Raw genomic sequence first — 57671 nt, forward strand, 5'->3', positions numbered from 1 at the left:
CTCTGGAAAACGAAGCTTTCTTCTCCTCCATGCTGACTGTTGACGTAGACGGCAAAGAAGAGAAAGTTATCCTGCGCGACCTGCAGCGTCACCCGGCTAAAGCCCTGCTGCTGCACATCGACTTCCAGCGCGTATCTGCCAACACCAAAGTACACGTTAAAGTACCTCTGCACTTCCTGAACGAAGAGAGCAGCAAAGGTGTTAAGGCTGGCGGTATCGTTTCCCACACCCTGACCGAGCTGGAAGTTAACGCTCCTGCCGGCAAGCTGCCTGAGTTCATCGAAGTGGACCTGGCCGACCTTGAAATGGACGGCGTACTGCACATCTCCGACCTGAAACTGCCGGAAGGTGTTGAGTCTGTGGCACTGAGCCACGGCGAAGACCACAACCTGGTTGTAGCTTCCATCCACAAGCCTCGCGGCGCTGTGGAAGCTGAAGCTGAAGAAGCTGGCGAAGGCGAAGAGTAATCGCCTTGGCTGCGGCACCGGATACTCCGATCCAGTTGATTGTCGGCCTGGGAAACCCCGGACCGGAATACGATCGGACGCGACACAACGCCGGTGCCGACTTTGTTGTCGAGCTGGCCCGCCAACAAGGCACCCAGCTCAGCCTCGACAGCAAGTATCACGGCCTTACTGGCCGTGTGCGGGTCGGCAGCCAGGATATCCGGCTGCTGATTCCCACCACCTATATGAATCGCAGTGGCCAATCTGTCGGCCCACTGGCGAACTTCTTCAAGATTCCCCCGGAAGCCATTCTGGTCGCTCACGATGAGCTGGACCTGGCCCCCGGTATCGCGCGCCTGAAAGCCGGCGGCGGTCACGGTGGACACAACGGCCTGCGGGATATCATTGCCGCACTGGGCAACAACCGAAACTTTATGCGCCTGCGACTCGGTATTGGCCACCCCGGCAGCTCGAGCGAAGTGGCCCGGTTTGTACTCCAGCGAGCCCCCAGGGCGGAACAGGAAACACTGGCTGATGCGATCGATCGCTCGATCGACGTTCTACCCACCGCCGCTTCCGGCGACTGGGGCGCAGCCATGAAAACGCTGCACACCAACAAATAGATCCCACCCGCCGGCTTGCCTTTTGCCGCGGAAATCTCGATAGTGTGCTGCGCTAAATTGCCGGTATTTTCCCGGCTGGCCCGGACCCTGAGGTGGCCGAGACATCCCGCCCATCCAAAATCCCGCCAGCGCAACCACTACCGGACCTCAAACGCAATTAGCAGAGCGCGCTGTATGCGCCTCGGGCAAACGGAAAAATATCACCATGGGTTTTACTTGCGGTATTGTCGGCCTACCTAATGTGGGCAAATCCACCCTATTCAATGCATTGACCAAAGCGGGTATCGATGCGGAAAACTTCCCCTTCTGCACCATCGAACCCAATGCTGGGGTCGTGCCGGTACCAGATCCCCGCATCGACAAGCTGGCTGAGATCGTCAAACCGGAAAAGGTAATTCCCACCACCATGGAATTTACCGATATCGCCGGTCTGGTTGCGGGCGCCTCCAAGGGGGAAGGTCTGGGTAACAAGTTCCTTGCCAATATCCGCGAGACCGACGCTATCGCCCACGTTGTGCGCTGCTTCGAAGACGATAACGTTATCCACGTCGCAAACCAGGTACACCCTGTAGCGGATATCGAGGTAATCAATACCGAGTTAGCCCTGGCCGACCTGGACACTGTGGAAAAGGCCCTGCAGCGCTTTACCCGCGCCGCCAAGGGGCAGGACAAGCACGCGATCAAGATGAAAGCGTTGCTGGAAAAAATCCAGCCCCACCTGGATGAAGCCAAGCCGCTGCGCTCTTTCGAGCTTTCAGAAGACGAACTGGCGGACCTGCGCGAATTGAGCCTGCTCACTATCAAGCCCACCATGTATATCGCCAACGTGGACGAAGATGGCTTCGAGAACAATCCGCACCTGGATGCTGTGGCAGCCATCGCCGCTGAAGAGAACGCGGTACTGGTACCTATCTGCAACAAACTCGAAGCGGAAATTGCCGAGCTGGACGACGAAGAAAAGCAGGAGTTCCTGGAAGAGCTGGGTATGGAAGAGCCCGGGCTGAACCGCGTGATTCGCGCCGGCTACCAACTGCTGGGCCTGCACACCTACTTCACCGCTGGAGTGAAGGAAGTTCGTGCCTGGACCATCCCACTGGGCGCTACCGCTCCCAACGCCGCCGGTAAAATCCACACCGATTTTGAAAAGGGTTTTATTCGCGCAGAAGTGATCAGCTACAGCGATTACATTGACAACAACGGTGAGGCCGGCGCTAAAGACGCGGGTAAATGGCGCCTGGAAGGCAAGGACTACATTGTCGCCGACGGCGACGTAATCCACTTCCGTTTTAACGTCTAACCGCCTCCCCTTTTTTTGCCTCCCCACCCCGGGGAGGCGCGCCACCCGTGTAAATTCCATGGCTCAATCAAACTGGAAAGTCGGCCTGCCCCTGGCGCTGATCACCGTATTTATGTGGGCAACCCTGCCCATCGCTCTCAAAGGGCTTCTCGAATACATCAGTCCCGGTACCGCCACCTGGTATCGCTTTGCCGGTGCAGCACTGTTAGCGGGCGTCTACTACGGACAGGCGCGCAAGTTACAGCTCAAGCCACTATTCAGTCGCGGCTTACTGCTTTTCACCTTCCTCGCCGTTGCCGGCCTCCTGGTGAACTACCTCGCCTACGCCAGTGGACTCAATTACATTACCCCTGGTGCCGCTCAGGTTGTAATCCAGCTGGCCCCCCTGCTTCTACTAATATCCAGCGTACTTTGGCTGGGCGAGCGCTTCTCGCCGCGTCAGTGGAGCGGCGTAGTACTGGTAGTAATTGGGCTACTGCTATTTTTTAACCAGCGCCTGGAAGAGCTGACCAGTGGCGCCGGCGGCGAATACCTGCTGGGGCTCGGCTATATCCTGATCGCCGCTGTCACCTGGGCGATTTACGGCTTTTTCCAGAAAAAAATATTGAGCCGCGCAACACCCCAGGATTTACTGGTAGTGATTTATATCGCAGGAACCCTGTTCTTCCTGCCCATGGCGGAGCCAATGAAGGTTTCCCACCTGGGCTGGCTCGAGTGGGTACTTTTGGCATTTCTCACCGCCAATACGCTGATCGCCTATGGGGCTTTTAGCAAGTCACTAGCGCACTGGGAGGCATCCAGTGTCAGCGCAACCCTGTCATTAGTGCCAGTCATCACCCTTCTGTTCAGTACGCTGATCAGCTCTATCTGGCCCGACTATATTGCAGTTGAGCCGCTCAACTGGATCAGCTGGGCCGGCGCCGGCGCCGTAGTACTCGGTTCCGCCCTCGCCGCAATCAGTTCCAGGCGCCGTTCTGAGCAGTCCCGAGCATCAGATGAAAAAAATCGCTAACTATCTGAAAAGAATACAAAAAAAATGTTGACACCCCCGGCCCATCGTTTAATAATGCGCGCCCTCGGGACAGCCGAGACAACAAAAGAAATGGCAAGGTAGCTCAGCCGGTTAGAGCGCAGCACTCATAATGCTGAGGTCGGGAGTTCGAGTCTCCCCCTTGCTACCATTTCAAATCACAGAGACTATTCTTTGTGAAACTTGAAACTGGGGCGTAGCCAAGCGGTAAGGCAGCGGGTTTTGATCCCGTCATGCGAAGGTTCGAATCCTTCCGCCCCAGCCATCTTCCTAAATTATCTAGCAGGCCCAAATCTGGGCAGCAACCAAAAACGCAACCGTTTTTTATCTGATTCTGCGAATAGCTCGCCAGAACTCGTCCGCGAACGCAATCCAAAAATCAACTACTCCGGCAGCACCACACCATTAGCTTCCATAACTGTCACTTCGGCGCTATCGGGCTCCAGGCCAGCAGTACCTGAAGTTGCTACAGGCGTTCGCACTTGCTCCCTGCGCAAACCCAGGGCCCGCAGCCACTCGAAGCCCGCCAGGCAGCACAGCAATGCCAGCAGCACTAGCGGACCGCCATATCCCTTCATAGCCTCACTCTCGGACATGCAAGTCCACACAAGCTGCACAACGCACAGGAAGGCCACAATCAACAGGGTCGGCTTGCGTCCCAGCAAGCTAACCACAAAAACGCCCAGAGGCGCCCCAAGGGCCACTACCGGTGCTGCTGCCAGCCAATTCCCAAACACGCCAGGCTGCCAATCTCCCGCCAGCGACTTCACTATTACCCCGAGTACCGAACAAAATGCCATGATCACCACAGATGTAGGGATCGCCACCTTAAGATCTACCCTGCTCAACAGCACAAGAGCCGCATACACCAGCATGTCTACACCCACACCGGTAACTGCCACCACGCAAAAGCCGGCAAAAGCACCCAATAGCAAGCCGACACGAAAATCTGTCGGGCACTGGGGGTCTCCCGCGTGCTCACAATCAGTAATTTCGCTGAGGCGATACAAATGAAAAATGCCAAAACTGCCCCAGAGGACGGCAAAGGAGAGTTTCACCCAGAGTTCAGGTATCAGAGGGGCAAACAGCAGGATACCGGCGGGAGTCGCCAGAAGAGAGCCCAGCAGCGCCCCCCGCAACATCGACCAGGCCAGCTGCTGGCGCCGGCAGAGAATAAACAAGCTGGCACTGACCATACCTATCGATTGAACTGCAAAACTAAAGTCGCGCCCCAGGCTTGCCGGCATATCAAAAAACAGCACCAGCACGGGAAACCCAACTGTCCCGCCTCCCATCGGCGTAGAACCAGCGGCATAGCTACCCAGCGCCATCGCCAGGGCCATGGACCAATGCTCGAGTGCCAGGGCCAGGTTCTCGCCCTGTAAAATCAGGAACAACCAAACACCGTAAAACAGAACCAACCAAGCGAACCAATAGCGAAGAGAGAATCGCGCCACGTTTTTCATCTTATTATTTGTGAGCTAAAGCGTCAGAGGGAGACAATAGTGGTACGAGTGTAAGATGGGATCAAGACAAGATTTGGCGAGTTCGCCTATTCCGGTTAGGAGGGTTGCCCGGCAGCCGCAGCTGCCGGGCAAAGCGCAATTAGTTCAAGCGCTTCTTGCGAATCAGGTTTTGAACCTGCATAGAAGACATCATAGAGGCGTAGATTGCCGGCAGGGCTCCACGCTTACGCAGCTCCAGGAAGTCTTCATCAGACAACTTGTTAAGCTTCTCTTCATCGATAACAAAGAAACCTGTCAAATCGTAAGGCTTGTCATCTTCGCTAACACGGAGAGTCAGTTTCTTCTGGGTCAGCAGGTCCTTGGAAACCAGGAACTCAATAAAAGAGTCGGTCACAGCAACACGCTGTGCAGTCTCAACCACCGCCTGGGCGCGATTCTTCAGGAAGTCAGTTTGCTCGCCTTCCCCATCGAACAGCGCTTCACCTTCAGAGTCGCTCAGCATCTTGGAGTCTTCGTCGATGCACAGAACAGCCTGATCCGCGTTGTCTGGGTTCTTCACCAAAACGAACGGGTAAGTGCGCACTTGCACAGGAATGTAGCTACCATTCCAGCCATCAGCACCGGAGAACAGGTTCTCACCGGGGCGCAGACCGGTAAGCGCCACAACTTTAAACTGGTCAGTATTCTGGTCTTTAACGAACAGGATCGGGTAGCTCTGAGCTGCCTGTACGATTTCCTGAACCACCAGCGGCAGAACATGATTACTGCTTACATGGTCAAAAGTAATGTCTTGGGTGAGTTTCAGGTTGGCATGTGCCTTTTTATCCAAAGCTTTGATCTGTGCCATAAGTACAACTCCTAGCTACTTTTATAGTTACTAAATTTTCAGAGATACCCTAACGTACCACTCTTCTACGCATCTACGATGACAAGTGCTTTCCGACAGTCGCCGGAAACCAAAGCCAGCATTAAACAGGGAAGAAGCCCAACTGGCAAACAAAGTCCACCAACATTAACCTAAAGACAAATTTATTTGATTAGGTTAATACTATTCAAGACTATCGCACCAATTAAATTCACTACTCCCCCCTTAAAGTGACCCGGCAACCTTCAAACTCAACGAATCGAGTATTAGCTAGCCAACCCTGACAGGTAGCGCATTACCTGTATCACCCCTCCCCCCACCTCTACAGCTATCGTAACAAGTGGTGCTTTTTTATACGATTGAAAGTGGTTGGAGTGAGTTCGATGCAAAAACCGAGGGGCGCCTCATTATGATGAGCCTACTATTTCTCTTCCATCTCCTTGCAATGGCTCTAGCCGTGAAGAATTACCACACCCTAGCAACCGTAACATTCATTTTTTCCTTGATATCAAGCATCGCCTGGCTGGGCTATCACACCGGCGACAATCTCAACTTAGCCTTGTAGAGGAGGGTGAATGGGCCATACATTTCGAGAGCTTAATGCACTGGGCATACTCGCCGTATGTGCCGTACTCGTCGCCGCAGAGTACTTTCAATTAGTGAATGGAGAATTGCCCTGCCCTCTCTGTTTACTTCAACGAATTGGGCTCACAGGAGTCTTATTTGGCCTGATGCTAAATGTACTCTATGGCAACCGCCCTCTACACTACAGCCTGGCTACACTGTCAGCGCTATTTGGCGCCGCTACCGCGCTGCGCCAAGTCAGCCTACATGTTATTCCCGGAACGCCAGGTTATGGCAATCCATTAATGGGGTATCACTATTACACCTGGGCTCTGATTATCTTCTACATGACAATTATTGGCATCGCGATTGTCAGTGCATTTAATAAGCAATATGGGAACCCCATATTTATTAGCTTTCGAGATCAGAGAGCTCTCGGAAAAACGGCCATAGTGGCTGCATTTTCAATTACCACACTTAATATATTTATAACCTTCGCAGAGTGTGGACCTACTGTTTGCCCGGATAATCCAGACAACTATTGGCTCTTTGGCGCTATCGACGGAATTTAAAAGCAAGCTGAGAAAAGAAAAGGGGGATAGCTATACAAAAGACAGCTTGCAAAGCATATATCCATAGATCAACAGAATAAATAGAGGCCAGGACCGGATTCGAACCGGTGAAAAACGGTGTTGCAGACCGTCGCATTTCCTCTCTGCCACCTGGCCATAAAAAAACCCGGCGCTTCCGCTCCGGGTTCTTTGACTCTACGGAAGCAAAAACGCTTCCGAATAAATTTACAGAAGCACGCAGGTTGCCTGGCAGCAACATATAGAAAGAAGTTCTTGCGCGTATTTCATAGTAAACAGTCTTGTTTAAGTTGCCGCCAAGGATAATGGAACAAAAACTCCATCAACTCTTTCTAGGTAGCCTCAGAATACTGCCCAACCCTAACCTCATTACCGGGCAACGGCTGCTCTGGAACCAGCTGTGCCAACCCAAGAGAAATTAAGGCCATTAAAGACCCGGCAAAGAATACCATTGGCGGAGAGACAAGCCACAGCAAGCCAAATACTACAGGGATAACTACTGCGGCAATATGATTAATAGTAAAGCTGACTCCGGCCGAAGCCGCGATATCCCGCTCGTCGACTATCTTCTGGAAGTAGGTTTTAATCGCAATTGCCATAGAAAAGAATAAATGGTCAACAATATATAATGCCGCTGCCAGCGCAGCACTTTCTACCAGCGCATAACCCGCAAATACCAGTATCAGGCCAATATATTCCAAAGTGAGGATACGGCGCTCGCCAAACCGAACGATAAACTGTCCGATCTTCGGTGCGATATACAAATTAAGTAAATGGTTTACCGTATAGAGAGCAGCAACCTCCCCCACGCTGTATCCAAATTTCTCCACCATCAAAAAACCAGCGAATACTATAAAGATTTGCCTGCGAGCCCCACTCATCATCGTGAGCGCATAATAGAGCCAATAGCGTTTTCGCAGAATAAGCTTCTTATGCTGACTGTGGGGCTGAGCAAACTGAGGGAAAAGGACCCAGGCACCTAAAGCAATGACAATGGTCGCGCCACCACCAATTAGATAAACCCAGGAATAATCCAAACCTGCGAAGTTCATTAAACCCCACACCAAACTATAAGCCAGAAGCGCAGCAAAGGAACCAGCGGCAGCCATGCGTCCCATCCAAACTGCTGCTGTTTGTTTAGGAAACCACTGGAGTGCCAGGGAAGTCTGCAAGGTCTCATAAAAATGAAATCCCGTAGACATTAAAAGTGTAGTGAGTAACAACCCGGTCAATGATGGATACAGTCCCGTTAGCATCACTCCAAGGCCAGTTGCTACCAGTGAGATTATCGCCAGCCGCTGCTCCCTGACAAAAAGCAAAACAAAGACCACTAGGAAGGCTAAAAAGCCAGGTATCTCGCGCACACTTTGCAACAAACCAATATCTGCACCGGTAAATGCTGCCTTTTCAATAACAAAGTTATTAAGTAGCGTATTCCAAACAGCAAATGAGAGCGGCATCGAAGCTGCCAGAATAAGCAAAAGAATTTCAGGCCGGCGAAGACGTTGTAGCATAAATGACCTCCTATAGCTAAGGTCCGCAATATACGCCCTCAATATCCAACTGTAAAATTATAAAAATAGTACTGAGGAATGAGTTTTCATTGAGAATATTGCAGTTCATAAAATTAAATACTAATTAAGCCATTAAATAGAGGTAACACCGACCAACAACTTGCTCAAATGCCCGAAAAAACGGTGAATAAGACGTACCAATTGGAAAAGTAGCAAGCCATCTAATTATGTATAAATTCCCGCTAATCATGTATTTTTAATGAGATGAGTAAACTTAGTTCACTACATATAATGACTAGAATCAGACAACTCCAACCTAAATTCACCTATGCTTTAACTGCTATATGTCTAGGCGCCTTACACCACAGCATGACTGATTACCAACATAGATAACTCTTGGAGAGAAAAATGCGCATTCATTCCTGGCGAATTCATCATCTCACCTTAGTCATGCTACTTACCACACTCCCTTTTCTACTGACGAACGCCGCTGCTCAAGAAGATAACTTACCTGACAAACTTAAATTAAACGAATGGAAGGTGCCCTGGGAGGGACTCCCCAGAGACCCGCATGTAGACAGTAAAGGTAATGTCTGGTTCTGTGGACAAGCGGGTAACTACATCGGAAAGTTTACACCGACCTCTGAAGAGTTTAAGCAGTATGAAATACCTGAAGGCACTCACCCTCATAACCTGATTGTGGATTCAAACGATATTGTTTGGTATGCAGGTAATCGCAATGCGCATATTGGGCAATTAGACACCAAGAATGGGCAAATTAAACAGTATCCAATGCCTGAAGGTATCAAAGACCCACATACGTTAATCTTCAATCGAGAGGGAAATATCTGGTTCACGGCCCAGCAAAGTAACCGCATAGGCCTGCTAAATATACAAAGTGGCAAAGTTCTAAGTGCCACCCCAACAACCGCTAATGCTCGCCCCTATGGTATTAAGATTGATGCTCAGGGAAACCCCTGGGTCGCTCTATTCGGTACCAACAAGTTAGCGCGAGTAGACGCAAAAACCATGGCCATAAGTGAGGTTAACCTGCCGCGCCCAAATGCTCGCCCTCGCAGACTGGAAATCGACCCTACCGGCAATATTTGGTACGTAGATTATCCAGAAGGCTATTTGGGGCGCTATACCCCGACGACCAAGGAGTTTAAAGAGTGGAAGCTACCCAGTAAGAATCCACGCCCCTACGGAACAGCACTGGACAACAATAACCAACTTTGGCTCGCTGATACTGGAGAGGTTCCAAATATCATTTTTGCCTTTAACACAGAAAAAGAGAAATTTACAAGCAAGACCCCAGTTCCAAGTGGTGGAAATATAAGATATATGTATTTTAACAATATGGATGGAAGCTTTTGGTTTGGTGTTGATTCTGGATTTATCGACCAGGGAATACCAAAATAGAAGCATATATAGCTCTATTGACATCAATCGATGTATGGCGTCACTGCAATAGTTCTATATATCCTGATACAGGACAAACTGTTCAAATACAGACTTCCATTTAGAATTCTAATTTTTTCAGCTCTATTAACAGCCATTCACGGCGCCCTTATGAGGCAACCATTGATGGATTACCTTATTGGCAACCCACTACAAGTTACACTAGCTTAAAATGGCATGAAGTGGCTCGCGTGGATACTCATGGCGACCGTTATAATTATAGGTGTTGAAGTATTCGCCTCAAATAAATCAAACTCTAACGAATCTAAAAAACAAAAAACGTGCAGCAATCATTATATAAAACTCATAAACAGAATTTACAATTATGGAACCGAAACAAACCGGGATAGCATACGATACCATCACACATCTATGGGAACGTAAAGAGTTCAACAGGAACAACGGTATTAGCCAGTATAAGCGGGCACTTGGCTTTGTAAAAAATAGAGGCTCCGCACTAGATGTAGGGTGTGGTTGTACAGGAAGGCATATCGAGCTTCTGCTAACTGAAGGATTTTCTCCCGAGGGAATTGATGTTTCTGAGAAAATGATAGAGATCGCCAGGGATAAGCACCCTACTGTCAACTTCTATCTAGAGGATATATGTAAGTGGAAAGCCACAAGAAAATATGACTTTATAAGTGCGTGGGATAGCATCTGGCATATACCAATTGAAAAACAAGAGGAAACAATAAGGAATCTAGCGTCTTACTTAAACAAGGAAGGCGTTCTAATATTCTCCTTTGGTGGAACAGATAAAGAGGACTATCATACGAATAATGCGATGGGACCGGAATTATACTACTCTACGTTAGGCACAAATAAATTTATACAACTTCTTATTTCATCTGGTTGTATTTGTAGATATCTGGAGTACGATCAACCACCAGAATTACACGCCTACTTGATTGCTCAGAAGATATAATTGTTTTATATCGCCCCCTCAATCATGGGTAGCCTATATGTTAACCGGAGCAATGCTTGTTTGGTTTATTCTTACGAGTCTCAGCCTAGTTTTTATTATTTGGGACTCAATCACTAATGCGCCAACCAGCTGGGTTCAGCGCCTGGCTTGGGTATTAGTAATTCTTTATACCGGTGTTATCGGCTTAATCTTCTACCTACTCACCTGTCGCCGTCCTTTTCCTGGCGGCCACGATCAATTCACTCGGGCGACATGGAAGCAAAGTGTAAATAGCGAAATGCATTGTCTTGCAGGTGATGCAACAGGGATCCTTATCGCAGCATCTATTGTACCCACACTGGGCCTCGCCAATGGATGGGACTCCATAATTGAGTACTTGGCTGGCTTTGTTTGTGGTTTGTTTATTTTTCAGGCATTGATGATGCGAAATATGTATCAGGGAAACTACTTAAAAGCAGTGGGTAAAACTTTCTTTGCTGAAACTGTATCGATGAATATGGTTATGGCTGGAATGATACCCGCTATGGTGATACTGACTTCCATATGGCCACACTCTGAAGACCCAACAAATGCTACCTTTTGGTTTCGTATGAGCTTGGCAACCATTGTTGGGGGTATCATTGCTTACCCTATTAACTATTGGCTGGTAAAAAATCACTTAAAACATGGATGTATGACTCTTCCGGGAAAAGATGGAGCCGCGCCCAATTTTGGTCATTGCTCACATGAATGCGCCTCAAATTCAGCACCGCACATCCATGCTACCTCACAAGCAGAAACGCCTAAAATGGAAATGCATTCTTTATCTTTAATGGAATCGAGTATATGGATAATGGGCACTTTTATAGCTCTTTTTCTTGCAATTTATGTCACAGATAAAATCACACCAATATACTTTTGATCTCAGAACTTTATGCACTCAAAATAATCGCTTAAGCATAAGATTCAAAAATTTCTTTCTCCGCCTATAGTAAGATTTCACTCTGAGGCTGGTTGCCAATTGATTACCGGGTTTACTCCTTCAGTATTACATAACCAAACAATCGCTTTTATGCCAACCTTAAGCTTCCCCTTAGTATCAATGAGTTTCTCCCAATCGCTGGAATGAAAAGAACGGCCATGGATGCGGAACTGCCCGAGAACCTCCTTCCAATTTGGCATAGTCAGGTTTAGAAACTCATTTGTTCCATGGTCAGTAGCAACCCAAAGCTTAATTCCATCTTTCACCCGCACAAGTTTTGTAATCTCCCCCTGCCATGAAGTTAATTGGTTTCGATCACAAGTCACGTACTCTGGAACAGCTAGCCTTTGAGCCAAAAGATTCGGGCTAGCAAAAACAAATAAGCTCAGCACTAAAAATAAATAATGTTCTTTATTCATAATTAAAGAAGGGGGGCAAGCCCCCTTAACCATTAAAGACCACGATAAGTCGCGCTTTGTTCATCCGCGCGAGTGGCTTGACCTTCAGTGAACTCGTACATACAGCTATCGTCAGTATAATCCATAAAGTTAGTTACCGGATCTTCCCCTTCAGCATTTCTTCCCCTGGTACAGGTATCCCGACCAACAGGGCAGCCATAAGCAGCCGATCTCTCCGCAGGAGTATCTGAGACGTAGTCCCCCCGGCCAAAACATCCACCTTGGAACGTATGATAAAGACCCAACCAGTGGCCAACCTCGTGAGTTAAGGTGTCCCCCTCATTGTAGGGCGCAGCATCACCTCCAGGCACAGAACCAGTTAAAATTACTACACCATCATCAAGTGGATCAGAGGAGTAACTACTTGGGAATGTAGCCCACCCAAGTAGGCCGTCACTAATTTCAGCTACATAGATATTCAAATCCCCGGCATCGCCAACTCGTAAGGAAGATTTCATTGACTGCTCAGCCGATGAATTGTAACCAACGTTATACCAAGAATTATTTGCTGTAACAGTGGTTGAAACTAAATTAAAAGTAAATGGAGTATTTGCGTAAGCATCATTCAACACATCCATTTGCGCATTAATCTCACTATTAGAAAGCGCTCCATTATTAGCTGAGTCAGTAATTACATGAAAGTAAACATCAACTTCTACAGAACCTGCGGGCCGCAATGTGTGTGCCACACTTCTATCACTTGATATACCACGCAGAGTAGAAAAATGCTGCTCTTTTAATGCAGCTTCCTGAATTGATGGGTGGTCTGTACCGCAGCGCTTTAGCCCAACGCTATTGTTGGCAGCCTCAACCGAAGAAACACTCTGAGCAAAACCTATAGTTGATGAAGCAAGCATGCACAATGATAGAGCAGTTTTTATCGAGATATTAGAAACAGTCTTTCTCATAACCTAAGCCTTAATTTTATTATTTATTTACACTCCCATAAGAGCCCGCCAACTTTCCACGCTTCCATAAACTTTTGTCAATAGCACCAATTCTTAAATTGATGATAATGACATCAAACTCTTTAATAAGGCGTAACGTTCAACAAGAAAAATGTAAATATAAAAAAATAAAAACCCAAAAAAAACAAAATGCAGATACATTTCTCTCTAAAATTGGTTACATATGAAATTTTTTTTCACGGAAAACACAAGGTGCAACTCACTTAAAAATGCGAACAAAAAGTTGAGGAACCTGAAATTACTGACAGGTAAAATTCCAATAAAAAATACCGAATTTTATTTCAACAAAGCGGACAGTTATATTTTTTATGATACATCATCGCAAAAACAGCTCGCACCAACTGGGGCTAACAATAAAAAGATATTCCAACCACTAGAGCACCTAATTCAAAAGGCCAATCACAAATAACAAAGGCCACTTACCTTCTGTGGCCATGAAGGTAAGCGGCCTTTATAAATTCTACAGTTTTTAAACTAGAGTGAACACTCTACTCTAAATTAACCCCACTGTTTTTGAGAGCTAAGATCATTTCCGCTGCTCGGCGAGCGGCAGGCGGTAAAGTGAAGCTTGTTATAACCTAGCTTATTTTCAGTAATGACTTTTAGAACATCATCTAAATGAATATGGGCCCCCTCTTCAACCAAAATCAAATCATGATCATGAAGACCACTCTGCCAAGCCTTCTTAATATTATCCACATGACCAGGGCTTTTTTCATTATATGAGAGATTATAATTATAAATACTCGCACCACCACCAGCTATCGAGTGAACTTTTCCTGACCCCATATTTAGGAACTCTAAAGTCCCAAATTTTTCTTTACTATTTTCCTCATTGGCAGGCTTACCTGTTTTTGTCAAACTCCTGACTGCATGATCAGAAGACGCCGAACCATGAAATGAGTAGAAGTATAGAGCCAAATTCTCTGGCAATTCAGCCTTACCAAAAGAGCCGTTATCAAATGAACCATGTGCGTAAAGGATCGCCTCATTACCACTGGCTTGTTCTTTTTTATGAATTATTACTTTTCCAAACTGAACAGTTTTCATCACATTCCTTATCGATCAAAGGTTGGAGAATCTATTTTTTTGACCACACCATCAAAATGCGGTCACAAATTTAAGATTATTCTTTTCAAATAAAACCCACCTGCTTTTAATGGTTACAGATAAATAAAATTAGATCAACGAAAATAAAATCTATGTAAGCGACTGAAATCCAATCTTCATTACCACCCTCTCATTCGAGCAAAACCGTAATCAAGACAAGTAAAAAAACTATGGACTGCGAAACAAGCGTCACACAAAACCCAAAAAAAACCACAAAATCTCAATTGAGGAATTTTTCATCCACATTTCAAACCAGGAGTAAATGGACTTAAAACCTGATGAACAATCTCACAAAAAATGGTTATGTAACCTTAGAGAAACCGAGACTCAATTTCGCGCGAAAAAAAGTTCTATTACAGATAAAAGACAACATTATTGACTATTGCAACCATCATACAGTCAAGCACACCTAGCAAGCTTTTATTTAAATTTTTTTGGTTAAAATTTGAGATGAAAAGTATACCATCTCTCATCATTGCTCTAGGAAGAGAGACCAATAAGCTACAAAAGCCTAGATTGCTAACATAAGTAACACCATATGAAATACAGAGTTATTTTTTACAAATATACTAGAGAGAAATCTCTCACAGACGACTAAGACTTAAACAGCTTGACAACCCACCCTCTCAGTTGGATTACTATTTTAAGCTGAAAAGAATGAATTGATGAGCTGTGGACGAATGTCTACTCTGAAAAGAGTGGCATATGGCATGGATAAAAATTCCTCACCAAATTAACCTCCAAATATGAGAGATATAAATCGTATGCTGGTAGAAATTGGAGACTTTCTGGGGCTAAGAAGCGGTGGTGAGCCTGGTATCAAAACTGTTTGGCAGGGACACTTTAAACTGCTTTATTATTTGGAGGCAGCGGAGACTTTAAATCGAATTAAAGGGTGTGTATAAAATGTAGTAGTTCAGACTTGTTATCACAGTTATCGGCTTTAAAAAGGTGCCCCATCAGGTCAAATTCAGGTTACAATTTTTTCCTTCCTGATACTTTTCTACCTTTAAGTGTTGCCATCTGTGTGCTGCGTGCATTTCTTTGTATCAGAGATGCTGTATCCGGAAAAGATTACGAGCATCGGCACGAATGGATTGAAAGCCATATGCATAAGTTGGTCGAGGTGTTTGCGCTAGATATTGCTGCCTATGTGGTAATAAGTAATCATCACCATATAGCCCTATACATCGACACAGAATCTGCTGATAAGTGGTCGCAGAGATAATTACTCGCTGACAAAAGCTCTTCAAAGCCTCTAGCTTAGTCCAGCGCTATATTCAAGGCGATACCCTCGATCACGCTGAATTAAACAGACTAAAAGAAGTCGCCTTTCTATGGTGGGAACTCCTAATGAATATCAGCTGGTTTATGCACTGTCTAAATGAATCTATCGCTCGCAATGCTAATACTGAAGACAGCTGTACAGGCTGCTTCTGGGAAGGTCGTTTCAATAGCCATTGCCGTCTGTATGGCCTATGTCAATCTCAACCCTATCCGTACCAATATAGCGAAAGCCCCTGAAAATTCTGACTACACTTCAGTTCAACAACGTATTCGCACAGCAATCTCAGGTCGACAACCTAAAATGCTTCTGCCATTCAGAGGCCGCGAACACCTGAACAGGTCAAAAGGGCTGTCCTTTCAGTTGGTTCATTATTTGGAGCTGGTGGACTGGAGAGGCCGAAATTTTGATCCAAGAAAATGGGGTTGTATTGCCGAGAACACTCCACCCATCCTCAAGCGGCTGGGTATCTCACCAAAACACTGGCTCCACCTCAATCGAAACTTTGAAAGTCGCTTTAAAGGCTTGGTAGGATCAGTCGAGGCAGTACAGCAAGCCTATACGTAGTTCAATAAACGCTGGGTACACGGCATCAGTGACTGTCGGCACTTACTTTCTACTATACCCTGCTATTTTTAATACAATCTCTTGAAACCACCTCTTCCAGCTTTTATCCAAAACTACGAAGGATGAGCATCAAGTATTAAATTCTCGGTATTTCATTATCCCTAATCGCTAAATCCGTGAGAAATTGCATTAGTTATGGTGCTAACAACAAGGTCAGAACCCTTTTGCAAACTGTGGGTGTCCAGGAGTGTGTTCAACTAACTGTGGGGCCCAGAACATCCACCTCCAAAGCCATGCCCGATCTTTTAGTTAACAAGAAAATCCGCTGTAGAATTTAGAAATCGCCTCAAATCATTCAAGAATTCCTTTTTCCCGCGCACCCTTTAAAATACTCACCAAGTACTCTTTATCACTTGTCAATCTTTTCACGACCCGAGATACAGTAGCTAAATCATCATTATTTTCAGAAACAGCTGAAAACATACTAGATTCTGAATCAAATCTAAGCTTTCCTGAGGTCTCTAGGTGGCTCTTTTTCAAAGCTACTCCAATTAAGACATCCCAAGAGTACCCACCTCCTTCTCCCCCATAGCTTTGAATCAATTGTATGTAGGGCTCAAAATCTAAAAATATTAAGCTATTTTCTGGGCCAGAAGTGTTTTCAACAAATTCACATGGCTCAAAAGTCACAATCTTTACCACATATCTCTGGGCATATCAGACCCAATAGATTTCAAGATGCCAAAATTATCTTTAGCACTCTGTAAAAAACCCTCACGATACTTTGCCGGCAACTTGCGACTCTTATCTAGGGACTCAAAAAATAATTTTTCCCACTCTTCAACCTGCCCCTTGTAAATCGACGAATGTGCACGCTCAGGCTCTGCCTCCGCCAAAACTCTTAATGCATAGATACAGGCTACAAACCCATTGTCCGGGTCATTTAGAGCAGAGGGATTATCCACTATTTTTTTAAGAGTTTTCTTTATATCAACTATAATACGGCCAAACATAACACTATTGTTTGAGCCTTCTATTGGGTTCACACCAAAAATTGCCATAATAAATATCTCTCTAACTTTTTGGCTTTAAAATAGTTCTTTCATCTTGGGCTTTAATTTTACTGTATTTAGGGGTACCCACCCAACGATCTTCAATTCGCCCACGATTCTTGTTTAGCAAACCCGCCTCACTTAGCTGGTCTTCAACGGATAGCGTGTTAGGAACTCCAGAGTTTTCTAACCGCTGCCTTATTAACCCGCCCTCAAGTGTCCGCGCATCATCATGACTTAAAACACCTGTGAGGACTTCCATTTCATCAAAATCCTTAACTCTTGCATGCTCTCCAACCCTACGGCTTGGATCATCCGTAATCCCAATGTACACGACCTTTCCATCTTTTTTCAGCTGGTAAACATACTCTTTACATGTTAACCCAAATGGATCAATCCAATGAACAGGATTAGGAACATATTTGTAGTTGTTAATGCCACCCAATAATCCTATTGGATCTTGCTGAGTAAACTCCCCAATCTGCGGATCATAGTATCTAAACCGATTGTAGTGCAGCCCAGTCTCTTCATCAAAATACTGCCCCTGAAAGCGAATCGGCTGCTCAATCTGATTTTTATGAGCTAACGCAATATTGCCATAGCTCTTATAGGCAACACTCCAAACCACCTCACCTTCCTGATTGGTAAGGGTATCAGGCGTTCCCAGGTGATCCAGATGGTAGTGGTAAACCTGTTCATCTTCTTTCAATGCAACCGGCTTAAAAGTACCCGGTTCAAAATAGTAGGTCCGAGTTTTCAGATCTTGTTGGGTGCGGATATCGGATTTGTTTTCACGAAGCAGGATATCCCCATCCCAGAGGAAGCTGGTTTGTTCACTGTTAGTTACCTTACCAATACGACGGCCGAGCGGGTCGTACTGGTAGTGAATCTCTTGCTGAAGCTGTTCTGCACCATCTTCCACCTTGAGCTTTTCAACCCGCACCAACTGCTGGCGACTGTTGTAGTGATAGCGGGTTTGCAGTTTCTGCCCTTTACCACGCAGTTCGGCGATACGGTTGCCGTGGATATCGTAGCGGTAGTGGGTATCGCCACGGAAGGCTAGGCGATTGCCCTTGACTTGAGTGGCACTGGCCTGCTGTTTGGCTTCATCTTCTGATCTAGCGGCGGCCAGAATATTGTGGGCAGGGTCGTGCACAAAATATTCGGGGCTGGGGCCATCAACCTGGGTGAGGCGATCCAGGGCGTCGTAATGGTAGCTGCGAGTACCGCGCAGGCTGTCCTCGATTTTGGCAATCTGCCCAGTTTTATTGTACTGGTAGCTGCGCTCCAGGATTGAGTTAGATTCCTGGGTCGGATCTGACACTGGACCACCGGCCTTGCCCAGGCTCAGCTTTTGCAGGCGCCCTTGAGGGTCATAGTCTCGCTGGCTTTTCAGTCCATTACCGTGCTGGCGTTGACTCTCCCTGCCCTGCTCATCATGATTGATATTAGTAATCAGCTGATCGGTGTTGCTGCCTACCGGGCGGCGGTGCAGGCTCTGGAATTGGCCGGCGGGGTTAAAGGCGAAGTTGAGCACTTCACCATCGGGCAAGGTCGTGGCGATGCGATTGCCGGCAGCATCATAGTTATGGCTGAGTTTATCTTTGCCCTGCCAATCCGCAGTTACGCGTCCGTTAGCATCATATTCCCAGCGCAGCTTGCGGTGGGCGTTTTCCGCTTCGATCAGCTGGCCGCTGCGGCTATAGCGGAACTTGGTTGCACCATCTGGGGTGACTTCTTCCAATAGGCGGCCAAAGGGGTCGCGCTCAAAGATGGTATCCACACCTTTGCCGGTATCAGCATCAGTGACTGCCCTGGAACTAATCAGGTGCCCGGCGCGGTTATAAGCGTAGCGAGTCACGCGTCCATCGAAGCCCACTTCTTCAATCAGGCGTTCGTTCAGGTCGTATTTGAGCTGGTATCGCTCACCATTTTCGTTGGTGAGGCCCACAAGATTGCGCTCGCCGTCGTAGTGGTACTCCAGGCGGCTGCCGTCCGGGTTAGTGCGCATCTTAACCTGGCTGAGGCCGTCGTAGGCGTAGCAGGTGCTGCGGCCTTCGGGGTCCATAACTTCCGCAAGCAGCCCCTGGGGGTTGTAACTGTACTGAGTCCTGGCTCCATCCGGGGTAATAACTGCATGGATTCGATCCTGGGCGTCGTATTCATAGCGGGTTATCTGGCCGGGGGCATGCTGAACTTCTTCCAGGCGGCGGGCACCATCATAACGATAGTGCTGGGTGCGGCCCATGGGGTCTTTGACCGCTGCCAGCTTACCTTCCGGGTTCCATAGATAGCGAGTGGCGTTGCCCAAGGGATCGGTAACACTGCCAATCAAGCCTACCGGGTTATAGCTATATCGGGTGCTACTGCCAAGAGGGTCTTTGGTGGTGACGATCTGGCCTTTCTTGTTGTATTCACGTTGCCAGGAGTTACCGGCGGGATCAGTCACTTTGGCAGGCAGACCTTCACCGTTGTACTCGATGCGGTGGCTGTTGCCAGCGGCATCGGTCTTTTGTATCAAGCGCCCCTGGTCATCATACTTATAGAGTTCTTCTCGCCGACTGCCATCATCGCTGGGCAATTGTACTTTGGTAACTTGGCCCAGATCGTTGTAGCTGTAGAGGGTCTCTGCACCTTCAGGGTCGCGGTGATAAATCGGTAGGGCGCGATCATTAAAGCGGTAACGTTCCTGTCCCCCACGAGTATCCGTTACGGTAACGCCGTGGCCATCCTCATCCCAGGCAAATTTGTAGTTGTAGGTAGCCTGCCCGTCGATAGCATCACCCCATTGGCGTACGCAACGGGCAGATGGGCCTTCTTTATCCCACTCAAAGTAAAAGCGGTAACCGGTTTTTAGGGTGCGCTTGGAAATAACATGCTGGTGATATTCATATTGCTCACTGTAGCCATCCGCATCGGTGGCTTTTATCAAATCACCTTCTTCGCTGTATTCATACTGGGCCAGTATTTTGATGCGGCCATCGCGAGTTTCTTTCTTCAGTTCGCCAATGCGCAGACTATTCGACTGCCCTTCGGGCGGGCTGATATGCAGAGCTTCACCAAGGCTGCTCTCGATACAAATCAGACGCTCATCGATATAGTGGAAGAGGTAATAGTTACCATAACCATCGCGAATCTCGGACAACTTTAAGGCACCATTATTACCCGTAGCCTTAAAGTGTTTCTGAATACCATTTAAAGCACCGTAAGGAGTTACAACCCAGTGCTCATCATTGATGCGAGTCAGCGATAACTTTTCCACCACATTGTGGCTGCGGCCGCTATTACCCGGTGCAGGTAAGCTGATTACCCGGCCCTCGGCATCATGAAACTGTACCGCTTTGCCTGGACGCCATACCAGGCGCTCATTCAACGTGTGGGTCCAGCCGTGGCCCAAACCGAAATCCCTGGCGTTACTGCTGCGGTAAGTTCGCGCCAGAGTTAGTGGCAGCGGGCCATCCAGCACCGTATCCACCAAAGTCAGACGCTCTTCACCTGTTTTTAAGTTGATCGGTTCACCACCTTCACAGGCATTGGCATTGCACTGGGAGGTGTCACCGTTCTGGTTTTCCCCGGTGTCGCTATTGGTATTGTCCGGCTCGTTGCTATTATTCGCTTGGCTACCTTGCGACTCACTTGAATTATTATTGGAACCACTATTGCTTTGATTGGAATTTGAGGCAGTGCTGCTAGCCCCTGAGCCACCAGAACTGCCAGAGCTGGCTGGCGGAGCCGCCGCTTCAGAGGAACTCAAATCGGAGAAGTTAGCGCCTTCCCCTCCCTTAGCGTTGCCACCCTTTTTCTTGGAAAGTAACTGTTGCTGCTTCTTCAGTTTGGCCAAGTCCAACATCAGCTCGCCGACATTTTTAAAGGACTTCAGCAGGCGCGCATTTTTGGCCATAGCTACAGCGGCGCCGACGCCTCCAGTAATCGCCGCTAGGACGATAGTGAGGATAATTTCAAAGGCACCACCGCCGGCTATTTCAGTAATTTCCAGGCTGTGTTGTGCTTTTACATAATCCTCGGCAAAACGGAAGATAACCCCGCGCAGGGCCGGATCATCGTAAATAATTTGAGCAACGTCGAATGCCAAATCCAATTGCTGCCGAGTAACCTTTGAAGGGTCAAAACCGAGTACATCCACCACTTCTTTTTGCAGATCCGTAACGTACTCCTGGCCAGATTCTGCGAAGCTCTTGTCATTCCAGAAGTAATTTGCTGTGGCAACACCCAACCTATGCGACTGACGCAGAGGATTCAGCATTTGCGCCACTTCAAGCACATCTTTTGTCCATACCGCCAAGCCCCAGGCGGCATTGCCAAAACCGGTCGCGCCACTTTCAATATAGGCACCCACTTTTTCCAGCATTGAGCGCTTCTCATGCTGCTGCTGGATTTGAGCCGCCTCTGCCCTCTCCTGGGCAATAATTTGCTGTAGGCCGATACGAATCTTGGCAATCAACTCAGCCTGTTTCTCAGCAATTACGGTAGCTGCCGTTGGCGCTTCTTCAATAATCAGTCGATTCTGGATTAAAGCGCGATAAATCTCTCGTTCAGAAGAGGACAAGTGGCCAGGCGGCTCAGATAGGGGCCCCAGGAAGATTGTGCCCGAAGTACCCGCTTGAATACTGGTACTGAGCAAATTGCAGGAGCTACCACCCAGGCTGAAAAAGTGTTGGTAAATTTTCTCAATAACCGCATCGTCGAACATCGAAAGCAAGTGACCGACATCGACCTGCATAGGAATTCCCAGCGGGTACGTCCACCCTACTCTCACTTCGTACTGGATGCCTTGCTTATTTTCAACACGTAGCTGCATGATAATCCTTTAAACACTTACGCCTATCTGGACCTAGTGGGGACCTAATTCAGTTAACTCTCACCCGCGAACATTAGGGAACCCCCAAAGAACTCCGGTAAGCTTTCGATTCCGTCTATTTTTCGAACAAAATACCCTTAAGCTGAAACCAGCGTGACTTCAACTGATAATTCCTCCGGGCTTTGTCGGCGTCGATTAAAATCGAAATTGAAAGACCAGCCAATACCACGCCATTACACAACGAAGCCGCTGAGAAGAACATTCTCTATACAAAAAAGGGAGCTTAAGGGCTACCGTGCTAGAAGAATACTAACGATTAGATTCTTATTTTCCTTTTCAATCTAAAGAGGTTAAGAATCCAGGTGGCGCCGAATAAAACATAGGGCTGAGATCTACTTCGCGAGGTTACCGCAAATTAGGTAAATACGGTAGATAGCAAGTGTTAAGCTGAGTCGCGAAGCTTTCGGGAACAATGATCAAAACTTCAGTAATGAAGAATTAGACTAAAACTATCATCGATTAATTTTTAATAATCAAATAGATATAGTACCTGCGTATTAGAAAAATATCCCGCAATACAATTTCTATGAACAATTATTGTCCAGTTGATTAAAGTAATTGGATAATTTCTCAACAGCGAGTATCAATATTCCGTTATTGATAAAAGTATCTAATTAGATAACGTTTGGCGGACCGTGAAATTGAACTTTTAAATTTGTGACACTTATCACAAAACAATTCAATTACAGGCTGAGGGAAAGGGGAAAATCAGCAAACATGAATAGCTGGAAAATAGCGTTAACTGCAAATAAAGCGCGTATGGGTTGAAGTAGGCCCAGTAACCTCATTATCAGGTGCCCGGGCCTTTTTTCAGAAAGCCTATTCGATCTCTTTGATCCTCATGGAGTTGGTATGCCCACCCATATTGAGGCGTTCCCCCTGGGTAATCAGTACCCGCTGCCCTTTCTGCAAATCGATTCTAGAGCTTAATACCTCGATAACCGCTTCGGTTAAATGTCCCAGGGGAACTGAAGCCGGATCAAAGCTCACTGTCTCTACTCCCCGTAACAGCATCAGCTGGCGAGCGACCTTAGGGTGCCGGGTTAGTGCATAGATCGGCAAGCGAGTATTTGCACGGGACATCATTCTCGGTGTGCGGCCAGACTCGGTCAGTGCGGCTACAGCACAGAGATTCTCCACGCGCGTTGCAACATCAATCGCCGCCTGGGCAATTACAGTATCGATTAAAGCTGAAGAACCGTGGTCCTCTGCAGTGTAGGGAACACTGCCCAAATACTGTTCAGCGCCGATAATCACTTCACTCATAGATTCCACAGCGGCAACCGGGTAATCGCCTGCAGCTGTTTCCGCCGACAGCATAACTGCATCTGTACCGTCCAGCACCGCATTGGCAACATCCATCACCTCGGCACGGGTGGGAGTCGGGCTGGTAATCATCGACTCCATCATTTGTGTTGCAGTGATTACGGCGCGATTGAGAGCATTTGCGCGGTTGATCAGTTTTTTCTGCACCCCGACCAAAGCAGGATCTCCGATCTCTACCCCCAAATCACCGCGAGCTACCATAATCGCATCGGAAGCCAGGATTAGGCTGTCCATTTGTTCATCATCGGCAACAGCTTCGGCCCTTTCAACTTTGGCGACGATCGCCGCTTGGCTACCAGCCTCTGCCATGGCTTTGCGAGCAGTATCCAGGTCTTCCGCACAACGCGGGAAACTGACTGCGAGGAAATCCACTTCGAGATCTGCTGCCAGCTTGATATCCCGGTAGTCTTTTTCTGTCAGTGCCGGTGCAGACAGGCCCCCGCCCAACAAGTTGATGCCCTTGTTATTCGACAGCTTACCGCCTTGTAAAACTCGGCAATAGAGCTTGCTTGGTGTAGTGCCGGTTACTTCAAGGCGAATCTTGCCATCATCCAACAGCAGGATATTGCCGGACTGGCAGTCGCTGATCAGGCTTGGATAATCCACTCCAACGCGGTGTTCATCTCCCCCTTCAACCGGGCAATCCAGGTCGAGGGTAAATTCGTCATTGTTTTCAAGCTGTACACTGCCCTTGGCAAAACGGGCAATGCGGATTTTGGGACCCTGCAAGTCCCCCAAAACCGCAACAATTTTTCCCTGCGCTTCGGCCGCGTTGCGCACCTCTGTAACGCGGCGTCGGTGATCCTCTGCCGATCCATGAGAAAAGTTCAGACGTACAACGTTCACCCCTGCGCGAATCATTTCATCAATTACGCGAGGCTTGTCCGTACCCGGGCCTAAGGTTGCTACGATTTTTGTATGGCGAATCATAAGATCCCGTCATCTAATAATTTGAGAAGGAGGTTCAGAGGGCTATCAAACAGGAATTCTATGTCCATTTAATGGCCCTCAGTAATTGAATTACCAAAATATGGTAAATGAGGGGGGATCAGGCGGATTCAGCAACAGGCTGCTTCAACTGAAGTGACTCAGCCATTGCCAGACTGGTATCCAACATGCGGTGGGAGAAGCCCCACTCGTTATCGTACCAGGCCATGACCTTCACCAAGTTACCATTCACACGAGTGTGGTTGGCATCAAAGTGACTGGAGGCACTGGTGTGATTGAAGTCCACAGATACCAAGGGCTGATCGCAGTAAGTCAGTACACCGCCACTGGCCTGAGCAGCTTCCTGCATAATGCGGTTAACTTCTTCGGCGGTGGTGTCACGGCCGGCAATAAACTGACAGTCCACTAGAGACACATTGCTTACCGGTACACGGACGGCCATACCATCGAGGCGACCTTTTAACTCAGGCAATACCAAACCTACCGCTGCAGCCGCACCTGTTTTGGTAGGGATCATATTATCCGCCGCCGCACGGGCACGATAAATATCTGCGTGCACCGCATCTTGGGTATTCTGGTCGTTGGTATAGGCATGCACGGTGGTCATAAAGCCGCGCTCAATACCCAATTCACGATGCAGTGCTTGAGCTACAGGTGCCAGACAGTTGGTGGTGCAGGATGCATTGGATACCACACGGTGATCCGCAGTGAGATTGCTGTCGTTTACACCGTAAACAACTGTGAGATCCGCATCTTTTGAGGGCGCAGAAATCAGCACTGCAGCGGCACCGGCTTCAATATGGGCAGAAGCGGAAGCGCGATCGGTAAAGCGGCCAGTACACTCCAGGACTAAATCCACACCCAATTGCTTCCAAGGCAATTTGGAAGGGTCGCGCTCCTGGCAAACCTGAACTCGATCACCACCAATAACCAGAGCATCACCATCGACTTTGACGTCTGTACCAAAGCGACCGTGAATAGTATCGAAGCGAGTTAGGTGAGCATTAGAAGCTACCGGAGCGAGATCATTAATCGCGACCAATTGAACACGATCGCTGTAGCCTGATTCATAGATAGCTCGGGTGACATTTCTACCGATACGACCGTAACCATTAATGGCAATTTTAATTTTCATCTCGCTTTACCCTCTTTATATGCTTCTGGTTTTTCAAGTGGCACCCGCTTGCGAGTGCACCATACCGAGTGTGTGTTATTTCAATTCCGCAGCTTGTTTTGCCAGACGAGTAATCTCTGCCCAGTTCTTTTCACGAACCAGAGTACTACTCGCCATCCAGGAACCACCGACACAGACCACATTGTTCAGAGCCAGAAAGTCCGGGGCATTTTGAGGCCCTATACCACCGGTGGGACAAAAGCGAACGTCCTGTAGCGGACCGCCAATGGATTTCAGCATTGGCACTCCCCCTGCCGCCTGGGCTGGGAAAAATTTCTGGTAGCGATAACCACGCTCGTTGAGGCGCATCACTTCTGAAACACTGGCAGCACCGGGCAGCAACGGTACTTCACTGCCTTCAGCAGCATCCAGTAAGCGGTCGGTTGCACCGGGGCTCACCATAAAGCTGGCGCCGGCTTCGATAGAGCGACGCAGATCATCACCATTGAGCACCGTGCCAGTTCCCACATGGGCTTCCGGCAGGTGTTTTGCAATTTGTTCAACAACTTCCAGGGCTGCCTCAGTGCGCAGGGTTACCTCAAGTACTTTCAGGCCACCTTCAATCAAAGCGCCGGCAAGAGGGAGGGCATCTTCAACTTTATCTACAACCAGTACTGGGACAACGCCAGCTACCTGCAAAATCTCGGCGATATTTTTCTGCATCAGATAATTCCAAATCTTTCGTTAAGGCGCCCAGTAAACAGTGACTGGTTTCAGCCCCTGCTTAAGAATACTGCGCACCGGCATTTCTAACTCATCACTGCCGAGCAACGCCTCGCGATAAACTTTTAGCTTCTCTTCGCCAGTGATCAATAACTTGATATTGCGCGCTTGCAAAATTGCACTCAGGGTCAAAGTCATACGCTCGGTATTGGAGCCGGTAACTTCACTTTGATTAGCAGTAATTGCCTTGCACAACTTTTGTGATTCAGGATTTAGTGCATCCTGTAAGCCCTGTGAATGGGGGAATAGTGATGCGGTGTGGCCGTCACTGCCCATACCCAGCAGACAAACATCAAACGGTTTCTGCAACTCGCTATATGCGCGCTCACAGGCCTCTTCACCTTCAGCGGCTGATGCATGTGAATTTTTCATACCCAGAAAATTGGCTTCGGCGCCAAAATTCTGTAAAAGCGACTTTTCAATAAAAGCTGCGTTACTACCGCTTTCGGTTTTTTCTACCCAGCGCTCATCAACGAGAGCCGCTGTAATTTGCGACCACGGAAGCGGGCGTTTGGATAGCTCGCGATATACTGGTTCCGGCGTACTGCCGCCAGATACCAGGAGACTTGCGTGATTATTTTCTTTAATACCTTTTTGCAGTTCGCAAGCACAATCGTGGGCTAGAGCCTGCACCAGGCGCTCGCGATCTTGGAAAAATTTTTCTTCAGCCATGGATTCTTCCATTTCTCTTAGTGGAAACCGGCGCGGTAAAATTAATAGCTGCGCCGGCTTTCCAAATTATTACTGCGCGTTAAACCAATGACGATCACTGCGTGACAGCAGTTTTTCTGCCTCTTCTGGCCCCCAGCTACCTGCAGGATAGGGCTGCGGCTGATTAGCCGTTTCGCGCCAATGCTCAATAATTGGATCCACCCACGCCCAGGCAGCAGCTACTTCGTCACGGTGGATAAAAAGCGCGGGATTATTTGCTGCAGCATCCAACATCAGGCGCTTATAAGCGTCGCTGCGGAAGCTGTCGTAAGTATCAGAAAGGGTTAAATTCAATTCAGCCGGTTGCAACTCGGTGGTGAGACTGTCCATTTTCTTCGCCATCAAAACCAGTTTGATACTTTCTTCTGGCTGTAAGCGAATAACCAAACGGTTGGGAACAATCTTTCCGGCTGACTCATCGTACACATGATGAGAAACATTTTTGTACTGCACTACAATTTCGGCACAGCGCTTTTCCATGCGTTTACCAGTACGCAAGTAAAACGGCACCCCTGCCCAACGCCAACTATCGATATGCGCTCGAATGGCAACGAAGGTTTCGGTTGAACTGGTTCCACCGTCGAGCTCATCGAGGTAACCAGGAACATCATTGCCATTGATTTGCCCAGCTATATACTGGCCACGCACAACGTTTTTATCGACCAAGTTTCCGGTAAGCGGGCGCAAAGCCTCAAGCACCTTAATTTTTTCTGCACGGATATTCTTCGCCGACATACTGTTGGGAGATTCCATGGCGATAAGGCACAGCAGTTGCAGCAGATGGTTTTGCACCATATCCCGCATAGCACCAGTTTCATCATAAAAACCCGCACGCCCTTCCAGGCCTACGGTTTCTGAAATACTGATCTGGATATGATCAATGGTTTTTGCATCCCAAAGATGCTCAAACAATACATTGCTAAAACGCAGTGCAAGAAGGTTTTGGACAGTTTCTTTACCCAGGTAGTGATCGATACGGAAGATACTATCTTCCGGGAAGTAACTGGCAATTTTACTGTTAATTTCATCAGAGGTTTGGGCGTTATAGCCCAGTGGCTTTTCCACTACGACTCTGGAATTTCCAGTAATAAGGCCTTTTACTGAGAGGTTTTCACAACAGGGACCAAATACCGCAGGCGGTATTGCCAAATAGAAAATACGAACCCGCTCTGAGTCGGAACCGAGAATTTCTGCCAGGTGATCCCACTGGCTATCCGGTACGGCGATATCCAGTGCGATCGGACAAAGTAATTGGCTAAATTGGTCCCAGCTCGAAGCACTGTACTCACCCTCACGGAGATATTTTTGCAGTGCCTGGTGGGCTGTATCGATATATTGATCAACATCTGACTGGCGGCGACACACCGGAAGGATGCGACAGCCCTCAACCAAGCTGCCCTCTCTAAATGCTCGGTAAAGTGCCGGTAGTAACTTGCGCAGTGCAAGGTCTCCGCCTCCACCAAATAACACCATATCAAAAGGGTTAATCATAAATTTTGCTCTGAGATCGTTCTTGTCTCGGAGCCTGTTTGGCTCCGTAATAATCAATAAAGAATACTTGCACCGGTCTCTGCACCACTGGCAAGCCCGCGCATATTAGCGAATAGTTCACGGCCGGTACCACGGGCACTTTCAGACAGGTCACACTGGGCCGGCTGGCGGGCATTAAATTCAGCTTCATCTACCAGTACGCGTAAAACACCAGCCTCCGAGTCGAGTTCAATCATGTCACCCTCTTGCACCTTGGCAATTGCACCGCCCTCTACGGCTTCCGGTGACATATGAATGGCCGCTGGGACTTTCCCGGAAGCGCCGGACATACGCCCATCGGTGACTAATGCCACTTTAAAGCCACGATCCTGCAGCACCCCCAACGTCGGTGTCAGCTTGTGCAGTTCCGGCATACCATTGGCGCGAGGCCCCTGGAATCTCACTACAGCGACAAAGTCGCGCTCTAACTCACCAGCTTTGAATCGCTTGAGCAGGTCGTCCTGGTTATCCAGGACAATGGCAGGCGCCTTCACCTTGAGATGCTCAGATTTAACCGCAGAGACTTTGATTACACTGCGCCCAAGGTTTCCTTCGAGCAACTGCAAACCACCATGCTGGGAGAAAGGGTCAGTGGCTGGACGAATGACCGTCGTATCACCGCTCTCTTCTGGAGTAGGTTTCCAAACCACACCGCCGCCAGCATCACTGTTGAGGAAGGGGTCTTCACAGTAGGGTTCAAGACCGGAATTACCGAGTACTGTGTGAACATCATCGTGTAAAAGGCCTGCGGAGCGGAGTTCGCGAATCAGGAACTGCATACCGCCGGCTGCGGCAAAGTGGTTAATATCCGCAGTGCCGTTCGGGTAGACATGACAAAGCAGCGGCACCACTTCAGAGAGGTCTGCCATATCCTGCCAAGTCAACTGAATACCTGCTGCACGCGCCATCGCAATAAGGTGCAATGTGTGGTTTGTGGATCCGCCGGTAGCGAGCAGTCCCACCACTCCGTTGACGAATGCTTTTTCGGTGAGAATTTTAGCTACCGAAGTGTGCCGGCTCGGTTCAGTAATTTTTACCAATTGCGCCACGGCAGCTTCATTTAATGCCGAGCGCAATTCGGTACCGGGGTTTACGAAGGAACTGCCGGGCAATTGCAGTCCCATAATTTCTACCAACATCTGGTTACTGTTGGCAGTGCCGTAAAAGGTGCAGGTGCCGGCACTGTGGTAGGAAGCACTCTCGGCTTCCAATAGTTCAGAGCGCCCTACTTTACCTTCAGCATAGAGCTGGCGAACCCGGACTTTTTCCGCATTGGACAGGCCTGTGGGCATTGGACCCGCAGGTACAAAAATTGAAGGCAAGTGGCCAAAAGAGAGAGCACCAATAACCAGGCCGGGGACAATTTTGTCGCAGATACCCAGGAATATGGCTCCTTCGAAAACATCATGCGAAAGCGCGATTGCTGTGGACATGGCAATCACATCTCGCGAAAACAGGCTGAGTTCCATCCCTGCACGCCCTTGAGTCACCCCATCGCACATTGCCGGTACGCCACCGGCAACCTGGGCCGTTGCGCCATTGCGCGCAGCTGCCTCTTTCAATTGAGCAGGGTAGGCACCATAAGGCTGATGAGCGGACAACATATCGTTGTAGGCGTTGACGATACCCAGGTTCGGCCCCCGCCCCGAGGCGATCAACTGCTTATCACCTTCCGGAGATGCGGCTATTGCGTGGGCCAAGTTTCCGCAAGACACATGTGCCGCTGCCCGCCCTTCAATATGCGCTTTCTCAACCTGCGCCAGATACTCTGCACGAGTTTCTTCGCTGCGCTTAATGATGCGTTCGGTAACGGTCTGAAGCTTGCTGTGAACCATGACTATTCCGTAATAACTCTGTTGAGGTGGTCTCTAGTTACAAAAACCACCAGGGTCACATTTCAGTGGCATCAGCCACCTGTGATTATCTTTCCGTGGAGCGCCTTTCGGCGGAATGGCTCCCGCTGCAACCCTACGGTTGTAGTGCCATCAATGTCCTATTGCCCAATCGTAAACCTGAAGCAGGAGGAACAAAGTTGCTTTTATCAGATCGCTGGAAACCCAATCATTCCAGCGGACAACCTTTCAGCCCACGGCAAGACTGCTTATGGAGACTCATGGGAAATCCTGTTATCGGGTAGAAATCTCACTTCCGAGCCTCTTCCCGCTCTTAGAGCTGAATGTTAGTGATCCAACAATGCCGGAACCTCCTCCCCACTGAGGTGGTAGAGACTTTGGACACCCGGCTTGAGTAATTCACCCAATCTGTAGCCACTCAATCTTATTGATGCGCATTATGTAGTAAAACTACAAAAACTTTCAAGAGGCTTCAAATAGTGATTGAAGATGTTAACCAAGGGAGACAGGCATATAGGCAGTATTTGGCATAAAAGCCATCATTTTCTTTAATACTGGGAAGCTTAATGCCTTCATTCAGTCACAAAGTGACAGATTGGCCTTACTTAGGTGTAGAATTTTTACAGACAAATGATAAGGTCTAGGAATCTCAAAGAATTGGGATAAAAAACTACAAATTACCCACAAATTAAGAAAGGAGGCGCACCCCATAAGCTAATTGCAGACTCATAACTGTTAAAATCCCACCTTCCAGCAATACTTACTTGTCGATGCCAGCAAGGCCAAGGCTCAGATAGAACTAGTTGATGCATGAAAGTCACAATTAACGATGTTGCCGAGCGCGCCGGCGTATCTATCAAAACAGTGTCCAGGGTGATCAATAATGAGCCCTCTGTACGCGCAGCCACTCGGCAAAAAGTGCTCGACGCAGTCAAAAGCCTGAACTACACACCCAGTCTGGCAGCGCGGAATCTGGCGGGGACACACTCCTATTCCATCGCATTTATTTATGACAACCCTAATGCCCACTACGTTATCGATATGCAAAACGGCATATTGGAGGCCTGCAGAGCAAAAGGGTATGAGCTACTTATCCACCCTTGCAATTCGAAATCTCCAGTTATCCACAGCGACTTAAATAAACTGGTCGAGCACGGCAAAGTAGCCGGATTGGTCCTAACCCCCCCTTTTTCAGAGTCACCTTCTTTTATCGATACGCTCCAATCCATGAATGTGGAATTTGTGCGAATTATTTCCTCCACCAATACAGAGAAAGCAAAGGGAAAGTCTATACAGATTGACGACCGCCAGGCCGCCTACAATATTACCCAGCACCTACTTTCACTCGGGCACAAGCGTATCGCTTATTTAAGCGGAGGCGAGGAGCACCTTTCCACATTGGGGCGCCAAAATGGATACAGCCAGGCACTCGAAGATGCAGGAATAGCAGTAGACCGACATTTGATTGTTGAAGGGAAATATTCATTTGAATCGGGCGAGATCAATGCGAGAAAGATCCTCGACAGCGACAAACCTCCCTCAGCAATATTTGCCGCTAATGACGAAATCGCAGCGGGCGCTCTATTTGCCGCCCGTATGTTAAAGATTGATGTTCCCGGGCAAGTCTCTATCGCAGGATTTGAAGACAGCCCATTTTCTCGACAAACCTGGCCCAAACTTACAACCGCACACCAACCCAACCAGGAAATCGCCCGTTCGGCAGCAGAATTACTGCTTGAGAAAATTCAGTGTAAAAGTTCAAAAGAACTCAATGGTTCCGGGAAAGAGGGTGAAACATACCGTAGCTTCACCCCCGAGTTAATTATTCGACAATCCACAGGCCCCGCGCCCACATAACCCCTTCAGCTTAAGAGAGATCTGGAAAGTTAATTTCGTCGATAAATTTCACGCCCCAGGCTCCAGGTCCTATTCACTTGCAGATCCTCACCTAATAAAACCAAATCCGCTCGGGCCCCTTCAGTAATTACACCTGCTCCCAGACCAAGGAACTGCGCCGGATACAAACTTGCCATGCGCAGCGCTTCCGGCAACTCAATCCCACACCAGTCACGGATATTTTTAACCGCGCCGATCATATCCAAGTGAGAACCCGCTAATTCTCCGGTGCTGGAGGTCAGTTTACCCCCGTCTCGTGTAACCACTCGATCAAATAGGGGAAAACTGGTGGCATCACTGCCCACTAGCGACATTGCATCGGTTACCAGTAACAACTTACCGCGAGGTTTTGCTTTCAAAGCTAACGCCATAGCGCCGGTACTGACGTGGTGGCCATCGGCAATTAATCCACACCAGGCATCATCCCGGATCAGGGCTGCCCCCACCATACCCGGCTCACGCGAATGAAGCGGGGACATTGCATTGTATAAGTGGGTAAATCCTGTCGCTCCAGCATCCAACGCAGCTTCAACAACTTCAGCACTCGCATTCGAATGGCCGAGACAAACATGAACTCCCAGGGAAACCAACTTTCGGATATCGGATACCGATACACAATCTGGCGCCAGAGTGACCAAGCGGATTCCCAGGTCTTCCCGGGCGTAGAGGGAAAGCTCCTCATGACTCAAAGAGCGGATAAACCCTCCTTCATGGGTACCCTTTTTGGCCTCACTTAAATGCGGCCCCTCAAAATGTACTCCAATCACACCCGGAACACCGCTGGACAAGGCCCCACTTACCGCATCGGCTGCCCGCTGCATCACTGCAAAGCTATCCGTAATCAAGGTGGGCAGGAAAGCACTGGTACCAAACTGACTATGGGCTTCGCTTATTTGCTGAAGCGCATTAACTGAGGGCTCCTGATTAAACAGTACACCACCACCACCATTGACCTGGATATCAATAAAGCCCGGCACCAACAAACCCGGTAAGCGCTCAGCATCGGAACTCACTCCCCCACCCACTGCGGAAATCAGTCCGCTATCTCCAATGGTGATAGCAACATCTGCAAGTATGCGCTCGCCATCAAATAGCTTTTCAGCAATCAGGATAACCCCCACTTCCCCCTCCCAAATATTATTTTCTGTTTTATTCAGACTGTCTGAGTAACTTTCTTTAAACCCGCCGGCTCATCGGGATTAATCCCCCGACTTACCGCCACGTGGGCCACATCGATATAAAAACGCTGCAACAGCGCCAGTGGAGCCACCCTCGGGTGAACCCCCTTACTCGGCACATGCAAATTAATCAGAGCCGCCCCACGCCGTCGAATTTCATCGATCTGCTGGCTGTGTGTGGGGAATGACTCATCCTCGATTGGAACATTCACCACTGTCAATTTCCCTTCCACCAGCGTAACGGGGCCATGCAAGAATTCCGCACTGGAATAGGACTCCGCATGGATATTGCAGACTTCTTTTAACTTCAGCGCCAGTTCCCGGGTAATCCCATAACCGGGACCCCGCCCCAAAACTACCAGATTTTGTACCGAGGCCAGGTTTTCCGGGCGCAATTGAATTTCTGCCCGCACCGCAGATCTCAAAGTTTCCGGCAACTTTTCCAGAGCACTACAAAGAGCGGGGTCCTGCGTCCAATTGGCGACCATCTGCAGTATCGCAGATAGGGTCGCCAGATAACTTTTCGTAGCTGCAACCGCTTTTTCCGGGCCAGCCTTTAGGGGAATTACCAAGTCAACCACATCTTTAATCGGCGCATCTTCATCGTTAAGCAAAGCGACTGTATAAGCCCCCTGCTCTCTCGCCATGCGGGCCTGGGTCAGAATATCTGGGCTTCTCCCAGACTGGGAAATGACGATAACCAGGGCCTCATCGAGCTTTAATTTGCGACCATAAACACTGGAGACCGACGGTGCGGCAGCAAAAGTAGGGGTACCAGTTTCAATCTCTATCAGATACTTGGCAAAGACGCCCGCATGATCAGAAGAACCCCTCCCCACAATCATCACAAAACGAGGAGGCTTCTGGCGCAGCCGCTCTCCCAGATGGGACATTATATTGGCATTGGAATGCAGCTGTTCAGCAATCCTATCCGGCGCCTCACGAGCCTCAGCCTCCATGACCGTGGTAACCATAATACTTCCTACCTGACTCACTCAAAATATGAACCCAGTTCTCACATTAATACCGAGCTCCATCAATCAGTCTATGCCCAGCAGTACTTCACCTCGGTTAATTGACGCCATTAATCGTCCTGCTTTGTTTTCAAACGCCCACTAGCTCGCCAACCCGAGACCCCATTACTGTCACAACAAAACTGGAATTGGGTATACCTTTTTAATCTATGCTTAAGGCACCCCTATCAGTTGCTGTCGATCATATCTACAGGAAGGATCAATGCCCCAAACCCCGGGCAGTTACACCACACAAAAATGGCGTTTAATCATTCTCCTTGTAGTTGCGAGCTTACTGAGCAGCTGCTCCAGCATACAATTCGCCTATAACAACATTGATTATTGGATACGCTGGAAGCTTCGTGACTATGTCGACTTAAATTCCCAGCAAGAGCTGGAGTTTCAAGGGGCTCTAAACAGCTTCTTTCACTGGCACCGCCAAACACAGCTACCAAAATATGCCGATTTCCTGAGCCAACTGGCAGATAAAGTAGATCAAGGTCAACTTGAGAATCCTCAGCTGGCTCCGGTTGAAAAAGAGGTGTACCACTTCATCGAAAGCGCCAGTAACAACGCCTTCAACTTAATGCTTCCTATTGTGGCGCAGTTAACGCCACAACAGATTGATCGCCTGCAACACAACTTGGCCAAAAAGCAGCAGAAAACACTGGAAAAATGGCAGCGCTCGCCGTGGAAAATACAACGACACCGCGATCGGCAAATTCGCCGGGAGAGCAGGCGATGGCTGGGAAGTTTAACCGAGCAACAAAAGCAGCTGATCGCAGCCTGGGTAAAGCAGGTAGAGTACAACCCTGTATTACGTAACGAACAACATATGATTTGGCAGCAACATGCCATTGAGCTTCTCCGACAGAAGCCTGATGGATACCAACAACAGTTGCGCGGTCTGCTGGAAAACCCAGACCAACTTTGGTCCGACGAATATCGCAAGGCGCAAGAGCAGCGCAAAATCCAAGCTCGCGAACTGGGAGAACAAATTCTGTCCAGTACCAGCCCCACACAACGTCGTCACCTAAGCAAAACTCTGCGCGACTATGCCCAGGACTTCCACTCTCTATCCAGCCAATAATCAGACGCCCAGATCCCAACACCACCGCCAAGCTAATGAACGACATGAGAGCTCAAAAAGCTAGCGTATCCAGGATAAATTCCACGCAATAGATTCAAGAGAAACTAATAATCATGTGTGATTTCCTGCTGACGAAAGCAACCTAAGGCTGATAAGCTCGCCAACTCACATTACCAGCCAGGGGAATTCAAGTGCATATCGAATCCGCCACACAGGAACAATTGATCGAGTGGGAAAAAGAATTAAGCGCTCACTACAACAAGATCTGTCAACACGAGTTAAGCCTGGATATCACACGTGGAAAGCCCTCGGCGGAGCAATTAAAACTTTCCGATAAACTTGATGGAATTCTCTCCGGTGACTATCGAGCGGCAGACGGTACCGACACTCGCAACTACGGTGGCCTAATCGGTCTGACCTGCGCAAGGGAGCTGGGAGCCGAAATGCTTCAAGTGCCGGTCAGCGAAGTGATTGCCGGAGGCAACAGCTCTCTCACACTGATGTATCACGCCCTAGTCACCGGTTACCTGTTCGGCTTTGCGGGCACTACCCCCTGGCGCGAATTAAAAGCTCCCAAATTTCTCTGCCCTGTTCCCGGCTATGACCGCCATTTTACGATCTGTGAGCAGCTGGGTATCGAGATGATTAACGTGCCCATGGGAGAGCAGGGGCCCGACATGGAGCTTGTGGAAAAGCTCGTGCGTGAAGACGCAGAGATTGTTGGTATCTGGTGTGTGCCCAAGTTTTCAAATCCAACAGGAGCCACTTACAGCAAGGAAACTGTAGAAAGATTGGCGCAGCTGGGACAATTTGCCGGCGCCGGCTTCCGGATATTTTGGGACAATGCCTATTCGGTGCACGACATTGGCAACTATGTAAATCTGCCAAATATTCGCACAGCAACCCTGGAAAATGATACTGCAGACTCCGTAATACAGTTTGCCTCAACTTCAAAAGTCACCCACGCTGGCGCAGGCGTTGCGTTTGTGAGCGCCAGCCAGGTAAATCTCGATTCCCTCAAAGGCCAAATGCAGGCAATGACCATTGGTCCTGACAAAGTCAACCAATTGCGTCACTCGAGATTTTTTACCGAATACACCAGCCTGACAGAACACATGCATAAACATGCAGATATTCTTCGCCCGAAGTTCGAGTGTGTTCTGGAGCATTTACATAATGCCCTCACCGATGCAGATATGGGTACTTGGGAAAAACCTGAAGGAGGTTATTTTGTTTCCTTTAATACCCTTCCCGGTTGCGCAAAAGCAGTGGTTAAAATGGCTGCGGATGCCGGAGTAAAATTAACACCTGCCGGCGCTACCTTCCCTTATGGCAAGGACCCTGAGGACAGCAATATTCGTATTGCACCCAGTTTCCCACCGCTGGAAGAACTGGATACCGCAATGTCTGTTTTCGTCCTCTGTGTCAAACTGGTGAGCCTACGTAAAAAGCTTGGCAAAATTTAACCATCCAAAATGCCAGGTGAGATTTCCTGAATCTTAAAAAAAGGCAGCTTTACGCTGCCTTTTTCATAAAGAGTCACTTCTAAGTCAGCTGGATAAATAACGTTTAGCAAACTTCTCGTCCACTTTTGATAAATCAACAACGACCAGCCCATCCACAGCATCGCAAAAATCCGGGTCAATATTAAAGGCGTGGAAACTGGTCCCTCCCGTTTTAGTAACAGAGGCATACTTTTTAAATAGGGGAGGTAGCATAACGCCCTCCTCACGCAAAATATGCTTCAATTGACGCATATCTGACACCGAATCCCCAAGTAATTCAGGCAGTTCAGATTGTGCTTCCGGAAATGGCAGTCGAGCATCCCCCAAGGAGTTTTCAGGAGCAAAATAATGGGAAAAATAGCGCACAATAACGGACTTCGCTCTCACGGAAAATGTACCGGGCATAGACACTGGGCCAAATAGGTAGCGTACCTTATTGCGCAATACCCACTGTCCAATAGCACACCAGAGCAGGTCTAACCCGCGCCCTCTCCAATATTCCGGCAGTAGGAAGCTACGCCCTAGCTCTGCAGAATCTGGCAGGCACTGCCGAGGAGGCTGCGGGTAATTAAAAAGCGTACTGCTGTATATCTGATCATCCGAGAGCGCCTCGGTCGCTGCTATGCGGTAAGCTCCTGCAATCTGTCGATTTTCTGCATCCCACAACAATAGATGGTCGTAATGAGCATCAAACGCATCCCAATCCCGGCTCTGCCCGGTCCCTTCCCCCACTGATCGAAAGGCAATCTCCCTCACTCTGGCCAATTCCCGCATGACGGGGCAATCTGCTTTCTGCCGATATAAACGCACAGAAAAATTACCCAGTTCAGAGAGTGATACACAGGACTCAACCACTCGCGCTACATCGGCTTTTGGTTCAGCTTCAACAATTAATTCCGGTCCCAGAGGGGCCGGCGAACGATGTAATTGGTAGACATGTTTACGCCACAAGGCAGCCTTGGCGCGGGGTGTTAGCGGCCAGCTACGAAAGTGTTCCGCTTCCAGGGGACGTCCTATTCGAATATCAATACTGCGGCTGGCCTGTTTAAACATCTCCCTAATCAACCATAAAGTCGAGAGAGGCTTGTTCAACATGGAGAGGCCATAGAACCACCAGGAATTTCTCCCTAAAACCTGCACTGGCAATATCGGCGCATTGGTTTTTTCCGCAAAACGGGCAAAGCCTGAATTCCAGCGTCCATCCCGAACCCCATGGGGGGTGAGCCTGGATACTTCTCCCGCCGGGAAAATAATAATCGCTCCCCCTTCACCTAAATGGCTATAGATACCTTCGATATCGGCTCGACGGGTACGCCCATTAAAGTTATCTACAGGCAATAAACAGGGGCGCAGGGATTTTATGTTCCATAATAATTGGCTCGCAACAGCTCGAACATCTTTCCGTACCCGCGCCACCATATCGATCAGAGCGAGACCATCCAGGCTTCCTAGGGGGTGATTAGACACAATCACTAGCGGCCCACTAGTGGGAACCCGAGCCAACTCTGATGGATTTAATTCGTAGCGAAAATTCAAGTCATCGAATACCTGGCGAATAAAATCCAGGCCGCCAAGGTGGGGGTAACTGCTGGTAAATTCCTGTAGCTGCTCCTCACAACAGATTTTCTTTACTGTGGCAGAAACCAATTTTCGCGTGGTTTTTTGTGGTGCCGCGCTGTACCAGGCGTTTTTCTGCAAAAGAGTCTCAAGATGAATCATGCCGCAACCACCTCTGTCATTATGCTGGCAATTTTTGGAGTCCGATACCAATGTAAAAGATCTAAATTGCCATCTTGTTGTTCTACAACCGCACTCATAGAGTCGACCCAATCACCACAATTCGCATAGGTCACAGCATCCCCACACACTGTTTTATTTCTAAGGGCAGGCCTGTGGATATGGCCACAAATAACACCATCAAATCCACGCGATATCGCTTCACGGGAGGCGACATCCTCAAAATCACTCATCATTTGTCGAGCGGCACCCACACGATTTTTTATCTGGCTGGCCAGCGACCACCAGGGCTTGTTAAATCGATTGCGCCAATAATTGATCCAGCGATTAAAGCGCAGCATCAGGTAATAACTGCGATCGCCGATATGGTAACTGATTGGATTTATTTTAATTCGGTGTTCAAACTGATCGCCGTGGGTTACCCAAAAACGACGCCCATTGGAAGCGGTGTGGATATAGTCTTTTTCAATTCGGATATTGCCGAGCCGCTTTCCGGCCCAGCTGCGCATTGGAGCGTCGTGATTTCCAGGAATATAAATGACTTCAGGCGTCAGGCTACTTAATTCGGAAAGCATTTCCAGTAGCAGCGAAGAGGCCTGGCACCATGTACCCCGTCCTTGAGCGAGTGCCTGCATATCAAAAATATCCCCAACCAGATAGACCGTATCGGCGCGATTCTGAGCCAGAAAATCTGCAAGTCGATGGGGCTCACTGTCTCTGCTGCCCAAATGGACATCGGAAATCCACAGTGCGCGATAGCGATTGCTCATAGCAAAGTTCCAGTCTGTACCAGTTATCAGCCCATAAAAATCAGGGCAGATACGCGGCAAAAATATAGGTCGTCGCTTGAGCTAACTTGAGAAAAATCGATAAATCCGTATTTGCTCTCTTGCTAGCAAATTGAGATCAACTAAATACAGAACGTCGTTGATCGTCAGCGCAACCACTTTGCAGCGATTTGATGACAGTCAGGAGGATTTTTATTGAAGCTTATATTGCAGAGGAAAAAAAGGTGCAGCGGATGATTTTGGCGCTAAAAACCGGGCATAGAGCCCGGCCTGATTCAGAGTAAAAATAAAGCTTACTCTGTGTCCTGGGGATGACGGATAGGCGGGGCAAAAGGAAACTTGGCAACTTTGTCACCCTTTACTTCAACAATCTTGCCGGTGCCCTCTTTTTCCACTTCATCAATACGTACGATGCTGTGCATCGGAATATAGGAACGGGTTACCGAAGCAAATTCGGTTTTCAGCTTTTCCTCACTGGGATCGACCACAAGCTGAGCCTTTTCCCCAAATACAAACTCCTCCACCTCGATAAAGCCGTACATATCACTTTGATAAATGGCCCGAGCGTAGAGTTCGTACACTTGGTTTTGGTTGTGGAAAATAACTTTATAAATCGGGTTGGCCATAAGTCTCTCAGGATGGGGATGACCCCGAAGCTCAAATTGATCAAAGAACGGGCAAAGCCCGAAAAAGCGCGCAAGAATAGCACAGGTTCGCAACAGCTAATATAGCCATCTATGCAGTGCCGGGTCGTATCGCTATAATGCCCCACCCTAATTGTTGACCAGTTTTTAACCAGGCGCGATATGTCCGAAACATCGGTGAAAAAGCTATATATTAAGACCCACGGCTGCCAAATGAATGAGTACGATTCCGCGAGGATGCGCGATCTGCTCGGCGAGTCCCACGACATGGTACCTACCGACGATCCCGACGAGGCGGATGTACTATTGGTCAACACCTGTTCTATCCGCGAGAAAGCCCAGGAAAAGCTGTTCCACCAGCTGGGCCGTTGGAAGCACCTGAAGGAAAAAAATCCCGACCTGGTGATTGGTGTTGGCGGCTGTGTAGCCAGTCAGGAAGGCGAGGCGATTGCCAAGCGCGCGCCCCATGTAGACTTGATCTTTGGCCCCCAGACCCTGCATCGCCTACCGGAGATGATGGAGACCAAGGAGCAAAAAAGCGGCGCAGTTATCGTCGATGTGAGCTTCCCGGAGATCGAGAAGTTTGATCGCCTGCCCCAGCCAGAGGCCGACGGCGCCACCGCATTTGTCTCTATTATGGAAGGCTGCTCCAAGTACTGTACTTTCTGCGTGGTTCCCTACACCCGTGGCGAAGAAGTCAGCCGCCCTGTGGCCGATGTACTCGAAGAGATCGCCCACCTGGCAGACCAAGGTGTCCGCGAAGTGAACCTGCTTGGGCAAAACGTAAACGCCTACCGCGCTACAGGAGAAGATGGCCACGAAGTGGATTTCGCCGAGCTGATCACTTATGTGGCAGCGATCGATGGCATCGACCGTATCCGCTATACCACCTCTCACCCGGTAGAGTTCTCCGATGCGCTGATCGATGTCTACGGACAGGTTCCAGAACTGGTTAGTCACCTTCACTTGCCCGTACAGAGTGGCTCCGACCGCATTCTGATGGCAATGAAACGCGGCCACACCGCCCTGGAGTACAAATCCAAGATCCGCCGCTTGAAGAAAATTCGCCCGGATATCTGCCTGTCTTCAGACTTTATTATCGGCTTCCCCGGCGAAACTGACAGGGACTTCGAGGCGACCATGAACCTGATCCAGGACGTGGGCTTCGATATCTCCTTCAGCTTTATATACTCCCCTCGCCCAGGTACTCCGGCTGCCGACCTGGCCGATGACACCCCTGAAGAGGTGAAAAAGCAGCGCCTACAGCTGCTGCAAGCGCGGATTAACCAGCAGGCGGCAGCTATTGCACGCCGCATGGTTGGCAACACCGAGCGTGTACTGGTAACCGGTGTTTCCAAAAAGGACCCCGGACAGCTGCAAGGCCGCACCGAGAACAACCGGGTAGTCAACTTCCGCGCGGACGATCTCGCCCTGATCGGCAAATTTGCCGATGTTGTGATTGAAGAGGCCCTGCCAAACTCCCTGCGCGGTACTTTAGTCACATCTGAGCTGGAAGAAGACCTGTTCTAAGACTTTGTGATTACCTCAAATAGCGGCAAGATGTACTTCAAAAGCACATCCTGCCGCCAAATTAGGCTCAACTTACCCCCCAAATTACGCCCCGTAATTAAAATCAGGTAAAGTTAGAACCTATTTGTAGGAATCACCTCTTTCCCCTTTAGGGAAAATGGGTATACCCTAGCAATATAACCCCTGGATTAAAGGTGCCGGAAACCAATTTGGAAACACAAACCCTCGCTCACAGCATCACTCTCGAGCCCAACGACGCACGCCGTCTCGCCAATCTCTGTGGTCAGTTCGACCAACACCTACGCCAAATAGAACAGCGCCTGGATATCGAAATTCGAAATCGCGGCAACCAGTTTTCATTTTTCGGCGACGCCAAATCGGCGCGTGCCGCTGGCGAACTACTCAGTAGGCTCTACAAGGAAACCGGTACCAAGGACTATCTCACTCCAGATGAGATTCACCTGGCTCTACAACAAGCGGGGGTTGAAGAACTCACCGGCCAAGATGGTAGCGGTGATTCCAGCGAAGCTGACCAAGTAGTACTGATTCGCACTAAGAAGTGCTCGGTACGCCCCAGAGGGCTTAATCAGCGTAAATACGTTCGCGCTGTGCAGACCAATGATATCAATTTCGGTATCGGACCCGCCGGTACCGGTAAAACCTACCTGGCGGTAGCCTGTGCTGTGGAGTCTCTGCTCAAGGATGAAGTTGAGCGAATCCTCCTGGTCCGCCCCGCCGTTGAAGCCGGCGAGAAATTGGGCTTCCTGCCCGGTGATTTGAGCCAAAAAGTAGACCCTTACCTCCGTCCGCTCTACGACGCCCTCTACGAAATGCTCGGTTTTGAGACTGTTGGCAAGCTGATCGAGCGCAACGTTATCGAAGTTGCTCCCCTTGCCTATATGCGCGGGCGCACCCTGAACAACGCCTTTGTTATTCTCGATGAGAGCCAAAATACCACCCGCGAGCAGATGAAAATGTTCCTCACTCGGATTGGCTTTGGCTCCACCGCCGTTATTACCGGTGACCCCAGCCAGGTCGACCTGCCCCGTGGCCAGGCTTCCGGTTTGCGCCATGCTGTTGGAGTACTGGAGCGGGTTAACGGAATTAGCTTTACCCACTTTGGAGCCAAGGATGTGGTTCGCCACCCCCTCGTGCAGCGCATTGTGGAGGCCTACGATATTCATGAAGCCGAGCTGGAAATGGCCTCGGCAGATCGAATCTCCAATAAAGCCGATGAGAATGCCGCTTAGAGTCCGCACTTGAGTTATGACTGATTTAACACTCGATGTGCAGCGGGTCAGCCGCTGCCACGACATCCCTTCCGATGAAGCTATCAGCAACTGGGTATCCAAGGCTTTGACCGGCCACCGCAACGATGCGGAACTGTCGGTGCGAATCGTGGACGAAAGTGAGAGCCAGGAACTTAATCACCAGTACCGGGGCAAGGATAAACCCACTAATGTTTTATCCTTCCCTACCGATTTTCCTGCGGAGCTGGATCTCCCTATGCTTGGAGATCTTGTGATCTGTGCCCCAGTAGTTGAATTGGAAGCGGAGCAACAGAGCAAATCACTATCGGCGCACTGGGCACATATGGTGGTCCATGGCACACTGCACCTTCTAGGTTATGACCATATCGAAGATGCAGATGCTCAGGTTATGGAAAGCCTGGAAACGAAGTTGCTCGCCAACCTCGGCATTGCAGACCCCTACGCCCCGCTGGATGAAGTGGGATGATAGCCGCTGTACCACCGAAGTAATGGCAAACTGCTACTGAACTTTATCTACAAACGAGAGAACCCCGGAGCATGGCCACTTCCATGACCACAGACGAGCCCCCAAGTAGTCACTCAGCGAGCAAATCCCGCGCGAGTGAAAAAAGTTGGCTGGAAAAGCTGTTCAGCGCCTTTTCAGCTGAACCCAAGTCGCGCGACGAACTATTGGACATCATTAAGGACGCCGCTGAAAATCAGCTGGTAGATGCTGAAGCGCTCTCTATTATCGAAGGCGCACTGGACGTTTCCAGCCAGCAAGTCCGTGAGATTATGATTCCACGCTCGCAAATGGTTGTGGTAGGCCTTCACGATAAGCCGGAAGAGTTCCTCCCCAAAATTATTGATTCGGGTCACTCCCGATTCCCTGTCGTCGGCGAAAGTGTCGATGATATTCGCGGGATATTGCTCGCCAAAGACCTGCTCCCTCTCCTGTTGAAAGGTTTCGACGGATTTCAGCTCGAAGACCTGATCCGCCCAGCCAATATTATTCCCGAGAGCAAGCGCCTCAATATCCTGCTGCGCGAGTTCCGTGAGAACCGCTACCATATGGCGGTCGTGATAGACGAGTACGGCGGTGTATCCGGTGTTGTGACTATCGAAGATATCCTTGAGGAAATTGTCGGTGAAATCGAAGACGAGACCGACGAGGAAGAAGCGGATAGCTATATCCGTAAAGTTGGGGAAAACGATTTTATCGTTAAAGCTCTGACTCCCATTGAAGAGTTCAATGAATTTTTCGAGAGCGCCTTTAGTGATGAAGAATTCGACACTGTCGGCGGTCTTATTATGCAGTCATTCGGCCATTTGCCGGGCCGTGACGAAGTCACCCGACTGGGTGACTTTATGTTCCGGGTACTCTATGCAGACAGCCGCCAGATACACCTTTTGCGGGTTGCCCATATGCGCAAACCGCCAGAAGAAGACAGCTGAGTACCGCCCATTACTGCAAGCCTTAACACACTGATACCCTGAGCGAACGGGGTATCCTGACAACAACTTTATGCGCAGATTATTTTCTCCTCTCGCCAGCGTTGTAGCTGGCGGGTTGATGACACTTTCATTTGCCCCATTTAACTATTGGGTATGTGGCCTGCTGTCCCTCACACTATTCGCCTGGATTCTGCTCTCTGCAGCCAAAGGGCAGGTGCTACCGGGCCACAAAAGCTTCTGGCTCGCCCTCTGCTATGGATTGGGCCTCTTCGCCTGCGGGGCTTCCTGGGTCTACGTTTCGATTACAAATTTTGGCAACTCATCGGTGCCATTAGGACTGGCCCTCACCGGAAGCTTTGTCGCTATTATGGCGCTGCTGTTAGCTGCGCCCTTCTACATTCTGGGCCGCTTCACAGATAATAAATTCAGCTTCGCCCTGGCTTTTGCCGCATTGTGGTTTATCAGTGAATGGCTGCGCAGCTGGGCCTTTACCGGTTTCCCCTGGCTCTTCGCCGGCTATGGCCATACAGAAACCTGGCTAGCGGGCTGGGCGCCGATTTTGAGTGTCTACGGCATAGGCCTGCTATTGGCATTTACCGGCGCAGTGCTGGCCCTGGTTGTCAGTGGCCGCCTATCCCCGCTCAAGCGACACAGCCATATCATTCTACTCACTGCGGCACTGGCCCCCTGGCCAATAGGAGCTGCCATCTCCCAAGTGGAGTGGACCTCCGCAAAAGGTCCTCTTATCAGCGTTGGGCTGGTGCAGGCTAATATTCCTCAGGAAAAGAAGTGGTTGCCAGAGTTTCGCGGGGAAACTATCAGTCGCTACCAGGAGGGTACTCGCGCCCTTAGCGATCAGGATGTAGACGTTATTATCTGGCCCGAAGCCGCCCTGCCCATGCTCTACGGGCAAGCCCCCAACCTTATGCAGGCGCTGCAACGCAATGCTGAGACTACCAACATCGATTTGATCACCGGTATTCTCTATGACACCCGGGGTTCGGCACAGGAGGGGCGGAGTATTCACAACTCCGCCGCTGTTTTTGGCCAGAGCCCCAGCGTGTATCACAAGCGCCACCTGGTCCCCTTTGGTGAGTATGTACCTCTGGAGGATTTTATTCGGGGCACTATCGAGTTTTTTAATCTCCCCACTTCCTTTATCCGCTCAGGCCCGGACGAACAATCACCGCTCAATGCTGCTGGTGCAAGCTGGGCGCCGCTTATCTGCTATGAGATTGTCTATCCCAGGCTGGTTGCCGACTCAGCACTGTCTTCCCAGGTTTTGCTGACCATTAGCAATGATGCATGGTTCGGGACCTCTATTGGCCCATTACAACATATGCAAATGGCGCAGATGCGCGCTTTGGAAACTGGTCGCTACCTGGTGAGAGGGACAAATACTGGTGTGACGGCAATTGTGGACCCCAAGGGGAAGGTTATTAAAAAACTCCCCCAATTCGAGCGCGCGAATATGACCGGGGATATCAGAGCGATGAGTGGCGCCACTCCGTTTATGCTAGCCGGCATCTCATTGGTATTTGCCTTGGCGCTTCCAATGCTGGCCCTGGCCCTGTTTTTACGCCGTAGGGTGGAACCCCAATCCAACTCCCCTCTCAGTGGCGAGCTACCCGATTAAAACAAGCCCTGTGGCCACTCCCTGCCGGGGTGGCCATCGGTAAGCTACCGCCACTGAATATCACTGCTATGCTCCATTCAATTTTCTAGCGAATATAAGGCAAGGTGATTCCCCATGCATTGCTTGATTAGCGGTGGCACCGGGCTTATAGGCAGACTCTTTTGTCGGCGCTGGCTGGAGCGAGGCAATACTATTACGGTATTAAGCCGACATCCGGACAGGGTTCGAAACTTGTGTGGCGAATCAGCCAAGGCCTGCCGCGATCCCGCAGAGGTAAACCAGCCCGTAGATGTTATTGTGAACCTTGCCGGAGCCCCCATCTCCCGTCGCTGGACAGAAAAATATCGCACTGAAATTCGCAGTTCACGCCTGGACACAACAGAGAAGCTGGTTCGCTGGACCCTGGGCCAAAGAGACAAGCCATCCTACTTCTTGTCCGGCTCCGCAATCGGCTATTACGGCAATCGCGGAGGGGAGTTACTGAAAGAAGACAGCGCTCCAGGAGGGGGCTTTGCCGCACAGCTGTGTCGGGACTGGGAGGCCGCCACGCTCCCGCTGCAGCACTCTGGCGTTAAGGTAGGCATTATCCGCACAGCTATCGTTCTCTCCATGCGCGGTGGCGCCCTTCCCCAAATGCTGCCACCATTTCGGCTCGGGCTTGGCGGCCCCATGGGCTCGGGCGAGCACTGGATGAGCTGGATTCACGAAGAAGACGAAGTCGGGCTGTTATTACACGCCATCGACAATCAACTTTGCCGTCCATTTAACGGAAGTGCACCGGAACCTGTAACCAACAACAGCTTTGCCCGGATCCTGGCCAAAGAGCTGCATCGCCCGGCGTTTTTACGCTTACCGGCCTGGGCTTTAAAGATAGCTTTTGGAGAGATGGCTGATGAATTACTGCTAGCCAGTGATAGGGTCGAGCCCTGTACAGCACTGGAAACCGGCTATACCTTCCAATTTCCAACTCTGGAGCAGGCCCTCTCAGACCTGCTCAAGGGTGACGGCGCTACCACTAAAGCCAGCGCCTGAACAAATGAATTTAAGCAGCGGCCATATCGCTTTCGAGTGCCTGGGCTAAGTAGCGTCGGCTAGATTCACTGGTCACCAGGTCGCCATGGCACTCCATTGGCGCAGACCCCACCCATTGGGCATGCCAGCGATACCAATGGGACTCCTCAGCTTTTGAACGCAGCTCGATAAACTCCACTTCGGCGGGAGCAAAACCGAACTCCCGAACAATCTGCCCGGCAAAGGTCTCAAAATTTTTACTGAGTTGGGCGCCGCTATCGCCACCGGCACACAGAAAAACCAGTGTGCGGCCATCTTGCTCAACCCGCTTGAAGCCAATCCAAACAGCCCGGTTTAACCGGTTATGCAACTGTATCGGAGAGAAAGAAAGTGGGATGCCCTTCATCATAAGGTTATCTCGATTATTGTTATGTTTCTTATCCACAGCCGCTACTCCATATAAAAAGGTAATCAATGGGTATGTCCTGTGGCGCCAGTCATCCTAAGCCCGGTACAACTAGCAATCAAGAGCTCTCAAACATTTGGGCTCGACGCCTGATCCCTCAAATCCTGTAGGCCTCTGAGATTACATTTATCAAAAAGTTCCTTATCCATCCTCAACATTTTCTGATGGACGGTAGCGAACTCCACCGATACCAGATCCGTGCCAGTATTTCCCGCCAGTAGACCTGGGTCCTCAGCAGGGAGACAGCATTGGGCAACCAACGCCCCACACCTGTCTGAGCGCGAGGCATCAATTCTCCGGCACTCCCAACCGGCAGGGGCTGTACCTCTAAGCCAGCGCGGGTAAAAATTTCCGCTGCCCGAGGCATATGCCACCAGTGAGTGGCCAAAAAAACCGACCTCACGTTAGCACTGTGCAAAATATCAGCACTATTTACTGCATTCTCTGCAGTAGTACGACTGCAATCTTCACGCCAAGTGACCGGAGTGGAAAACTCCTCCTCCAACAACGCAGCCATTAAATCAGACTCTGCCAGCCGCTCTCCGCTGTGAACCCGACCGCCAGATACCAGAATCGGTAACTCTTCTGGTGCTTGCTCGACAGCACCGGCAACTCTTTCGAGACTCGCCGCAGAGAGTCTCTCCCTATTCGAATACCTGTCGCGATAACGCCCTGCACCAAGGATCACAACAGCCTCAGGCCTTATATGGGGTTGATAAGGTACTTTTCCCAATCGATCCCCAAGCCAGGATGAGAATGCCGGGGTCGCCCCTAACCAAAGCACACAAAAGGAAATCACAGCCAAGGGTAGAGAGCATCTCTCAAGCAGGGACCCGGATGAAGAGAATCGCAAAAGGAATGCAACCAGCAGCCCCAACAATGGGGCTGCTGGAGGCATCAGAAGCGTGGCCGCCGCCGTATAGAGCCCATTCAATACTCGAGACCACCCTCAATCTGACGAAAGCATCCATAACCACACCGGTGGCAGGGAGTGATCTGGGTATTTGCCGGCGGCATAGCTCGGTATCCACAGCCCAAACACTGCAACTCCTCATCCGGCCCTACAAACTCGCCGGCCAAAGCCCAGGGCTTGCCCTCTTTAATGCATCGCATTAAGTTTGGCCAGGCGGTCTCTGTGGGGTCCGCCGCATCCAGCAGCCAATCACCGCTGCGCTCCTCCAGGGTCTTCAATTCCCCACCTAGTCCCCGGATATAGTCAGCAGCACGATGCAGGTCATCTTTCAGCCAAGCGCGCAAAAATGCCATCTTATTGGCGGTGAGATTCTCAACAGCCAGCTCACCTTCGACCAAATCTTCAAAGTCTTCGCGAAACTCATTAATCAGATCGTCCTTCGGCGGCAACTTTGGTTCCTTCGTCACGGTATCCCTCCTATAATCCCGCGTTTACGCATCGTAAAAGATGCACTGGGAGCGAAACTTGATCGCGATCAATCTTTACCGATTGACAAGCGTTCACATCCCCCAATAAACACTGAACAGTTTCCCGCAAATTTTGATCACAGAGTATAGGTCCCGAATCGATGGAAGAGCAGTACAACCCCTCCGCAGTCGAAGCTTCCGCCCAGGAATTCTGGGAGGCCGAGAAGAGCTTTGAAGTAAAGGAAGACGCCGGCAGGGAAAAGTTCTACTGCCTATCCATGTTCCCCTACCCCAGCGGCAAGCTACACATGGGGCATGTGCGCAATTACACCATTACCGATGTAATTACTCGCTATCAGCGCATGCAGGGCAAAAACGTGTTGCACCCGATGGGCTGGGATGCTTTCGGTCTGCCGGCAGAGAATGCGGCCATCCAGAACAAGACCGCTCCAGCCAAATGGACCTATGCCAATATCGAGTACATGAAAGGCCAGCTCAAGGCCCTGGGTTTTGGCTTTGACTGGTCCCGCGAACTGGCCACCTGCCAACCCTCCTACTACCGCTGGGAGCAGTGGTTCTTCACCCGCCTCTACGAAAAAGGCCTGGTCTACAAGAAAAACTCTGCGGTGAACTGGTGCCCCCACGACCAGACCGTACTGGCCAATGAGCAGGTCGAAGATGGCGCCTGCTGGCGCTGTGGCACCACCGTTGAGCGTCGCGAGCTGGCCCAGTGGTTTATCAAGATCACCGATTATGCGGAAGAGCTGCTCGAAGACCTGGACAAACTGCCCGAGTGGCCCGAGCAGGTGCGCACCATGCAGCGCAACTGGATCGGCAAGAGCCGGGGTGTAGAGTTGAGCTTTGCCCTGCCCAAGCCTATTGCGGGCATGGACCACTTCGATGTGTATACCACCCGCCCGGATACACTCATGGGCGTTACCTATGTTTCCCTCGCCGCCGAGCACCCTATCGCCCTGGAGCTTGCCGAGTCCAACCCCGAACTCAAAGCCTTTATCGCCGAGTGCAAAAAGCAGTCCCTGTCCGAAGCCGATATGGCCACGATGGACAAGAAAGGCATGGATACCGGGCTCAAGGCAATTCACCCCATCAGCGGTGAAGAAGTCTCCGTATGGGTGGCCAACTATGTTCTGATGGATTACGGCTCAGGCGCGGTGATGGCAGTACCGGCACACGACCAGCGCGATTGGGAGTTTGCACAAAAATACCAGCTGCCTGTTATCCAGGTTATCGAGGCTGCCGACGGCGAGTCTGTCGATTTGGAACAAGAGGCATATACAGAGAAAGGCAAACTGGTGAATTCTGGCAGTTTTGACGGCCTGGATTTTGATGGCGCCTTTACTGCGATCTCCGAAGCGCTGATTGCTGCAGGTAAGGGTCGGGTTAAGACCAACTATCGCCTGCGCGACTGGGGTGTCTCCCGCCAGCGCTACTGGGGTGCGCCCATCCCCATGTTCAACCTGGCCGACGGCGGAGAAATACCAGTACCCGCAGACAAGCTGCCGATCCTGTTGCCGGAAGATGTCGAGCTCGACGGCGTTCAATCACCTATTAAAGCCGACCCCGAATGGCGTAAAGACGAACTCAACGGCACTCCCGTAGAACGTGAAACCGATACCTTCGACACCTTTATGGAGTCCAGCTGGTACTACGCCCGTTATACCTGTCCCGATTTTGAAGAGGGCATGCTGGACCCGGACCGCGCCAACTACTGGCTGCCAGTGGACCAGTATGTCGGCGGTATTGAACATGCCATCTTGCACCTTCTCTACGCGCGCTTCTTCCACAAGCTGATGCGGGATGAGGGCCTGGTCAATAGCGATGAACCCTTCAAGCAGCTGCTGTGTCAGGGCATGGTGTTAGCCGAATCCTTCTACAAGGAAGAACACGGCCACAAGACCTGGATCAACCCCGCCGATGTGGACGTCGAGCGCGATGACAAGGGCAAGCCGACCAAAGCGATTGAGCGAGCCACCGGCGAAGAGATTATTGCCGGCGGCGTGGTAAAGATGTCCAAGTCCAAGAACAATGGCATAGACCCTCACGCTGCGGTTGAGGAGTACGGTGCCGATACCGTTCGCCTGTTCACCATGTTTGCCGCCCCTCCGGAGCAGACTCTGGAGTGGCACGATGCCGGTGTGGAAGGTGCCAGCCGCTTCCTGCGCAAACTCTGGAAGACCGTTCACGCCCATATTGCAGCGGGCTCCAGTGAAGCACAGATCGACCAGCAGTCCCTCAATGACAAGCAACAGCAGCTGCGCCGCAAGACCCACGAGACCATCCAAAAAGTGGGGGATGACTATGGCCGCCGCCAGACCTTTAATACCGCTATCGCAGCAGTAATGGAATTGCTCAATGAAGTCGGCAAGCTGGCAGATCGCAACAGTGATCAAGGACTGGCTGTAGAGAGAGAAGCCCTACAGACCGCCGTCTTGCTGTTGGCTCCGGTTACTCCTCATATCTGTCACCAACTGTGGCAGGTGCTGGGGAATACCAGTGCCCTAATCGATTCTCCTTGGCCAATGGCAGATGAAAAAGCACTGGTGCGCACCTCGATTACTTTGGTCGTCCAGGTCAATGGCAAGGTACGCGCAAAACTGGATGCGCCTGCTGATGCAGACAAAGAGAGCCTGGAAAAACTCGCCCTCGCCGATGAGAACGTTCAGAAATTTATCGGTGAAGCTACGGTGCGCAAAGTAATTGTCGTACCTGGCAAGCTGGTTAATATTGTCGCCAAGTAAAGACCCGCAATATGATGCCGGGAGTTTCACTCCCGGCTCACTTAAGTCAGCTCGCTGTAGCCGACAAGACCAAGGCAAGTAGTTTATGAAAACAATCGCAATTCGAGCCTTTATTTTTCTTCTCGCTATCACTATTGCCGGTTGCGGCTGGCATCTAAGAGGCGCCCCTAAGAATTTTCCTCCCGGTAGTACACTCTATATATCCACAGTAGACCCTCGCAGTGATATCGCAGATCAATTAACTCGACTGCTCAATAATGCGGGTGTGCCTATGGCGGAATCACCTGCAGAAGCTGACTATACACTCATCATTCACCAGGAAACCGAGAGAAAACTAACCGTAGCTGTAGACTCTGAAGGGCGAGCATCTGAATACGAATTAATTACCAGTGCAATCTATAGCGTACGCACAGCTTCAGGCCAAGTCCTCCTAAATAAAGCACAGGCAGATGTTTACCGCACCTTGGAGTGGGATGTCGATGAAATTGTCAGTAAAAGTGAAGAGGAAAATACCTTGCGCGCGGAGATGCAGCGGGAGCTTATTGGGCGCATTATCGATCGCTTACGACGTATCGATGTGAATGCTTCATTAGAAGAAAAGAGCTACTAGGTTAGTTTTATTAATGCGCGTTAACCCCCATCAATTATCGCAAAATCTAAAAAAGGGCCTATCGCCAATTTTTATTATCACTGGTGATGAGCCCTTAATAGTACAAGAGTGCTGCGATTTAGTCCGCTCAACAGCGAAAAAGCACGGTTTCACCGAGCGAGAACTTATTCACGCAGAGCATAATTTTGACTGGAACACGCTGGTTGCTTCAGCCGGAAATATGTCTCTTTTCGCAGAAAAAAAACTTGTCGAGCTGCGTTTACCCGGAGGTAAACCCGGGGATAAGGGCAGTAAAGCCCTGCAAGAGTTTGCTTCAATGGCGAGTGAAGATCTTTTGCTTTTACTGGTATTACCGAAACTTGATAAATCGCAACTCAACAGCAAATGGGTCAAAGTCCTAGAACAATCAGGAGTACTGGTTCAGGTATGGCCTGTGACGATTCAGGAAATGCCCCGCTGGATCAACCAGCGCCTTGCATCTGCAGGCCTCTCAGCCGAACCAGAAGCAGTACAAATCCTGGCAGAAAGAGTAGAGGGTAACTTGCTTGCCGCAAGCCAGGAGATAGAAAAACTTAAGCTTTCCAGCCCCCGGCAAGAAATCACCCGGGAAATGATGGAGCATAGTGTCACCAGCTCCGCCCGTTACAGTGTTTTTGACCTAATTGACACAGCACTCTCTGGCAACTCAGCCAAAGCAGTCAAAACACTCGACGGATTGAGGGTCGAAGGTATTGAACCACCCATTGTGCTTTGGGCAATAGCAAGAGAAATTCGCACTCTTCTCGACATTATGGAAAAACTGGATCAAGGCCAACCTCTAGCGAGATTGGTTCGGCTGCAAAAGCGACAGCCATTGGTCCAAGGAGCCCTACACAGACTTAATAAGAAGCAACTGGAAAGCTTATTAATTCGCGCTCGAGCTATAGATAGCTCTATTAAAGGTGGTAGTGGGCAGCAATCTCCATGGACAGGGCTATTAGAGCTGACTCTCAATTTTTGCGGGCAGAGAACCATTTAGTCAATCTGCTCTTAGATAAGGATTAGCTTCTACCTTTATATAAAAAAACCGCCCAATAGGGCGGTTTCTTCATACCTGAAACTCTTCAGAATCAGTTCTGAGTGATGGTGGCAACGTTGCTTGCACCAACCTGCTCAATGCTAGCCATATTATATGCACTGTTCTGGCTAACAGTGGCAACATTTTCATAGCCACCCTGTCCAACGTGAGCGGAATGCTCGTAGCCAGTTTGGGCCACAGTAATCAGGTTATCGCCGCCAAAGTCTTGGTGAACTTCTGCCAGGTTCAACTCACCCGCTTGATCAATATCTACGATATTTGCAACACCAGCACTGTAACCATAGGCGTAGTTGCTGTTGCCTGTCTGATCAATATTTGCCAGGTTAGCATCGCCATACTGACCAAAGTCAGCACTATTCATGTCACCGGTTTGTACAAGGTTAGCGGTATTGTCATTGCCAAATTGAGCCATAGCACCAAAGTTATTGGTCTCATTCTGGGTGATATTGGCAACGTTGTTAACACCGGATTGGTAACCGAAAGCAGCGTTAGCATCACCTTGCTGCAGGATAGTCGCAGTGTTGCTGAGGCCGGATTGAGACAGGTCGAGCAGGTTAATATCACCACTCTGCATCAGGTTTGCAGTGTTCTCAGCACCTGACTGAAAAACAGTACCTACGTTGAAGTCACCTACCTGACCACCAACAAAACCATCAAATGAGGAGTACCAGGTGCTGTTCCAAACACCATTGTTGTCTCCAACCTGGGTGCTGACGAAGTAGTTACCGTCACCTTCCTGTTGCAGAACGCCCATGTTGTCGCTGCCGTCTTGATACATGTCGGCATAGTTAAAGTTAGAGTTAGTATACTGATCCAAGTGGATCATATTTTCACTACCAAACTGCGCAGCGTAGGCACTATTGTAGGAACCGGTCCACTGGTGGATAGTTCCATTGTTACCTTCCCCATCCTGGTAGGTCAAAGCTTCACTGCCCATTTGGCTGGACTGACTGGTGTAAGCAGCATTGCGGTCACCGAGTTGGGTCTGATCAATGTAGTTATCATCAGCATAATCCTGAGCTGCAACAGCTACGTTATCATTACCCTCCTGCCACTGATAGGCAGCATTATTGTTAGCCTCATATACTTGGGATACATTTGCAGAGTTATTTTCGCCGAGCTGAACCTGATCACCGTAGTTATTATCGGCTACAGCCTGACCTGCGCCAGCAATCAAAGCAATAGCAGCAGCAAGTGTAATCTTTTTCATTTATCAATCTCCCTCAGAATAAAATTATAAATACAAGTAAAATAGTGCAATGCCTTAATCGTACTGCACCAGTTGCACCGCATGGTCGTCACCGAACTGCGCGACATAACCAAACAATCCATCACCATTTTGAATAATGTTTGCAGAATTTCCGTAACCAACCTGGCTAATTAAAGCCACATTATCTACGCCATTCTGTATCGCTGTAGCTTGGTTGTAGGCTCCTGACTGCGATATCGCAGCATAATTAGAATCGCCTGTTTGTTGCACCAACGCTGCATTGGAGCCACCCTCCTGGATCAGGACAGCCTGGTTGTAAAGACCAGACTGGGTAACTTCAGCAAGGTTGTAATCACCTACTTGTGAAACCTGGGCCAAGTTACCCGTAATTGAATCTTTTCTTAACAAAAGAAGATCCAGAGCACCCTGCCCCGCAGACAATTCATTGTGGTCATCTAAATCAGAAGCCCAGCACACCGAAAGCGGTAAAACCAGAAACAGAAATAAAATTGCCGTTACTCGTTTAGCTGTAGCAATCACCAACCACCTCTCCAATAAGAACGGTTAACAACTATAAGAAACAACATGGACACTATAGGTAAAAAAAAATATATCTTAAATCAGAAGAAAGATTACATTTAACCGGAAAGAATAAGAAGAACGTAAAACTTTTGTATTAAGGTGGTGATTTAAATCAAAATACACAAAAAATAAAACAGTTCAATTCCACCAAATTACACACACAAACATGAAAATACATAGATATAATTTAATAAAATTCCATTTCGCTAAATTACATATACATCTAAATGAACATGCCAATAAAATTTAATATCCGCTAAAGATTTATAATATTTTTACTGGTGTCGCAGAATATTCACTGAGGACAGACATAGGGTATTGGCTATTATCTTCCAATGCCCACAAATTAGCATTAACTCCCTGGGATATAAGATGAATTACCGCCGACTCTATCGCAGAAAGAACACATAATTGAGCTGGATCGTTCGTGGTCATCCCAGCCTCTATTTCAAGTAAGCGCTTATATTCCACAAAAGTGTAAACATCGCCTTGAACTTGCCTCGACAAGATTTTCTTGCTCGTTAAAACACTACTTAGAACTCGTCCACTTCGGACATCTACCGCACGCAGGTTTACAGTAACCTCATCTACACGATATTGTTCAGAAATACCGATACCGAAGTAACGTGCCCCCGCACCCCCTGTTTTGATGTTTGTATCGTAACCGACTATTCCACCCTCTAACATAATATTGGCTGACATAAGAGAAGGCAGATCGAATACAGGACTGGCAGGATTGTCCTGTTCTTTCAGTGCAGCTCTAATTATTTTTCTTTCGGTTAAGAGGTTTTGTAAACCCTCCCGCTCAAGAGTCACAAACCATCCAGATTCATTTAGAACCTGAACCAGCATAGCTGCAGCCCCTTGAGTCACTGCGGTCGAGAATGAGCTGGAGGGCGCTGGCCGATATTGTCCAGTTTGATCACTAAAACCGTACACTGCTGCAACTATTTTCCCTCTAGGAGCAGGCAAACTGACTAAGTCAGAATAGGTGCTCATTCTATCCGTCAAAGTTGCCTTTTGTTGTCCAGGGCCGAACAACGCCTCCTTAACAGAACTACACCCACTAATGCTAAAAATAATAATTAGAATAAATATTCTCGATAACATCGCACCACCCCACAAAACCTAAGCTTGCAAATATAATTTTATTAGTTGCTTGGATTAAGACCTACAACTACAATTTCAGATATCTCACCCGTAACAGCATCGGTAATGGTGATCGTCAATTCACCATCAATATCAACAATATTTACGATATAGTCATCAGTTACCAAAGTACCGTCATTACCATTTCCCACATCTGTTAGTAGCTGTGAGAGCAAACGAGATTCTAACGTGTCAGTAAATCTATCCAGGGAAGAAGAGTCAGAGTACGGCGAATCCTTAGCATCAGGATCTTTTTTACTGTTCTGTGCACTAGCATTATTCAGTAAATAATTACCATTAAGAGGATTGCCCCCAAACGATGGATTCACAGGCGTGTACACCAGTTCTGTTGCAAACACCGAGCCAGAAAACAATAAAAAAGCCGTTGTGAATAAAAATTTCATTATATTTCATCCCCCGCCAAATCAACATTTTGAGATAAAAGATCCTGCAACCGTTGCTGCCTCACATTATTATTTATTTGCGAAGCAGCCTGCTCGACAATTGCACCGAACTTTCTCCGCCCAGGATAAATGACAGTTTTAAAGACTTGCTTGCTATCAAAGGTTACCCAAACAACACTGCCCCACCTTGCCGAAGGCCTTTCATGCACGGTCAGGTTGTAGTCGAATCCTGTCAAATTAGTTGTTATATAAATTGATAGCGATCTAGCGAACTCATGACCTATACCGCTTACCGTATTATCAATTACCAATCCAGTAAGCAGGGATTCCTCAGAGCTTTGATCACTTGTTTCTTGAGCGTGACTTTTGTGAACGATACACGAAAGCGCAACTGTTAACACAGTTGCGCACAAAAATATTGATTTCATAATATTACAAGTTTTGACTGGCCCAACTACTTGCTTCTAACCGGTTCTTACAGCCTATTTTTCTATAGATTTTATACAAATGACTTTTAACGGTATGCTCGCTAACACATAATGTTTCGGCTATATTTGCATTGGTATTACAGTCACAGATCAACTGTAAAATTTGCCGTTCTCGCTGCGTGAGGTTTGAAGCCTTATCGCACCACTTTTTAGGCTTTCTGTGTTGCCTGAGAAAATTATGGAGAACATCCCTTGGAAACCAGTATTCTCCCGAGAATATCCTACCCAACCTCTCCATAATGACTTTTGCTTCGCATTCGGAGGGTATTAACCCCAGAACTTTTTCCCAATGCAGAACAAAATCAATATCGGCCTTCTGATCGACATTGATCAATACTATGTTGGGAGGTGTGGGCAGGGAGTGTATCTCCCTCAAAAGATTCTCGAGATCTGAAGAGGATACATCGGCACAATCAAGAAGAAGGTATTCGGCCTTAATACCACTTAGGGATGAAAGTGTCGAGCGCTGAAGGATAGCGCAGGTAG

General features: G+C 49.1%; 51 protein-coding genes and 3 tRNA genes (2 of these 54 only partly in view). 24 read left to right on the forward strand and 30 right to left on the reverse strand.

All coding sequences use genetic code 11. The features are described from left to right. The 6 genes from ACJJI1_RS02905 to ACJJI1_RS02930 all read left to right on the forward strand — a co-directional run. Nucleotides 1–467: the 3' portion of a 50S ribosomal protein L25/general stress protein Ctc gene (locus ACJJI1_RS02905; protein ID WP_444958483.1), read on the forward strand. 157 nt of this gene lie to the left of the window's left edge; the window shows 467 of its 624 coding nt (coding positions 158–624); its start codon lies beyond the left edge, outside the window; the stop codon is at nucleotides 465–467. A 5-nt stretch (nucleotides 468–472) separates the two neighbouring features. Next, complete coding sequence (gene pth / locus ACJJI1_RS02910; RefSeq protein WP_444892988.1) at nucleotides 473–1069, forward strand: aminoacyl-tRNA hydrolase; 597 nt, start codon at nucleotides 473–475, stop codon at nucleotides 1067–1069. Between the two features lie 205 nt (nucleotides 1070–1274). After that, complete coding sequence (gene ychF / locus ACJJI1_RS02915; protein ID WP_413663075.1) at nucleotides 1275–2366, forward strand: redox-regulated ATPase YchF; 1092 nt, start codon at nucleotides 1275–1277, stop codon at nucleotides 2364–2366. A gap of 58 nt (nucleotides 2367–2424) precedes the next feature. After that, nucleotides 2425–3378 (forward strand): DMT family transporter, encoded by a 954-nt coding sequence (locus ACJJI1_RS02920; RefSeq protein ID WP_444958484.1) that lies wholly within the window; start codon nucleotides 2425–2427, stop codon nucleotides 3376–3378. Nucleotides 3379–3470: 92 nt separating this feature from the next. Beyond that, a tRNA-Met gene (locus tag ACJJI1_RS02925) sits at nucleotides 3471–3547 on the forward strand. 39 nt (nucleotides 3548–3586) lie between these two features. After that, a tRNA-Gln gene (locus ACJJI1_RS02930) sits at nucleotides 3587–3661 on the forward strand. A 118-nt stretch (nucleotides 3662–3779) separates the two neighbouring features. Here ACJJI1_RS02930 and ACJJI1_RS02935 read toward each other — a convergent pair. Continuing rightward, the gene (locus ACJJI1_RS02935; RefSeq protein ID WP_444958485.1) at nucleotides 3780–4862 is read right to left on the reverse strand and encodes a sulfite exporter TauE/SafE family protein; all 1083 of its coding nucleotides are present in this window, start codon (nucleotides 4860–4862) and stop codon (nucleotides 3780–3782) included. 139 nt (nucleotides 4863–5001) lie between these two features. After that, nucleotides 5002–5709, reverse strand: coding sequence for a SapC family protein (locus tag ACJJI1_RS02940; RefSeq protein WP_444958486.1), 708 nt, complete (start codon nucleotides 5707–5709; stop codon nucleotides 5002–5004). A 463-nt stretch (nucleotides 5710–6172) separates the two neighbouring features. Here ACJJI1_RS02940 and ACJJI1_RS02945 point away from each other — a divergent pair, with 463 nt between their 5' ends. Then, on the forward strand, nucleotides 6173–6292 hold the full coding sequence (locus tag ACJJI1_RS02945; RefSeq protein WP_444959356.1) for a DUF5993 family protein: 120 nt from the start codon (nucleotides 6173–6175) through the stop codon (nucleotides 6290–6292). Between the two features lie 10 nt (nucleotides 6293–6302). Beyond that, nucleotides 6303–6863, forward strand: coding sequence for a disulfide bond formation protein B (locus ACJJI1_RS02950; protein ID WP_444958487.1), 561 nt, complete (start codon nucleotides 6303–6305; stop codon nucleotides 6861–6863). 84 nt (nucleotides 6864–6947) lie between these two features. On the opposite strand, the gene ACJJI1_RS02955 is transcribed toward ACJJI1_RS02950, so the two are convergent. Together ACJJI1_RS02955 and ACJJI1_RS02960 are read right to left on the reverse strand one after the other, a co-directional pair. Beyond that, a tRNA-Cys gene (locus ACJJI1_RS02955) sits at nucleotides 6948–7019 on the reverse strand. A gap of 194 nt (nucleotides 7020–7213) precedes the next feature. Further along, the gene (locus tag ACJJI1_RS02960) at nucleotides 7214–8395 is read right to left on the reverse strand and encodes an MFS transporter (RefSeq protein ID WP_444958488.1); all 1182 of its coding nucleotides are present in this window, start codon (nucleotides 8393–8395) and stop codon (nucleotides 7214–7216) included. 408 nt (nucleotides 8396–8803) lie between these two features. Here ACJJI1_RS02960 and ACJJI1_RS02965 point away from each other — a divergent pair, with 408 nt between their 5' ends. The 3 genes from ACJJI1_RS02965 to ACJJI1_RS02975 all read left to right on the forward strand — a co-directional run bounded on the left by ACJJI1_RS02965 (nucleotide 8804) and on the right by ACJJI1_RS02975 (nucleotide 11682). Further along, on the forward strand, nucleotides 8804–9817 hold the full coding sequence (locus tag ACJJI1_RS02965; protein WP_444958489.1) for a Vgb family protein: 1014 nt from the start codon (nucleotides 8804–8806) through the stop codon (nucleotides 9815–9817). A 364-nt stretch (nucleotides 9818–10181) separates the two neighbouring features. Further along, entirely contained in the window at nucleotides 10182–10781 is a 600-nt protein-coding gene (locus ACJJI1_RS02970; RefSeq protein ID WP_444958490.1) for a class I SAM-dependent DNA methyltransferase, read from the forward strand. A 37-nt stretch (nucleotides 10782–10818) separates the two neighbouring features. Beyond that, entirely contained in the window at nucleotides 10819–11682 is an 864-nt protein-coding gene (locus ACJJI1_RS02975) for a DUF4396 domain-containing protein (RefSeq protein ID WP_444958491.1), read from the forward strand. A 77-nt stretch (nucleotides 11683–11759) separates the two neighbouring features. Here ACJJI1_RS02975 and ACJJI1_RS02980 read toward each other — a convergent pair whose 3' ends face one another. From ACJJI1_RS02980 to ACJJI1_RS02990, 3 genes are all read right to left on the reverse strand, one after another. Next, on the reverse strand, nucleotides 11760–12194 hold the full coding sequence (locus ACJJI1_RS02980) for a hypothetical protein (RefSeq protein WP_444958492.1): 435 nt from the start codon (nucleotides 12192–12194) through the stop codon (nucleotides 11760–11762). Beyond that, nucleotides 12194–13108 carry a zinc metalloprotease gene (locus ACJJI1_RS02985; protein ID WP_444958493.1) on the reverse strand — a complete coding sequence of 305 codons (915 nt, stop codon included), beginning with the start codon at nucleotides 13106–13108 and terminating at the stop codon, nucleotides 12194–12196. The genes ACJJI1_RS02980 and ACJJI1_RS02985 overlap by 1 nt, the downstream gene beginning before the upstream one ends. A 558-nt stretch (nucleotides 13109–13666) precedes the next feature. Further along, nucleotides 13667–14218: a putative adhesin gene (locus ACJJI1_RS02990; RefSeq protein ID WP_444958494.1), complete on the reverse strand. Its 552-nt coding sequence runs from the start codon at nucleotides 14216–14218 to the stop codon at nucleotides 13667–13669. Between the two features lie 1444 nt (nucleotides 14219–15662). Between ACJJI1_RS02990 and ACJJI1_RS02995 the strand changes: the two genes are divergently transcribed. Beyond that, entirely contained in the window at nucleotides 15663–16130 is a 468-nt protein-coding gene (locus tag ACJJI1_RS02995; protein ID WP_444958495.1) for a hypothetical protein, read from the forward strand. A gap of 351 nt (nucleotides 16131–16481) precedes the next feature. Here ACJJI1_RS02995 and ACJJI1_RS03000 read toward each other — a convergent pair whose 3' ends face one another. From ACJJI1_RS03000 to edd, 9 genes are all read right to left on the reverse strand, one after another. Further along, nucleotides 16482–16820 carry an Imm51 family immunity protein gene (locus ACJJI1_RS03000; RefSeq protein WP_444958496.1) on the reverse strand — a complete coding sequence of 113 codons (339 nt, stop codon included), beginning with the start codon at nucleotides 16818–16820 and terminating at the stop codon, nucleotides 16482–16484. A 5-nt stretch (nucleotides 16821–16825) separates the two neighbouring features. Then, nucleotides 16826–17191, reverse strand: coding sequence for a hypothetical protein (locus ACJJI1_RS03005; RefSeq protein ID WP_444958497.1), 366 nt, complete (start codon nucleotides 17189–17191; stop codon nucleotides 16826–16828). 13 nt (nucleotides 17192–17204) lie between these two features. Further along, a complete protein-coding gene (locus tag ACJJI1_RS03010; RefSeq protein ID WP_444958498.1) occupies nucleotides 17205–22001 on the reverse strand; it encodes an RHS repeat-associated core domain-containing protein in 4797 nt (1598 codons plus the stop codon). Between the two features lie 879 nt (nucleotides 22002–22880). After that, complete coding sequence (pyk, locus tag ACJJI1_RS03015; RefSeq protein WP_444958499.1) at nucleotides 22881–24317, reverse strand: pyruvate kinase; 1437 nt, start codon at nucleotides 24315–24317, stop codon at nucleotides 22881–22883. A gap of 118 nt (nucleotides 24318–24435) precedes the next feature. Continuing rightward, on the reverse strand, nucleotides 24436–25470 hold the full coding sequence (gene gap, locus ACJJI1_RS03020) for a type I glyceraldehyde-3-phosphate dehydrogenase (RefSeq protein ID WP_444958500.1): 1035 nt from the start codon (nucleotides 25468–25470) through the stop codon (nucleotides 24436–24438). A 75-nt stretch (nucleotides 25471–25545) separates the two neighbouring features. Further along, nucleotides 25546–26172 (reverse strand): bifunctional 4-hydroxy-2-oxoglutarate aldolase/2-dehydro-3-deoxy-phosphogluconate aldolase, encoded by a 627-nt coding sequence (gene eda / locus ACJJI1_RS03025; RefSeq protein ID WP_444958501.1) that lies wholly within the window; start codon nucleotides 26170–26172, stop codon nucleotides 25546–25548. 21 nt (nucleotides 26173–26193) lie between these two features. Beyond that, the gene (pgl, locus tag ACJJI1_RS03030; protein ID WP_444958502.1) at nucleotides 26194–26904 is read right to left on the reverse strand and encodes a 6-phosphogluconolactonase; all 711 of its coding nucleotides are present in this window, start codon (nucleotides 26902–26904) and stop codon (nucleotides 26194–26196) included. Nucleotides 26905–26973: 69 nt separating this feature from the next. Continuing rightward, nucleotides 26974–28434: a glucose-6-phosphate dehydrogenase gene (gene zwf, locus ACJJI1_RS03035; RefSeq protein WP_444915689.1), complete on the reverse strand. Its 1461-nt coding sequence runs from the start codon at nucleotides 28432–28434 to the stop codon at nucleotides 26974–26976. A gap of 53 nt (nucleotides 28435–28487) precedes the next feature. Then, nucleotides 28488–30308, reverse strand: coding sequence for a phosphogluconate dehydratase (gene edd / locus ACJJI1_RS03040; protein WP_444958503.1), 1821 nt, complete (start codon nucleotides 30306–30308; stop codon nucleotides 28488–28490). Between the two features lie 828 nt (nucleotides 30309–31136). On the opposite strand from edd, the gene ACJJI1_RS03045 reads away from it, so the two are divergent. Then, entirely contained in the window at nucleotides 31137–32183 is a 1047-nt protein-coding gene (locus tag ACJJI1_RS03045; protein WP_413663098.1) for a LacI family DNA-binding transcriptional regulator, read from the forward strand. Between the two features lie 29 nt (nucleotides 32184–32212). Here the strand turns inward: ACJJI1_RS03045 and nagA are convergent, their stop codons facing one another. After that, entirely contained in the window at nucleotides 32213–33343 is a 1131-nt protein-coding gene (nagA, locus tag ACJJI1_RS03050; RefSeq protein WP_444958504.1) for an N-acetylglucosamine-6-phosphate deacetylase, read from the reverse strand. A gap of 32 nt (nucleotides 33344–33375) precedes the next feature. Then, on the reverse strand, nucleotides 33376–34374 hold the full coding sequence (gene nagB-II, locus ACJJI1_RS03055) for a glucosamine-6-phosphate deaminase NagB-II (RefSeq protein ID WP_444915685.1): 999 nt from the start codon (nucleotides 34372–34374) through the stop codon (nucleotides 33376–33378). 262 nt (nucleotides 34375–34636) lie between these two features. On the opposite strand from nagB-II, the gene ACJJI1_RS03060 reads away from it, so the two are divergent. Together ACJJI1_RS03060 and ACJJI1_RS03065 are read left to right on the forward strand one after the other, a co-directional pair. Beyond that, nucleotides 34637–35503: a DUF6279 family lipoprotein gene (locus ACJJI1_RS03060; protein ID WP_444958505.1), complete on the forward strand. Its 867-nt coding sequence runs from the start codon at nucleotides 34637–34639 to the stop codon at nucleotides 35501–35503. A gap of 191 nt (nucleotides 35504–35694) precedes the next feature. Then, a complete protein-coding gene (locus tag ACJJI1_RS03065) occupies nucleotides 35695–36969 on the forward strand; it encodes an aspartate aminotransferase type Ic (RefSeq protein ID WP_444958506.1) in 1275 nt (424 codons plus the stop codon). Nucleotides 36970–37053: 84 nt separating this feature from the next. Here the strand turns inward: ACJJI1_RS03065 and olsF are convergent, their stop codons facing one another. From olsF to ACJJI1_RS03080, 3 genes are all read right to left on the reverse strand, one after another. After that, complete coding sequence (gene olsF / locus ACJJI1_RS03070) at nucleotides 37054–38727, reverse strand: bifunctional ornithine lipid synthase OlsF (RefSeq protein WP_444958507.1); 1674 nt, start codon at nucleotides 38725–38727, stop codon at nucleotides 37054–37056. Next, a complete protein-coding gene (locus ACJJI1_RS03075) occupies nucleotides 38724–39515 on the reverse strand; it encodes a UDP-2,3-diacylglucosamine diphosphatase (protein WP_444958508.1) in 792 nt (263 codons plus the stop codon). The genes olsF and ACJJI1_RS03075 overlap by 4 nt, the downstream gene beginning before the upstream one ends. A gap of 311 nt (nucleotides 39516–39826) precedes the next feature. Continuing rightward, the gene (locus ACJJI1_RS03080) at nucleotides 39827–40159 is read right to left on the reverse strand and encodes a DUF1820 family protein (RefSeq protein WP_172975496.1); all 333 of its coding nucleotides are present in this window, start codon (nucleotides 40157–40159) and stop codon (nucleotides 39827–39829) included. Between the two features lie 180 nt (nucleotides 40160–40339). On the opposite strand from ACJJI1_RS03080, the gene miaB reads away from it, so the two are divergent. The 6 genes from miaB (at nucleotide 40340) to ACJJI1_RS03110 (ending at nucleotide 47080) form a co-directional block, all read left to right on the forward strand. Next, on the forward strand, nucleotides 40340–41707 hold the full coding sequence (gene miaB / locus ACJJI1_RS03085) for a tRNA (N6-isopentenyl adenosine(37)-C2)-methylthiotransferase MiaB (protein WP_413663105.1): 1368 nt from the start codon (nucleotides 40340–40342) through the stop codon (nucleotides 41705–41707). Nucleotides 41708–41901: 194 nt separating this feature from the next. Then, nucleotides 41902–42957 carry a PhoH family protein gene (locus ACJJI1_RS03090; RefSeq protein ID WP_444958509.1) on the forward strand — a complete coding sequence of 352 codons (1056 nt, stop codon included), beginning with the start codon at nucleotides 41902–41904 and terminating at the stop codon, nucleotides 42955–42957. Between the two features lie 16 nt (nucleotides 42958–42973). Next, nucleotides 42974–43444, forward strand: a complete 471-nt coding sequence (gene ybeY / locus ACJJI1_RS03095; RefSeq protein WP_444958510.1) for an rRNA maturation RNase YbeY — start codon at nucleotides 42974–42976, stop codon at nucleotides 43442–43444. Nucleotides 43445–43515: 71 nt separating this feature from the next. Next, nucleotides 43516–44412 carry a CorC family transporter gene (locus ACJJI1_RS03100; protein ID WP_413663108.1) on the forward strand — a complete coding sequence of 299 codons (897 nt, stop codon included), beginning with the start codon at nucleotides 43516–43518 and terminating at the stop codon, nucleotides 44410–44412. 70 nt (nucleotides 44413–44482) lie between these two features. Next, nucleotides 44483–46048: an apolipoprotein N-acyltransferase gene (gene lnt, locus ACJJI1_RS03105; protein WP_444958511.1), complete on the forward strand. Its 1566-nt coding sequence runs from the start codon at nucleotides 44483–44485 to the stop codon at nucleotides 46046–46048. Between the two features lie 114 nt (nucleotides 46049–46162). Then, the gene (locus ACJJI1_RS03110; RefSeq protein ID WP_444958512.1) at nucleotides 46163–47080 is read left to right on the forward strand and encodes a TIGR01777 family oxidoreductase; all 918 of its coding nucleotides are present in this window, start codon (nucleotides 46163–46165) and stop codon (nucleotides 47078–47080) included. 10 nt (nucleotides 47081–47090) lie between these two features. Here the strand turns inward: ACJJI1_RS03110 and ACJJI1_RS03115 are convergent, their stop codons facing one another. The 3 genes from ACJJI1_RS03115 to ACJJI1_RS03125 all read right to left on the reverse strand — a co-directional run bounded on the left by ACJJI1_RS03115 (nucleotide 47091) and on the right by ACJJI1_RS03125 (nucleotide 48905). Next, complete coding sequence (locus tag ACJJI1_RS03115) at nucleotides 47091–47504, reverse strand: hypothetical protein (RefSeq protein ID WP_413663111.1); 414 nt, start codon at nucleotides 47502–47504, stop codon at nucleotides 47091–47093. A 172-nt stretch (nucleotides 47505–47676) separates the two neighbouring features. Then, nucleotides 47677–48258 (reverse strand): YdcF family protein, encoded by a 582-nt coding sequence (locus tag ACJJI1_RS03120; RefSeq protein WP_444958513.1) that lies wholly within the window; start codon nucleotides 48256–48258, stop codon nucleotides 47677–47679. 197 nt (nucleotides 48259–48455) lie between these two features. After that, entirely contained in the window at nucleotides 48456–48905 is a 450-nt protein-coding gene (locus tag ACJJI1_RS03125; protein ID WP_108734284.1) for a zinc ribbon-containing protein, read from the reverse strand. 161 nt (nucleotides 48906–49066) lie between these two features. On the opposite strand from ACJJI1_RS03125, the gene leuS reads away from it, so the two are divergent. The 3 genes from leuS (at nucleotide 49067) to holA (ending at nucleotide 53292) form a co-directional block, all read left to right on the forward strand. Further along, on the forward strand, nucleotides 49067–51664 hold the full coding sequence (gene leuS, locus ACJJI1_RS03130; RefSeq protein ID WP_444958514.1) for a leucine--tRNA ligase: 2598 nt from the start codon (nucleotides 49067–49069) through the stop codon (nucleotides 51662–51664). An 85-nt stretch (nucleotides 51665–51749) separates the two neighbouring features. Then, the gene (locus ACJJI1_RS03135; protein WP_444896284.1) at nucleotides 51750–52274 is read left to right on the forward strand and encodes an LPS-assembly lipoprotein LptE; all 525 of its coding nucleotides are present in this window, start codon (nucleotides 51750–51752) and stop codon (nucleotides 52272–52274) included. 13 nt (nucleotides 52275–52287) lie between these two features. Beyond that, nucleotides 52288–53292 (forward strand): DNA polymerase III subunit delta, encoded by a 1005-nt coding sequence (gene holA / locus ACJJI1_RS03140; protein ID WP_444907430.1) that lies wholly within the window; start codon nucleotides 52288–52290, stop codon nucleotides 53290–53292. A gap of 91 nt (nucleotides 53293–53383) precedes the next feature. On the opposite strand, the gene ACJJI1_RS03145 is transcribed toward holA, so the two are convergent. The 6 genes from ACJJI1_RS03145 to ACJJI1_RS03170 form a co-directional block, all read right to left on the reverse strand. After that, the gene (locus tag ACJJI1_RS03145) at nucleotides 53384–54562 is read right to left on the reverse strand and encodes a hypothetical protein (protein WP_444958515.1); all 1179 of its coding nucleotides are present in this window, start codon (nucleotides 54560–54562) and stop codon (nucleotides 53384–53386) included. Between the two features lie 54 nt (nucleotides 54563–54616). Then, a complete protein-coding gene (locus ACJJI1_RS03150; protein WP_413665886.1) occupies nucleotides 54617–55102 on the reverse strand; it encodes a hypothetical protein in 486 nt (161 codons plus the stop codon). A 306-nt stretch (nucleotides 55103–55408) separates the two neighbouring features. Beyond that, nucleotides 55409–56254, reverse strand: coding sequence for a CsgG/HfaB family protein (locus tag ACJJI1_RS03155; protein ID WP_444918059.1), 846 nt, complete (start codon nucleotides 56252–56254; stop codon nucleotides 55409–55411). Nucleotides 56255–56295: 41 nt separating this feature from the next. Further along, entirely contained in the window at nucleotides 56296–56697 is a 402-nt protein-coding gene (locus ACJJI1_RS03160; RefSeq protein ID WP_413663118.1) for a curli assembly protein CsgF, read from the reverse strand. Then, nucleotides 56697–57125, reverse strand: a complete 429-nt coding sequence (locus ACJJI1_RS03165; protein ID WP_444934026.1) for a CsgE family curli-type amyloid fiber assembly protein — start codon at nucleotides 57123–57125, stop codon at nucleotides 56697–56699. The genes ACJJI1_RS03160 and ACJJI1_RS03165 overlap by 1 nt, the downstream gene beginning before the upstream one ends. A 4-nt stretch (nucleotides 57126–57129) precedes the next feature. Further along, a protein-coding gene (locus tag ACJJI1_RS03170; protein WP_413663120.1) for a helix-turn-helix transcriptional regulator crosses the window boundary here: on the reverse strand, nucleotides 57130–57671 show its 3' portion. It continues 142 nt past the right edge of the window; only the last 542 of its 684 coding nucleotides appear in the window; its start codon lies off the right edge, out of view — the gene reads right to left on this strand; it ends in the stop codon at nucleotides 57130–57132.

Source organism: Microbulbifer maximicatervae (SeqCode) (assembly GCF_052467065.1).

Excerpts from the sequence above, each read along its gene's own strand:
- ychF (WP_413663075.1), top strand. The coding sequence starts at position 1,275 with ATGGGTTTTACTTGCGGTATTGTCGGCCTACCTAATGTGGGCAAATCC.
- ACJJI1_RS02920 (WP_444958484.1), top strand. The coding sequence starts at position 2,425 with ATGGCTCAATCAAACTGGAAAGTCGGCCTGCCCCTGGCGCTGATCACC.
- ACJJI1_RS02935 (WP_444958485.1), bottom strand. The coding sequence starts at position 4,862 with ATGAAAAACGTGGCGCGATTCTCTCTTCGCTATTGGTTCGCTTGGTTG.
- ACJJI1_RS02940 (WP_444958486.1), bottom strand. The coding sequence starts at position 5,709 with ATGGCACAGATCAAAGCTTTGGATAAAAAGGCACATGCCAACCTGAAA.
- ACJJI1_RS02945 (WP_444959356.1), top strand. The coding sequence starts at position 6,173 with ATGGCTCTAGCCGTGAAGAATTACCACACCCTAGCAACCGTAACATTC.
- ACJJI1_RS02950 (WP_444958487.1), top strand. The coding sequence starts at position 6,303 with ATGGGCCATACATTTCGAGAGCTTAATGCACTGGGCATACTCGCCGTA.
- ACJJI1_RS02960 (WP_444958488.1), bottom strand. The coding sequence starts at position 8,395 with ATGCTACAACGTCTTCGCCGGCCTGAAATTCTTTTGCTTATTCTGGCA.
- ACJJI1_RS02965 (WP_444958489.1), top strand. The coding sequence starts at position 8,804 with ATGCGCATTCATTCCTGGCGAATTCATCATCTCACCTTAGTCATGCTA.
- ACJJI1_RS02970 (WP_444958490.1), top strand. The coding sequence starts at position 10,182 with ATGGAACCGAAACAAACCGGGATAGCATACGATACCATCACACATCTA.
- ACJJI1_RS02975 (WP_444958491.1), top strand. The coding sequence starts at position 10,819 with ATGTTAACCGGAGCAATGCTTGTTTGGTTTATTCTTACGAGTCTCAGC.
- ACJJI1_RS02980 (WP_444958492.1), bottom strand. The coding sequence starts at position 12,194 with ATGGTTAAGGGGGCTTGCCCCCCTTCTTTAATTATGAATAAAGAACAT.
- ACJJI1_RS02985 (WP_444958493.1), bottom strand. The coding sequence starts at position 13,108 with ATGAGAAAGACTGTTTCTAATATCTCGATAAAAACTGCTCTATCATTG.
- ACJJI1_RS02990 (WP_444958494.1), bottom strand. The coding sequence starts at position 14,218 with ATGAAAACTGTTCAGTTTGGAAAAGTAATAATTCATAAAAAAGAACAA.
- ACJJI1_RS02995 (WP_444958495.1), top strand. The coding sequence starts at position 15,663 with ATGAATCTATCGCTCGCAATGCTAATACTGAAGACAGCTGTACAGGCT.
- ACJJI1_RS03005 (WP_444958497.1), bottom strand. The coding sequence starts at position 17,191 with ATGGCAATTTTTGGTGTGAACCCAATAGAAGGCTCAAACAATAGTGTT.
- ACJJI1_RS03010 (WP_444958498.1), bottom strand. The coding sequence starts at position 22,001 with ATGCAGCTACGTGTTGAAAATAAGCAAGGCATCCAGTACGAAGTGAGA.
- pyk (WP_444958499.1), bottom strand. The coding sequence starts at position 24,317 with ATGATTCGCCATACAAAAATCGTAGCAACCTTAGGCCCGGGTACGGAC.
- gap (WP_444958500.1), bottom strand. The coding sequence starts at position 25,470 with ATGAAAATTAAAATTGCCATTAATGGTTACGGTCGTATCGGTAGAAAT.
- eda (WP_444958501.1), bottom strand. The coding sequence starts at position 26,172 with ATGCAGAAAAATATCGCCGAGATTTTGCAGGTAGCTGGCGTTGTCCCA.
- pgl (WP_444958502.1), bottom strand. The coding sequence starts at position 26,904 with ATGGCTGAAGAAAAATTTTTCCAAGATCGCGAGCGCCTGGTGCAGGCT.
- zwf (WP_444915689.1), bottom strand. The coding sequence starts at position 28,434 with ATGATTAACCCTTTTGATATGGTGTTATTTGGTGGAGGCGGAGACCTT.
- edd (WP_444958503.1), bottom strand. The coding sequence starts at position 30,308 with ATGGTTCACAGCAAGCTTCAGACCGTTACCGAACGCATCATTAAGCGC.
- ACJJI1_RS03045 (WP_413663098.1), top strand. The coding sequence starts at position 31,137 with ATGAAAGTCACAATTAACGATGTTGCCGAGCGCGCCGGCGTATCTATC.
- nagB-II (WP_444915685.1), bottom strand. The coding sequence starts at position 34,374 with ATGGTTACCACGGTCATGGAGGCTGAGGCTCGTGAGGCGCCGGATAGG.
- ACJJI1_RS03060 (WP_444958505.1), top strand. The coding sequence starts at position 34,637 with ATGCCCCAAACCCCGGGCAGTTACACCACACAAAAATGGCGTTTAATC.
- olsF (WP_444958507.1), bottom strand. The coding sequence starts at position 38,727 with ATGATTCATCTTGAGACTCTTTTGCAGAAAAACGCCTGGTACAGCGCG.
- ACJJI1_RS03075 (WP_444958508.1), bottom strand. The coding sequence starts at position 39,515 with ATGAGCAATCGCTATCGCGCACTGTGGATTTCCGATGTCCATTTGGGC.
- ACJJI1_RS03080 (WP_172975496.1), bottom strand. The coding sequence starts at position 40,159 with ATGGCCAACCCGATTTATAAAGTTATTTTCCACAACCAAAACCAAGTG.
- miaB (WP_413663105.1), top strand. The coding sequence starts at position 40,340 with ATGTCCGAAACATCGGTGAAAAAGCTATATATTAAGACCCACGGCTGC.
- ybeY (WP_444958510.1), top strand. The coding sequence starts at position 42,974 with ATGACTGATTTAACACTCGATGTGCAGCGGGTCAGCCGCTGCCACGAC.
- ACJJI1_RS03100 (WP_413663108.1), top strand. The coding sequence starts at position 43,516 with ATGGCCACTTCCATGACCACAGACGAGCCCCCAAGTAGTCACTCAGCG.
- lnt (WP_444958511.1), top strand. The coding sequence starts at position 44,483 with ATGCGCAGATTATTTTCTCCTCTCGCCAGCGTTGTAGCTGGCGGGTTG.
- ACJJI1_RS03110 (WP_444958512.1), top strand. The coding sequence starts at position 46,163 with ATGCATTGCTTGATTAGCGGTGGCACCGGGCTTATAGGCAGACTCTTT.
- leuS (WP_444958514.1), top strand. The coding sequence starts at position 49,067 with ATGGAAGAGCAGTACAACCCCTCCGCAGTCGAAGCTTCCGCCCAGGAA.
- ACJJI1_RS03135 (WP_444896284.1), top strand. The coding sequence starts at position 51,750 with ATGAAAACAATCGCAATTCGAGCCTTTATTTTTCTTCTCGCTATCACT.
- holA (WP_444907430.1), top strand. The coding sequence starts at position 52,288 with ATGCGCGTTAACCCCCATCAATTATCGCAAAATCTAAAAAAGGGCCTA.
- ACJJI1_RS03145 (WP_444958515.1), bottom strand. The coding sequence starts at position 54,562 with ATGAAAAAGATTACACTTGCTGCTGCTATTGCTTTGATTGCTGGCGCA.
- ACJJI1_RS03155 (WP_444918059.1), bottom strand. The coding sequence starts at position 56,254 with ATGTTATCGAGAATATTTATTCTAATTATTATTTTTAGCATTAGTGGG.
- ACJJI1_RS03160 (WP_413663118.1), bottom strand. The coding sequence starts at position 56,697 with ATGAAATTTTTATTCACAACGGCTTTTTTATTGTTTTCTGGCTCGGTG.
- ACJJI1_RS03165 (WP_444934026.1), bottom strand. The coding sequence starts at position 57,125 with ATGAAATCAATATTTTTGTGCGCAACTGTGTTAACAGTTGCGCTTTCG.